The following is a 57,671-nucleotide window of genomic DNA, read 5'->3' as shown; positions in this document are numbered from 1 at the left end:
TGGATTAGCCTTAACTTCACTTTCCATTCGCTGTATCGTATTAAAGTAATCCAGCACATTTATACCCGCTTCGGCTGATGTCGCTATCATCGCCATGATCACATCCGCAATGCTCGCACCAGCCTGTGTTTTATGGAACAGGGCATTTTTTCGGTTGCGAGCAACTAGCTTGAGTGCTTGCTCCGCTCGGTTATTATCCAGTTGTGCTCCCTCGAGACGGCAGAAGGCGGTCAGCCCCTCATAATGCTTAGTAAAATAATTAATTGCTTTACCAAGCCCGCTGTTTTCTTCTGTATTTCCCCTGTTCAGCTCGGCCTGACCCCAGTTTCGGATCTGCTCCATTACCGGAAGTGATAGCTTTTTATGCCAAGCTAACCGTTGCCCCGCGTTAAGTCCTAGCTCCCTGGCTTCATCATCGTGTCGCCAGATTTCACCATACCACTGTAGTACTTGCTCCACTTCATCTGGAAACTGATTAAGGACTTCGGCAAACTGCCGTCGTCCGTGACTGTTGCACAGACTGTGTTCGACCACGTAATCAAGCGATGGGCGGTTGCTGGATAAGGCATCACTCATCAATATCGGGGGCGCGAGTGTCCGGCCACGGTCATGTAAAATCTCGTCGATGAACTCGCCGGCATGACCGATATTGGTCTGATACAACACGACAGTACGACCCTCTTTTAAGCCCGCGACTAAACCGGAGCTGTAAACACCACTGCGCTCTCGGGTTTTTGTTCCATTTCTCTGCGGCTTTTCTATCGGGACTTTGTCTAAAATTCGGTTGGTCGTGTCATCTAAATAATAGTGCTCTGCGTTTGCGGCAAACACTCTTAACAAGTTATAAATGGGTTGCAAGCTATTGGCGACTAACTCGACTTGGTCAAAGATGGTTGAGGCGGTCAGTTTAATCCCCATCAGCGCTTGCGTACTCTCCTGACGATAGTAGGGTGCACCTGCAAAAAACTTGTGAAGAGCCATCAGGCTGCGGGCACTGTAACCATACTTCTGGCTTGGCTCTCCATCATTTATCACGTCATTAGGTAACTTGGCAGTGAAGTACTGACCACAGGCATTGCAACGTAGCCGCTCCATAACGTGTTGCTCTGGGACGAACGGACTTTGCCCAGTGATCCGCAACAGCGTAGCGGGCTCGTATTTATATAACTTGCCTTTTTGACACTCGGGGCAACTATCGCCTTTCTTTAGATCGTCCAGTTTATGCTGAGTGACTTTCGGTTTCACTGGTGGTGTGCTGGGTTGGGTATTTTTAGGCTTAGGACGTTTTTGACCGCGGTTTTTGTTTTTCTTATTTTTCTGGCCGAGTAGAGTGTCCATCGTTTCTGATGACTTGACCATGCCAACCAACTTACGCAATTTATGCAGGGTGATATCGTTATCAGACAGACGCTCTTGCAAGGCAGCCAGCGTCTTTAATGCCTTCAACAAGATGTGGCAATCTTCCGCACTCAGTGCTAAGTCGTGCTCCTTTGCCTCGTGCACTCGCTGGATAAGCCCGTCCAGCTCTTCGCTGTCAATATCGGTAAAGTCTTGCGCCATTTAAGTTCCTGTCGGCTGGCTTGCAGTGCTGATGCGCTCAATTATTCCAGCATTGTGGGATCGGTCAACATGATCGTGAGGATCGATAACTTAAGGGGGAATAGTGTGCGTACGGTCATACTTTTTGCCAGCCAGGCAGCCCCACCAACAGAGCTTTAAGCTGCTTCGCGGCGACAGGGGTCACCCCATCTTGGTGATGACGGGGCCAATCTTGAAAGCGGCCTTTGCTCAGGCGTTTATTGATTAACCAGAAGCCAGAGCCGTCATAACATAATGCTCTAAGCATGGTTTGACGGCGGTTGGTAAACACAAACAGGGTTCCGCTACGAGGCGACTGTTTTAGCTGATGACGACACAGGGCGGCGAGTCCATCAATACCACAGCGAAAATCGGCTGGTTGAGTCGCAAGCAGGATTTTACTCTCAGCAGTCAGGTGGATCATTTTACTTCTCCTGCTTCTTGTATCAGAGCTCGCAATAAGTCAGGAGAGACAAGGCCGCTGATACAGATCTGACTTGAATTAGGAAGAGTGAGCTGAAGGCTCAGGTCTGATTTAGGTAGTAAATCAGGCTCTATCTGTAACGGAACAAAATCAGGAGCGGACGACTTAACGGGAAGTTGCTTGCGCCAGTCATTGAGCTGGGTGGTGCAGATCCGTAGTGCTTTGGTCACGTGACTGATCGGATATTCTTCAAGCAGCTTGAGTGCTAAGCAGCGTAGTTCATCGGGGATACTGGCATGTTTATTAATGCGGGTTTGTCGCCAGTGCTCAAAGTCAGCAGTGGCCTGAATCAGGTTTTTCTGGTTTTGCATGGTGCCTTCCTTATATTGGATAAGCACTTAGTAAACCAGAGCTGGCGAGTTAAGTTGAGCTATGCTGCCGTAAGCTCACCATTTACTTGGCAAAGTGAACGTATTAACAAACGTGCTTAATACAATATCTTCGGATACAACCGCATGTTGAGGACATGGCAACAAGAATGCTCTGAGAGAGCGTTGAAAAAGTACAGAAACAAACAGCACCACTTTTTTTGCCAAGCTACGCCTGGGGCTGGAAAAACTGTATTAGCAGCGACTATTGCTTCAAAGTTGTTAAAGGATAATATGGTTGATCTTGTTTTATGTTTTTCTCCATCCTTAACAATATCAGACGGTATAAAAAGAACCTTCTCAAAAGTTCTCAACTGTACTTTTAACGGTGGTTTAGGTTCCATTGGGCAGTCACTCACGTACCAATCTATTCAGTTTCTCAACGAAGATTTCTGGCAAACCTTACGTAACTACCGAGTGTTTGTTGTTTTTGATGAGATACACCATTGCTCTGGCTCTGAGCTCGAAAATGCAAATGTTTGGGGACAACAAGTACTCACAAAGATTCAAGGGCTAGCAACCTACACATTGGCTATGTCAGGAACTCCGTGGCGCTCAGATGCCCTACCAATCGTAATGAGTGAATACAGTACTCCTGATGGGCAACTTCTCGTTGATTACCAATATACCTTGAAGCAAGCGATTTCTGACCAGGTTTGCAAATCACCGAACTTGGTTCTAGTTGATAACGAACACCTCTCAGTAACCAATGATGAAAAAGTAGAATCGTTTTCATCCATACTCGAAATGATTAAACAGACCAAAACGTCATATCAAACTGTCATACACAATCAAGAAGCGATGGAGTACCTAATTGGACTCGGTTGTAAAAAGCTCGCAGAAATCCGCATTCAATCACCAAACGCTGGAGGTTTAGTTGTTGCTTCATCCGTTCAGCATGCGCAAACAGTTAAAAAAATACTCTCTCAAAAGTATGCTCAAACCGTTTCAATAGTCACCTACCGTCATGAAGAACCTTTAGCTGAAATTGAACGCTATCGTCAAAGTGATGATCAGTGGATTGTCAGTGTTGGAATGATTAGTGAAGGAACAGATATTCCTCGACTTCAAGTCTGTTGTCATATGAGTTCGGTCAAAACAGAGTTGTACTTTAGACAGGTGATCTGCTCCAGCCAGACTGGACACTTCATTAAGCGACATTTTGATTTTCAAAGTTAACTGGGCTTAGATACCCAAGAGCACTGTGCCTTCTTGTCCGATTATAATCAACCTCTATGTATTCAAAGATCGTTTGGCGCATCTCGTCTCGCGTCATGATCGGCTCATACTGGATCGCTTCAACTTTCAATGAATGGAAGAAGCTCTCAACACAAGCATTATCCCAGCAGTTTCCTTTCCTACTCATACTTTGCTTTAGATTATAAGCAGTTATGATGTCTCGATAATCTTTTGAGCAGTACTGACTACCTCGGTCACTATGAACGATAACCTGCTCAGGGAACCCTCGACGGAACAAGGCCATTGATAACGCATCGCAAACCAGAGTTGCCGTCATTCTGGTATCCATAGACCAACCGACTACTTGCCTGGAATAAAGGTCAATGATTACCGCCAAATACAGCCAGCCTTCGCTTGTCGCAACATAGGTGATGTCTCCCGCCCACTTTTGATTCGGAGCCTCTGCCTTAAAATCCTGAGCCAGCAGGTTCGGAGCAACTGGCATTTTATGTTTGCTGTCCGTCGTACACTTAAACTTACGTGCCGCTTTCGGCGTTAAATCCTGCCGCTTCATACTGGCGGCAATGGTTTTAACATTACGGCTATCACCGTTCTCAGCCAGCTCTTTCTGGATGCGCCTTGAGCCATCACGACCTTTGCTATTATCAAAAGCCTCTTTGACCTTCGTATCAAGCTCTTGGCGAGTTACCTCGCGCTGGATGGCCTTGTGGCGATGCTTAATCCAGTAATAAAACCCACTTCGTGAAACACCGAACACCTTAGCCATGCGGGCAACTCTGAAGCACAGCAGGTGTTCGAGCATAAATTCGTAGCAATCTACTTTAGGTTTTTCGCGAAGTAGGTGGCGGCCTTTTTTACTATATCTAGCTCTTCAGCTTGCTCAGCCAATTGTCGTTTGAGTTTGGCAACTTCAGCGGCTAGATCTTTTTCCCGCTGACTGGTGCTGGTGTCGCTCTTAGCTGACTTACGCCAACCATAGATCTGGGATTCGTGTAACGACAGTTGTCTCGCTGCCGCAGCTACTCCCACTTTCTCTGCTAGCTTCAGGGCTTCTGCTTTAAATTCAGGGGAATGGATAATACGTTTTTTCTTGCTTGTCATGGTTCACCTCGTTAGTGATTGTACTCACTTAACTCGGTGTCCAAAACTGCTGGTGCGGATCAAGGTATTAGGACGTACCCTCAGAGTCAATGGACTGATAAACCAACAAGCTTGGCTTTTCACATTTGCAGAACAAAACTTGATTAAATTTTCTGAACGAATAGAGCAAGACGTGCCTAACTCTTGTCTGTTTGTACATATGGAAAAACCAACTGAACCTGACTTCCCAAATCAATCAAATCACTTAAATGCTAAACAAGCCAAGCTTCCCATCAAACTCAGTGAAAATCCATCAGTATCTTGGGGAAACAAAGCACGTCGATTAAATCGTGCTTACGGAGATTTAGAGAGACATGATGAATTAAGGCTTGGTGTTTTCAAACAGAGAGTGATTTCGGCTTTTACTTCCGCATAAACATAATGTGGGTTTTGGACATTTCCGAGTTAGAGTTTGGTTTGTATCCCGTGGAATTCTGATATATTTATGTATGGTTAGACATAATGAGTCCCACACGGTGCTAGCCTACACTTCTTCGTAGGTCATCTAAGCTAGAGCCATAATTAGTTTGTTAAATAACTAAATAGCAGAGGTTACCATTACTCAACCTTTGCTAGGTTTCATTTTATAGTAATAGTAGATGTTTCATTACGGTGATAGGCTGGTCATGTATTGAATGGCCGCATAAGGCTATTTAGGGTTGTATTTGTTTTGAAGGGGGGAGAGCCCTTGAAAAGCTTAAATTATCACAACACTATTAATCACTTTTACTGATTATAGCTTTGCATTATTTATCTTTATTTGATATAAAAAATCAATCAAAACAAACAGAAAGCAAGGATCAAAGTAACCTAATTTAGAGCCTTGGAAAAGAGGAAATAAAATGGAATTTATTATTGGGTTATTTGTAATTTATTTGATTTATAGATTATTTAAAGGTAACAGTAAACCTTCTGCACACAATCCTTCCCCAAAAAGAACTCCCCAACCTTTTTCTGAAAAAACAAAAGTACCTGAAAGTAGAACGACATCACCCAGTATGACTGTAGGGTCTTCCAGCATAAGTGTATCCAGTACGTCTAATCATGCTGATTTAGACGATGATGATGACTTTGCTACTTTTACTATTCATACAAGCTTTGGCCGAGAACCAGAAAAAACAACGAACAAACAAAAAGGTCGATGGATAAGTTTAGATGAACAACTTTCTGTTAATGGAAGACAGTTAACGAAAGGCTTTTTCTACTTTGGTGGAGTAATGAATTCACTAGATGGGTACGGTATAGAGCCATCTCTAGTGGATGATAAACGCCCGACTTCAAGTCCCTCGGTAGATTCAGAAATATACACTGATGAATCCTTAGGGTACTGGCCAACTTACGCATCCTTATCTAAAGGCTGTAGGGGCGCTTACCTAGATTGGCTCGCCTCTGATCGCTCAAACCCCAATGCTCCAATTGGTTATGTCTTCATCTATTTCTACGGGTTTGAGAGACGAGTTATCGAAAACAAATCCAATAATCAAATATCTGATGAAGAGTATATAGCAATATTTGAAGAAGTATTGCGTCTCAATAGCGCTTACAACGCAAATCGTTCGTTCAGAGGATACTCTGCTAATTTCCTCGAACTAATGGCACTTCAAAGACCCGCCTTATTTGAAGATAGACTATCAGACATACCAGAAACTAATAATGCATTGTCATTCAAAGTTAAACTTGCAACAACTATAGCCAATGGAAACCCTGTAACAGCTCCCTTAGCTTTAGAGTGGCTAAAAAATACATTCGAATACTCCCTAAAAACTCCCGCCCGTAGATGTGAAGAAGAGTTTAGCCAGCTTTTCCAAGTTAGGTTTTCTGAAAAGTTTGGCGAAGGAATTTCCGTAAAATCCAATAAAACTAAACTGCGGCTGTCATACCATGCGGCAAGTAATGGTGTGCATGGGGTTGATTTGGAGTTGGGTGACTTACCTGATCCAAGTATTCTAAAAAGCCCAATTAAAAAGCTCATTCCTATTGCCGAACAATGTACAGAAGAGTTGAGCAGCTATAGCCGTTACTTAGGAAAAGCTGATACCTCAAGGGGTGATATTGCAGCGTTGATGTTATTACCTAAAGAACTGGTAAACGAAGCAAATTCACCAGTTATAGAAACATTTAAGTCTTGGGCAAATCAGATAATTAGTTCAAATGATGGACTAACCACAGTCAAGGATTTCTGGACTCATACAGGTACACCTCTCCCTAAGGCGCTTAACAAAAAAGAAAATGAACTAGTCGCTAACTTGGCTGCTAAGGCTGAAATCGGTATCGCCCCAGACCAACGTTTTCACCATGCAAAATTGAAAATCGATGACAACATTGTGCTCTTCTCTCCGGGCCATGGAGAGTTTTTTGAGCCAAGCTCGGCATTTAACCAAGTAAGTTTAGCAATTAGGTTAGGGGCAATGGTCGCAACGATAGATGGTACTGTAGATCATCATGAAAAGATCGCCTTGCAAACATTGATAAACCACGATGACAAACTCTCACCTTCTGAAAAGAACTCGTTAAATGCATATTTAACTTGGCGTCTAAATTCCCCTGTAAATAATACCGGGTTGAAAGCTAGGATTGAAAAACTCGGCGTTCCACAGGTAGAATCATTGAAAAAATTCATGCTTTCCATCGCTCTTGCTGATGGAAAAATCGATGCTTCTGAAATTAAGCAAATTGAAAAGTTATATACCTCGTTAGGCTTAGATAAATCACTCGTTACAAGTGACATTCATGCGTTTGCCTCCAGTAAACAACCTATCTCAGCCACATCTAAAGACGCTTCAATTGATAAAAGTGCCTTTCAGTTGGATGAAGGTATTCTGGCTATGCATGAAAGTGACACCATCGATGCGAAGAGTATGCTGGAGAGTATATTTTCCGTTGATGAAGAAGCTGAACTGGAAGTGAGCCCAACCGCTGATGTTAATGATGAAGGCTTAGATAGCCCTTACAAAGAACTTTTTGAAACTTTGATAGCTAAAGAATCGTGGTCACGTAAAGAAGTTCATGAACTGTGCAGCAAACTAAACATAATGGTTGATGCCGCATTAGAAACTATTAATGACTGGGCTTATGACAAAGTCGATGCGCCAGTTCTAGATGACGATGGTGATATCTATGTCGATCTAGAAATCGTAGAAGAATTGAAGGGATAAATAATGGTTGCAAAAAGAATACGAGTGAAAGAAAGAGATGCAATTATCCAATCTCTGAAGTCAGGTGTCACTCCTAAGATTGGGATCCAGCATATCCAAGTAGGTCGAGTAAATGAATTAAAAGCTCTGATCCAAGACATTAACCGGATCTCAGATGGAGGTTCAGCTTTCAGGCTCATTATCGGCGATTATGGTTCTGGTAAAACATTCTTTTTAAGTGTTGTACGCGCTATTGCCCTAGAGAATAAGCTTGTAACCGTTAATGCAGACTTATCTCCTGATAGACGTATTCATGCATCGGCTGGTCAAGCTAGAAACCTTTACTCTGAGCTAATGCGTAACATGTCTACTCGCAACAAACCTGATGGTAATGCTTTAACCAGTGTAGTAGAAAAGTTCATCACAGAAGCAATGAAAGAAACTGATACTTCAGGAAAAAGTATAAATTCAATTATCCATGAAAAATTAGCATCACTTTCTGAACTCGTTGGTGGTTATGATTTTGCTAAAGTTATTGAGGCTTATTGGATAGGTCATGAGAAAGATGATGAGATATTAAAAGCTAACGCCATAAAATGGTTACGAGCAGAGTATTCAACTAAAACCGATGCCCGAAATGACCTAGGAGTTCGAACAATTATTTCGGATACATCTTTTTATGATGCGCTTAAATTAATGAGTTTATTTGTCAGACAAGCTGGCTACCAAGGGCTTCTAGTTAACTTAGACGAGATGGTAAATCTGTATAAGTTGAACAACACCACAGCGAGAACTTCTAACTATGAACAAATACTCCGAATTCTAAACGATTGCTTGCAAGGAAGCGCTGAGCATTTGGGCTTCCTTCTCGGCGGAACCCCTGAGTTTCTACTAGATCCACGTAAAGGCTTATATAGTTATGAAGCACTTCAATCTAGATTGGCAGATAACAGCTTTGCTAAACAAGCGGGCGTGATTGATTATTCGTCACCAGCCTTACACCTCGCTAGCTTAACTCCTGAAGAACTTTATATTTTGCTTAAAAACTTGCGTCATGTTTATGCTGAAGGTAACGAAGTGAAGTACTTGGTCCCAGACGAATCTCTCAAGGCGTTCTTACAGCATTGTAGCCAAACTATAGGGGATGCTTATTTTCGAACGCCACGTAACACCATTAAAGCATTTTTAGACATGCTCGCGGTAATCGACCAAAACCCGCAAATTGCGTGGCATAGTCTAATCTCATCAGTAGCAATTAATGAAGATAAACCTTCCGATGTTGAGCTCGAAATAGAGGACAATGAAGATGGATTTTCTGACTTCAAACTATGATTGATGAACATGAAAAATTAGACCATCGAATTCAGCGCTGGATATTCAAACAAGGCTGGACTGGCTTACGAGAAATACAATGCCTTGCTATTGAACCTATATTGTCTGAAAAGACAGATGTGCTGATCAGCGCTTCAACCGCAGCAGGAAAGACAGAGGCATTTTTCTTGCCTGCGCTCAGCGCTATCGCACCTCAAGAAACGGGTGTAGGGATCCTTTACGTTAGCCCTCTAAAAGCCCTTATAAATGACCAAGATAGGCGCTTAGAAAGTCTGTCTGACCTGTTAGAAATATCGGTTACTCCCTGGCATGGTGATAGCTCACAGGGCCGAAAGAAGAAATTAAAAGCATCGCCGTCTGGTGTCGTGTTAATAACACCTGAGTCATTGGAATCATTACTCATTAGAGACTCTGGCTGGATCAAAGCTGCATTCTCTAATTTGAAATATATCGTAATTGACGAGTTTCATGCCTTTATTGGTTCTGAGCGCGGCCATCACTTACTCTCTTTACTTCATCGACTTGAACACCTTCTTGGAAGATTAGAAACACCAATCCCTAGAGTAGCTTTGAGTGCAACTCTTGGTGAGTTAGAGAAAGTACCTCTCTCACTTCGCCCTAATCGCTCTTTACCTTGCAAGATCATCAAAGATACACATTCGACATCCACCCTGAAGGTTCAGGTAAAGGGGTATGTAAATCCTGCTAACTTAAAAGCTGAGTCTTCTAATGATGCCGAATATACGATCTGCCAAGATTTATTTAAATTTTGTCGAGGCGGAAATCACCTTGTGTTTGCAAATAGTAGGAGCCGTACAGAAAGCATTACGGCTACATTATCTGACTTCTGTGAAGAAAAAATTGTACCGAATGAATTTTTTCCTCACCACGGTTCGTTATCTAAAGATCTTAGAGAAAGCTTAGAAAAGCGATTGCAACAGGATCATTATCCTACCACAGCGATTTGCACAATGACTCTTGAACTAGGCATTGATATAGGCAAGGTTAACTCAGTAGTTCAAGTAACAGCCCCCCACTCTATTTCAAGTTTACGTCAAAGAATGGGACGCTCAGGAAGACGAGGTGGAGCCTCAATATTGCGAATGCTCATCGCTGAAGCTGAATTGATAAAAGACTCTAGCGTCATCGACAAGCTGAGACTGGAGCTTATTCAGTCTCTGGCCATGATCAGACTTCTTATCGGCAGTAAATGGTATGAACCAGCTGATACATCACTTTATCACTTCTCAACACTCCTTCATCAAGTACTTGCGATTACTGCACAATGGGGAGGAATTAGAGCAGAGCAATTATTTAGTTTGCTCTGCAAAGATGGCCCTTTTCAAAACGTTAATATTGAAAACTTCAAAGCACTACTTATCCACATGGGCAAAACCGAACTCATAACTCAGTTAGGAAGTGGTGAATTGGTACTTGGCCTTTTGGGAGAAAAGCTGACAAGCCATTACTCGTTCTATGCTGTTTTTAAAACACCTGAAGAATTCCGGATTGTATGTGGAAGCAAATCACTCGGAACGCTGCCTGTAGATTCATTGGTATTAGAAGGGCAGCATATTGTTTTCGGGGGAAAACGTTGGAAAGTAAACGACGTAGATAGTGAAAAAAAAGTTATTTATGTGGAGCATGCAAAAGGTGGTAAGCCTCCTAAATTTGGTGGTACTGGCTTGAACATACATGATGTTGTCCGCCAAGAAATGTTCCAAATATTAAAAGATGGTGACTACAGAATTTCTATCGGAGATCAGAAAGTCGACTTCGCTGATTCAGCCGCACGAGAACTGTTTGGTGAAAGCGTACGATATTTCGAAGATGCAAAGCTCTCTAGAGAACCATTACTTCAAGATGGCAATACTACCTATATATTCACATGGCTTGGCGACAAAGTGGTAAATACAATTGTAGCCTTGCTAATCCAACATGGCTTTGAAGCTGGCGCATATGCAGGAGTCATAGAAGTAGAAAAAGCGTCATTAGAAAGTGTTCGCTTAACATTGCTCAAACTTGCTTCAACGGAACTCCCAACAGAAACAGAACTTGCACAACAAGTATTGGAAAAACGTATCGAGAAGTTCGATGAGTTCTTGCCGGAAAGTATTCTATCCATTGGGTATGGAGCAAAAGCTTTTGACCTAAGCTTGGCTGTTAAGTTTTTAAAGTTCCTTGATTAATAACTTAACTATCTGTCTGATCTTCCCCTGAATCTCTATTCACTCTGTAGCATTACTAAAATTTGGTCAATATGATCGAACTAGATCGTTTGGGCAAGTTTGGTTGCAACTCGCAATGGGGCAGAAGTTGTGAGAGTAGAATAAAGTTTCATACTAAGTAATAAAGATTCATACTGAGTATTAAAGTATCATACTGAAATGGCTGAAATGGTAGTCTAACTGCTGCCATTTTTAAATCAAAAATGCCCCTTTATTGGTTAGATCAAATACTCCAACTAATAAATCAACACCCATCGTTGATAAATACACAACTGCATACCCATGCAATCTCACACTTCCACTCTCCAACTAAAATTAATAAGGCCACTTCTAAAGTTAGATTGGAGGTCAATTATGTGGACAAAGAAAAGTCATTTAACAGGGCAGAAAAAGCCATTTAAGCTAGAAGATATCTGGCGTATTCGAACTCGACTAGAAATTGAGGGCAACATCAAAGAGCTGGCGTTACTGAATATCGCCATCGATTGTAAATTACGGTCATGTGATCTGTTGAGAATGAAAGTTCGAGATATTTCTTCAGGTGGTGTCATTCAGAACAGAGTTCTTTACCAACAAAGTAAAACGGAACGTGAGGTTCAATTCGAAATAACTTCGCGTACTGCGCAATCATTAACACAATGGTTGATGCAAAGTGGTTTATCTGCGTCTGATTATATCTTCCCTAGCCCTCGTAAGGAGGGTAAGCCTATGAGCTATAGCTGCTATTCAACCATCATTCACCGCTGGGCGTCTCAACTCGGTTATGATCCTAATCTATATGGAACTCATTCAATGCGAAGAACTAAGGCGACTTTAATCTATGCTCGAACAAAAAACATTCGTGCCGTTCAGTTACTGCTTGGACACGCTAAGTTAGACAATACAATTCGTTATCTGGGCGTCGAAATGGAAGATGCGCTTAATATATCTGAGGATATCGAAATTTAACATAGGTGACTAGTTCAAAAGATAAAGCGTTCCAGACGCTATGTTTTTGAGCGGAAAGACTTTGATGGTTTTGCTAGCTACGATCAAATTGGTCGAGCGCTTAGGTATTTGGTCAAACAAGGTGAGCTAATAAAGCTTGGCTATGGCTTGTATACCAAGGCAAGGATTAACAGCTTAACAGGCAGACCCATGCCTACTAACCCAGGGGGAAGCGATGCCCTGATGCGTGAGATATTAAAGATGAAAGGGGTCGATTTTGAGATGGACAACCTATCTCTGCAAAGCCTCTCAGGTGAAAGCACTCAAATACCATCATCCGTTCATTATTCATGGAATCCTAAGCAGTTTAATCGCAAGCTGGTAGTCGGCAATCGAGTACTGGGGACGTCTCAGAAAACGGAAAATAAAGCACGTTAAGCCCATTGCAGACTCTAGATATTGACGAGTACGTCGGGTTTTCTCTTGTTTGAGTTGCCTCTTGTGGTAAGATAGTAATCAATTACTATCTTAAAAGGAGTGCTCGTGGACACCCATCCAAAGCATCTGCCGGCCGATGAACGTCGTGCCGTAACTGTCGAGTCCGTCGTGGCGCTTGCCGGTTCACAAAACCCAAGCGAGATAACCACTGCGGCTATCGCTAAACACATGAACTTGACCCAGGGTGCGCTGTTTCGGCACTTCCCGAACAAGGAAGCCATTTGGCAGGCGGTCATGGAGTGGGTAGCAGAGCGCCTATTAGCCAGAATCGATCGATCCGCACAAGGAATCGAGTCGCCCTTGGCAGCCATGGAGGCGATGTTCATGAGTCACATCGAATTCGTAGCTGAGCACCCAGGCGTGCCAAGAATGATGTTTGGTGAGCTTCAGCGTGCCGAATCGACACCGGCCAAGCGCATGGTGCAAACCTTGATTCAGCGCTACGGCGAACGTTTGCATCGTCTCATCGAGAAAGGCAAGGCCAGCGGCGAGTTGTCTCCCTCGCTTGACAACGAGGCGGCGGCAACGCTGTTCATTGGCACGATCCAGGGCTTGGTCATGCAATCGCTGTTGGCGGGTGATGTGGGACGTATGCACCGCGATGCGCCGCGCGTCTTTGCAATTTATCGGCGTGGCATAAGGAGTGCGCAATGAAAAAGTTACCCTTGCAAGGCCGCACCCTGGCACTGCTTGCCGTCATCATTCCTTTGCTGGTGCTTTTTATTTATGTCGGTCTGCGATCAGGGCCGCTCGCCCCGGTCGCTGTGACGGTGGCAAGCGTGGAATCACGGGCTATCACACCGGCGCTGTTCGGCATCGGCACGGTGGAGGCGCGCTACACCTACAAGATCGGGCCGACGTTTGCCGGGCGCGTCAAACGCCTGGAGGTGCATGTAGGCGACCAGGTCAAGGCCGGACAGGTGCTCGGCGAGATGGAGCCGGTCGACCTTGATGATCGGGTGCGCTCACAGGAGTCTGTATTCAAGCGGGCGGAAGCGGCTTTGCGCGAGGCAGAAGCCCGGCAAGCCTACGCGCAAACCCAGGCGCGCCGCTATGAGCAATTGTTTGCGGTGCGCTCGACCAGCGAGGAAATCGTCACCACCAAGCGGCAGGAACTGCAGATCGCCGATGCCGCCCTATCCGCCGCTCGGGAAGATATTGCCCGGGCACGCTCCGACCACGAAGCACTCGTCGCGCAGCGGAGCAATCTGCGCCTGATCGCGCCGGTCGACGGTGTAGTCGCCGTGCGCGATGCCAATCCCGGCACGACCATCGTCGCGGGCCAGGCCGTGGTGGAAGTGATCGACCCCAAGAGTTTGTGGATCAATGTGCGCTTCGACCAGATCAGCGCATCGGGGCTGGCTGGGGGGCTGCCGGCTCATATCGTCCTGCGTTCGCGTGGTGGCCAGACCTTGAAAGGTCGCGTGCTGCGGGTGGAACCCAAGGCCGACGCGGTAACCGAGGAAACGCTTGCCAAGGTGACATTCGATAACAAACCAGAACCTTTGCCACCAGTGGGTGAACTGGCCGAAGTCACGGTTGACTTGCCGGCGCTCCCGGCCGCTCCACTGATCCCCAACGCTGCCGTCCAGCGTGAAGGCGATAAAGTTGGTGTCTGGCAAATCGTGGATGGTGATCTGCATTTCTCCCCGGTCAAGCTCGGCACTTCCGACCTCAATGGTTACGTGCAGGTGCGCGAAGGGCTCAAGAATGTGGACCAGGTTGTGACCTATAGCGAAAAGGCACTGACGGCGCGCAGCCGCATCTATGTGGTCGAGCATATCCCGGGAGTTTCACGATGATCAGCCTGGCCGGCCGCGACATTCTCCATGCCTGGGGGAAATTCGTCTTCACCGGCATCGGTCTGGGTCTGCTGATCGGCGTCACCCTAGTCATGGCTGGGGTGTACCGAGGCATGGTGGACGACGGCAAGGCGTTGCTCGACAACAGTGGCGCTGACCTTTGGGTGGTGCAAAAGGATACTCTGGGTCCTTATGCGGAGTCGTCCAGCCTCAACGATGACGTGTATCGCGCCATTCTCGCCATGCCGGGAGTCTCACAGGCAGCGAACGCGACCTACCTGACCATGCAGGTACGCAAGGGCGAGAGTGATGTACGCACCATGGTGGTCGGCATCGCGCCCGGTGCGTTGGGGGCTACACCCGGATGGCCTCCTTATCTCGTCGCTGGACGCCAGATCACGCGCGGTCACTACGAGGCTGTGGCCGACATCGCCACCGGCTTCAAACTGGGAGATCGTCTTGCCATTCGCCGCAATCATTACACCGTCGTGGGGCTGACACGGCGCATGGTGTCGTCCAGCGGCGACCCGATGGTATTCATTCCGCTCAAAGATGCCCAGGAGGCCCAGTTCCTCAAGGACAACGATGCCATCTGGCAAAGCCGGCGTCGCACCGAAGCCAACCCGGTCTTCAATCGACCCGGTGATCCAGGTTTGCTGGATGCCGTGATTGCTTCACAGAGCAGCAACGCGTTCGTCAATACCGTGCTGGTCACTCTGAAACCTGGTCATGCGCCGGACGAGGTTGCCGAATCCATCCAGCGCTGGAAGCGTTTGACGGTCTACACCCGGGCACAGATGGAAGACATCCTCGTCGGCAAGCTGATCGCCACCTCGGCCAAGCAGATCGGCATGTTCCTTGTGATTCTGGCCATCGTTAGCGCGGCCATCGTTGCCTTCATCATCTATTCGCTGACGATGGACAAAATCCGTGAGATCGCGGTGTTGAAGCTCATCGGCACACGCAACCGAACCATCGCCGCGATGATCATGCAGCAGGCGCTCGCCCTGGGCGTGATTGGCTTCGTGGTCGGCAAGATCACAGCCACCTTTTCAGCACCGGCTTTTCCAAAATATGTCCTGCTCACGCCAATGGATTCTGTCGCCGGTTTTTTTGCTGTGCTCGTGATCTGCGTTCTAGCTAGCCTCGTCGCCATTAGCATGGCACTCAAGGTCGATCCGGCCGAAGCCATTGGAGGTTGAGATGAGTGGCAAAGGGATACACATCGAAAGTTTAAGCAAGCGGTATGGCGATGGTGACACCGCTGTCTTTGCCTTGAGAGACGTGAATATGCATGTTGCGCCTGGTGAAGTGGTGGGACTGATCGGCCCTTCCGGGTCCGGCAAGAGCACGCTGCTCAAGTGTCTGGGTGCGGTGATCGAACCGACCGCCGGTCGGATGACGCTGGGCGATGAAGTGATCTACGCCGATGGCTGGAAAGTCCGCGACCTGCGCGCCTTACGGCGTGACAAGATCGGTTTCGTTTTCCAGGCGCCGTACCTGATTCCGTTTCTCGATGTCACCGACAACGTGGCGCTGCTGCCGATGCTTGCAGGCGTCGCGAATGGAGAGTCGCGCGCGAAGGCACTGGAATTGCTCACAGCGCTTGATGTGCAACACCGAGCTCGCGCAATGCCCTCGCAACTCTCCGGTGGCGAGCAGCAACGGGTCGCCATCGCGCGCGGACTGGTCAATCGTCCGCCGGTGATCCTGGCCGATGAACCTACTGCGCCGCTGGATTCCGAGCGCGCCATGGCTGTAATCCGCATCCTCAACGACATGGCCCGGAAGTTAGAGACCGCCATCATCGTCGTCACCCATGACGAAAAGATCATCCCCACATTCAAGCGCATCTACCACATCCGCGACGGCGTGACCCATGAGGAAGCTGGCGAAGGGCGGGAGTTCGAATGAGAGAACGATTGAATTACAGGAGAATTTCATGACCCACCGCAAACACAGCCACGCATTTGGAACTATCACCCTGACCGTTACGGCCTGCCTGCTTTTATGGGGTTTTCAGTTGCCAGCTTGGGCTGGTGACGCTACCCAGGTTGAGCCACTGGCGCTACGCAAGATCATGCAGGAACTCGGGCGCAACATGTAGGCTATTACCGGTGCGATTTCGCAGGAGGAATGGGTTCAGGTCGTTCAGCTCGCCCCAAAAGTTGCTGCACACCCCGAGCCACCGCTTACTGAAAAAATGCGCATCCTTGCTTACCTCGGCGCTGATGCGACCAAGTTCAGAAACTTTGACGCGCAGACTCACGAGGCGGCGCTGGCCATGAAGCTGGCTGCTGCGAGCAGCGACGGCAAAGCGGTGATCCAATCATTTGGCGGTGCACTGTCTGAAAAAGATCGTAAAACAGCCATGGTAACCACAGGCCGCCGCTTAGCGGAGCAAATCGGCAAAGGCAACGAGCGCATCATCTTCTCCATCATCAACAAGTTTGGCACCGAGATTGAACTGCCAGAGTGTTATAACGACAGCCCTGACATGATTGTCCTAGTTGATGAAGGCCACCGCAGCCAAAACGGTGAAAACAACATTCGAATGCAACAGGCGCTGCCAAAAGCCGCTTACATTGGCTTTACGGGGACACCACTGCTGCAAGATGACAAGACCGAAAACAAATTCGGTAAAATCATTCACTCGTACACCATGCAACAGGCGGTGGAAGATAAAACCGTTACCCCCTTACTATATGAAGAGCGTGTTCCCGAGTTAAGCACCAACGACAAAGCGCTTGATGCTTGGTTCGACCGCATCACCGATAAGCTGACCGAAAAACAACGTACCGATTTGAAGAAGAAGTTCGCTCAGAAAGGTCAAATCTATCAAACCGAGGGTCGTATTGAACTTATCGCTCATGATATTTCTGACCATTTCCAAAACTTCAAACGCCAAGGTTTAAAGGGTCAGCTTGCTTGTGACTCAAAAGCGTCTGCCATCCAATACAAAAAGTGTCTTGACCAAATTGGCAAGGTGACTTCGGTTGTCGCTATGTCACCGCCAGACACCCGTGAAGGACACGATACGGTCGGCTTTGTTTCCTAAATCGATGGAACTAAATCTGTAATCAGTGATCAGATCGGCATCATTCACAGCTCCACTAATCAACCGTGCCAAAGCCTCGCTATAAGACAACCAACTGGAAACAGTACAATCAAGCCTTGATTAACCGTGGCTCATTGACCTTCTGGATTGATGAGGAAGCGATCGCTACTTGGAAAGCGACAACAGAGCCAAGCAAAAAAGGTCGGCCACTTGTGTTTAGTGATTTGGCGATCACTACCGCACTGATGGTTAAGCGTGTTTTTTCTATGCCATTGCGAGCCCTACAAGGCTTTATCAATTCGGTATTTAAACTGGCAAACGTACCATTAGTTTGCCCGCATTATACCTGTATCAGCAAACGCGCTAAGACAGTTAACATCTCCTTTAAAACTAAGACAAGGGGCGCTATTGAGCACTTAGCTATCTATGCCACAGGGCTAAAAGTCTATGGCGAAGGAGAATGGAAAGTGAAGAAGCATGGTACGGATGGCAAACGCCGAGTTTGGCGAAAACTGCATATTGCCGTTGACACTCATACTCACGAGATTATTGCGGCTGAGCTCAGTTTATCGAATGTGACAGATGCTGAAGTGCTGCCAAATTTGCTTAATCAAACCTACCGGAAAATCCATACGATTTCAGGAGATGGTGCCTATGATACGCGAGAATGTCACACGGTTATCCGCCGTAAACGGGCCTTTAGCCTTATTCCTCCACGCGATGGTGCAGCCTATTGGAAACAAGGGCATCCACGCAATTTAGCCGTGAGTTTTCAAAAGCTTTACGGCTCAAATAAAAAGTGGAAGAAACGCTATGGCTACCATCGTCGCTCAATCTCTGAAACCGCCATGCATCGGATAAAGCAGTTGCTCGGCGGCAGCTTGAGCATGAGAAATTACAATGCTCAAGTCGGGGAGGCTTACGCCATGATAAAAGCATTAAACAAACTGACTAAGCTAGGTATGCCTGAAACACAGTATTTTGTCTAATACGTGAACAGCAGGGGGGAGCTTTGTGTGTTGGCGCGATTTAGGAAACAAAGCCGAGTGAAGCAACTACTTGGTGGCAGATTGAGCCTGCGAAATTATAACGGTCAGGTAGGAGAAACTTACGCGATGATAAAGGCGTTGAACAAACTCACTGGGCTAGGCATGCCTGAAACTTACCGTGTAGTTTAATATTCAAACGATTATGAGGAGCTTTGCTCGCTGAATCGATTTAGGAAACAAAGCCTTTTAATATCCATCACTGCAACCTCTCCAAATAAAAGGCCAGTGGCAGTTCCTCGACCAGGAACCAAAACCTCATTGCAGTTTATTTTACTGTTAATCCAATAAAAAACAGATGATTACGCCATAGCATTAAATCTTGGCTGTGATAGAGTCTCTTTGAACAAGGATCCGAGCCTGAATGTAATGGAGGCCATATGAGCACAGCAGTTCCACGTACCGTCACATCTCCCAAAAAGTTCATTATTGGCAAAGGCTTATTGTCGCAAATGCACGAATATGTGCATGACTTCGGCGACAATGCTTTTATTATCGCCGATGAGTTTATTCTCAGCAGGCTTGAGAACGAAGCCCTGACGGGGCTTGAGCAAAACGGCATCAACAACCAACTGGAAAAATTCAACTACGAGTGCAGTGAAGTCGAGATCCAGCGTCTTGTCGCCCTGGCTGAGCAGGCTCATGCCAACGTAATTGTCGGTGTCGGCGGCGGTAAGACACTGGATGTCGCCAAGGCCGTTGCCTTCCACCTTAAGCACCCTGTCGTTCTCTACCCCACCATAGCGTCAACCGATGCTCCCTGTACGGCTTTATCAGTGATTTATACCGAAGCGGGTGAGTTTGAACGCTATCTGTTCCTGCCACAAAATCCGGATGCCGTGATTGCCGACACCAGCATAATCGCTGCCGCGCCGGCGCGTTTCTTCGCTGCAGGTATAGGCGATGCCCTGGCCACCTACTTTGAAGCCAGGGCCTGTTATCAAGCCGACGGTGTCAACCTGGTGCTGAAAAAGCCTTCGCGTACCGGCCTTGGTCTGGCACAACTGTGCTATCAATTGCTCAGTGAAAATGTGGCCGCCGCCATGGATGCGGTAAACAATAAGATAGTCACCCCGGCGCTGGAGCAAACCATAGAAGCAACCATCTATTTAAGCGGTGTTGGTGCCGAAGCCGGTGGCCTGGCGGCAGCGCACGCAGTCAATAACGGCATGTCGGCAGTTGCCGAATTGCATAACGCCCAGCACGGCGAAAAGGTGGTCTTTGGCCTCTTGACCCAACTGGTGCTGGAAAACGCCCCACAGAGCGAAATCGACAATGTTGTCCGCATCATTAAAACCGCGGGTTTGCCGCTGACTCTGGCAGATATGGGGCTGAAACAATTCCGTGAGGAGGAGTGGCGTAAAGTTGCCGAAATCGCCTGCGCCGAAGGCGATACCATGGGCAATATGCCTATGGCGGTCAGTGCCGATGATGTCTATCAGGCAATGATCGCAGCCAATGCCATGGCCGAACGCTATAGCCACCAGAACTGACAAGATACAAAGGATGCAACCTCTCTCCCGAAAGCGAGGGGTTGCATCTTCCCTTGCGCAAGATCAAAACGATAAGTTGCATTTTTGTTGGTGAATGCTATTTTTAAGTTTTTTAAAAACAAAGAATTAACAAAAAAGGATTAAAAATCACCGACCGGTAGACATCAGGCGACTGATGCGATCAAGATCACACAAATGTCGCCATTTAAAGCGTAGAAAGGTTTGAGCTTTTTCTTGCCACTCGCCTCTGAGGGGCAAAACCCACGATAACTTCAAACATTTTCACCCGATGCCAGGAGTTGGCATCAATACCCTATTACTTGCAACGCTGGGAGGAACACATGGCATATGCAACGATCAATCCCTTCACGGGAGAGCTCATCAAAGAATTTCCCAATGCCACTGATGCCGAAGTCACAGAGGCAATTGAATCGGCCCACCAGGCCTTTTTGAGTTGGCGCAATACCTCTTTTGCCAACAAGGCTGAAATACTCAATCGGGCTGCAGCCCTGCTCAGAGACAGCAAGCGCCGCTATGCAGAGCTGCTGACCCTAGAGATGGGTAAAGTCATTGGAGAGGCCGAGGCCGAAGTAGAACTGTCGGCGCAGATCCTCGAATACTATGCCGAGCATGCCGAGAGACTGCTGGCACCGCAGAAACTGCCTGTGGCCGATCCCGCCGAAGGGGAAGCGCTGCTGGTCAATGAACCTCTTGGGGTCTTGCTGGCCATTGAACCCTGGAACTTCCCCTATTACCAGATAGCCAGGATCTTGGCTCCGCAACTTTCTGCCGGCAACACCCTGCTGCTGAAACACGCTTCCAATGTGCCTCAGTGCGCCGCCGCTTTTGAGAGCCTGATGCGGGATGCCGGACTGCCACAGGGCGCCTTCCAGAACCTGTATGCTACCCGGGATCAAGTCGAGCAGATCATCAACTCACCCAAGGTACATGGCGTGGCTCTGACCGGCTCTGAAGGTGCAGGCGCCGTTATTGCCTCTCAGGCCGGTAAGGCGCTGAAAAAATCCACTCTGGAGCTGGGCGGCTCTGACGCCTTTATCGTGCTGGAAGATGCCGAGCTTGAGAAAACCATAGATTGGGCGGTATTCGGCCGTCACTGGAATGCCGGTCAGGTATGTGTTTCATCCAAACGGATGATCCTGGTGGAAGCCATTTATGACAAGTTTATGGAAGGCTATACCAAAGGCGTAGCCGCGCTTAAAGCCGGTGACCCTATGGATCCGAACACGACTCTGGCGCCCCTGTCTTCCCAGGGTGCTGCCGATGAAGTGAAGCAGAAAATTCGTGAAGCGGTTGAGCATGGTGCCACAGCTACCGAAGTTGGTCCCAAAGTGCCGGAGCAAGGCGCTTTTGTACAGCCGACCATACTTACCAATGTGACCCCGGACAATCCGGCTTACTATTGGGAGTTCTTCGGCCCTGTCTCCATGATCCTCAAGGCAAAGGATGAACAGGAAGCGATTGCCATTGCCAACGATTCGCCCTTCGGCCTCGGTGGCTCTGTGTTCACCGCCGATGAACAGCGCGGTCTGGCGGTAGCCAAGCAAGTCTCTACCGGGATGATGTTTGTCAACCACCCCACCATGGTTAAGGCTGATTTGCCCTTTGGCGGCATCCGCCGCTCCGGCTATGGTCGTGAACTGATCGACTTAGGCCTGAAAGAGTTCGTCAACCACAAGTTGATCAACGTGGTGGATATCAACGCTCCCTTCTGATCGCGCTTGAAGCATATTTAGTTCGATAAAGACCCGAGCACCTGGCCGGGTCTTTTATCGCCACAGTCAAATCGACTGGCAAACTGACTGGTGTTGGCACAAAGCACAGAACGCGGCTGCGCCAAAACGGGAATAGCCAATGGTATGTCCTTGTATTCAATACCTTGTCCATGTCATCTTAACCGATACCTAATACTCAAAACCGTGTAATTCATGTCCGGACTGGAAAAGAAACTGCCACCCCTGGCGCTCTTGCTGCTGTTTGCGCTACTGTTGCAACTGACATCCTATTACTTACCCTCTTCAAACCTGCATCCGACCTTTAGTTTGGGGCTCGCTGTTTCTCTGTTGACTGCTGGGCTGGTTATTCCTTTGGCAGGAGTACTGAGCTTCAAACGCCATGGAACCACGCCGGATCCCAGGGTGCCGGAACAGAGTTCGGCCTTGGTGACCTCAGGTATTTACCGCTGCTCACGCAACCCCATGTACCTGGGGTTTGTACTCTTGCTGCTGGCACAGGCCGTCTTTCTCAACAGTCTCTGGTTACTGTTTTTAATCGCCCTTTTTGTTGCTTATTTGCAACGCTTTCAAATCCTTCCGGAAGAACGGGCAATGCAGCAACTCTTTGGTGACAGCTACCGCTTGTATTGTCAAAAAGTCAGACGCTGGATTTAGCTGCTTATCTAGCGAAGAAAAAGCATGACGGAGCCAAAGATGCTTACTCCCAGAGCACTATAGCCGTGACCCAGCTCACAACCATATTATCCGCCGCTAATTCAGCTTCCCAGTTTGCATCTTTAGCTCATCCCCGAGACGCTATCGCCGCGCATCTCTGGCATAATTTCCGCTGACGGTCAACCACATTTTTTGAGACACTGCCATGCCTCTGTTTGCCAGAGCCTCCGCCTTCGCCGATTTTATCTACCGCCATTCCCGTGCCGTACACACGGTAAAACTGGCCTTGGCGCTGTTTATTGCCGCCGCCATCAACGCCATCTGGTCTTTGCCTCATTTTGTCTGGAGTATGGTCACCATAGTGATCATCATGATGGGCCTGCCACAGGTGGCGGCGCTATCGAAAAATCGCTGCAGCGGGCTGTAGGCACCTGCCTGGGCTCGGCTTATGGGGTCTCTTTGGTGATCTTGATGAACGGCTATTGGGATCTGATGGGGTTGCTGATCCTCGGGGTCAGCATAGTCTGTTATCTCAACGCCGGCCGTTACAGCTATGCCTATCTGGTAGCTGGGTTCACCATGATCATAGTGATAGGTGACGCCAACCACGACACCTCAGAAGCTCTGTGGCGTACCGCCAATATTCTCATCGGCTGCGTGATTGCCGTGCTGGTCTCCCTGTTTGTGCTGCCAATCAAGGCCAAACAGGACTGGCGGGCACAACTGGCAAGTTCACTGAAAATCATGACCCAAGTGTTGGAGCAGCATCTCAATGCCGGCCAGGAAGAGCCGAAAAATGCCCGTAAGTCGCTGGAGACGGCAATGAAGGCGGTGCTGGCGCAGAAAAAGCTGCTATTTTCGCTGGAATGGGAAAGCCAAACATTAAAGAAAGAGGCCCAGACTCTAACCGAGCTGGCCAACAAACAGATAAGGGTGATCACGCTTTTGGAACTACTGCTGCTCACCCGCTGGAAGGCCGAAGAAGATGCGGCTTATGCCAGAGTTAAGCAGGTGGCCAGTGGGCTGCAGCGAGAGTTCGCCTATCTGGCGGACTATGTGGCCGGCAACACGCCCGACTGTCCTAAACTCCCCTTGGGACTTGGTTATCAATTGCAGCAACAGCTGCTTAAGCAACTGCCATCTGAATCGAGCGACGACTCGCCGGAAGCGGCGCATCAAGACTTTGCGCTCAGCGGTTACAGCTGGCTTATCTATCAACTTGCCCAGGCACTGTTGGCCATTCATGGCGAGCTGGCCAGTCTGGATCTGGCCTATAAGCGCAAAGCATCTGCCCAGCGCCAGTTGGATATTCCCGAGTAATTGGCCGAGTAATCAGCCAATTGCCGGGCGTTACAGTCGCAACGGCTTTGTTTCCTAAATCAGTTGAACTAAAACCATAGCTGGTGATCTGATCGACATAGCCCATCAACTCGCCCATCAATCGTGTCAAAACCTCGATATAAAACAATCAACTGGAAGCAATACAATCAAGCCCTGATCAATCGTGGCTCACTTACCTTCTGGATTGATGAGGACGCTATCGCCCAGTGGAAAGCTAAGGCCGAGCAACCAAGGAAAGGTCGACCACGCGTATTTAGCGACTTAGCCATTACCACCGCGCTGATGGTTAAACGTGTTTTCTCGATGCCACTACGAGCGTTACAAGGCTTTATCAACTCGGTGTTTAAACTGGCTGATATTCCGCTTTCGTGCCCACATTACACTTGCATCAGCAAACGCGCTAAAACCGTCAAGATTGCTTTTAAAACCAAGACGCGTGGCACCATTGAGCACTTGGCTATCGACTCGACAGGCTTGAAGGTTTATGGCGAAGGTGAGTGGAAAGTGAAGAAACATGGCACAGATGGCAAGCGCCGCGTGTGGCGTAAGCTGCATATCGCTGTCGATACCCATAGCCATGAAATTATTGCAGCGGAACTGAGTTTATCCGGTGTCACTGACGCTGAAGTTATGCCGAATTTGCTCAAGCAAACCCATCGCAAAATCCGCAATATCTCAGGTGATGGTGCTTACGACACAAGAGCCTGTCACGATGCCGTTCGTAGAAAACGGGCTTTAGTACTCATTCCACCGAGGGAAGGCGCCGCGCTCTGGGAACAAGGTCATCCGCGTAACTTAGCGGTCAGTTGGCAACAGCTTCATGGTTCAAATAAACAGTGGAAAAAACGGTATGGTTATCATCGGCGGTCAATCTCAGAAACAGCAATGTACAGAGTGAAGCAACTACTTGGTGGCAGATTGAGCCTGCGAAATTATAACGGTCAGGTAGGAGAAACTTACGCGATGATAAAGGCGTTGAACAAACTCACTGGGCTAGGCATGCCTGAAACTTACCGTGTAGTTTAATATTCAAACGATTATGAGGAGCTTTGCTCGCTGAATCGATTTAGGAAACAAAGCCGATTTAGGGGTCGATAAAGCGCAAGTCATTGCCGAAGAAGTGGTGCAAATCACTCGCTTAGGTTTAGCTGGTCACCATTAATGGCATCAACACTCTCTGACGAACGTAACAAAGAGGAATACAGCTTCATCTATGGAGATGAGGCTGTGAGCTATGAGGTGCTGCGTAAGCCTATCAAACAAGGAAAAAAGCGAAGTATTACCATCAAGGTGCAACCCAACTGTGATGTCACAGTTAGTACCCCAGAAGACGCTGAGCTTGAGGACATTCACCAAGCGGTAATGAAACGTGCCAAGTGGATTTATGATGCCCTGAAAGAGTTTCGAGGTCATTTGGAGTACGTGCAGCCCAAACACTACGTTAGCGGTGAGATGCAGTTCTATCTTGGGCGTCGTTATGTATTGAAGATCGTGGAAGATTCAGAAGCCTTACCAACGGTAAAAATGACTCGCGGTAAGTTACTTGTCAACTTGACGAGGTTTAACGATGACAAAACTTCCATGGTTAAAGCTTTGGTGCGCAACTGATACAAGGTTCGTGCTGAACGTATTTTCCATGAGCGCCTATCTGAGTTATTACCTCAAGCGACATGGGTTGATGGTATCCCCAGCTTTCGTGTACTGCCCATGACAAAGCAATGGGGAAGCTGTTAAGCCAAAGGGAACCTGATGCTCAACCCTCATCTAATTAAAGCGCCTAAAGAGTGTATTGATTACGTGATTCTGCACGAGCTTTGTCATATCGCTGAGCACAACCACAGTGAGAAATTCTGGCGCTTATTAACAAGCGTGATGCCTAATTGGAAAGCAGTAAAAGCCCGTTTAGATGGAATGGCAGAGCTGTATTTGAATGAGTAAGGATTGTTGAATGACATGCCCAACTTGTGAAAAGCATATTGGCTGGGATTGGCTCGAAGATGAGTGCATCGAGCCAAACGAAGCCTTTGACTGCCCACACTGTGATGAAACCTTGCGCTATGAATTGGATGAAGGTACTTACCTTGGTGCTCAGCATGTAACGATTGAAGTTGTGGATGATTAGGTAAATTATTTATATCCGAGTGCCTATTCATTTAAGGTGAATAAGTATTTTCATTGTTCCATGAAGGTTTCGATGCATCGAATCTTTACTCTAACCAATAAATGTCCAAAAATGATTTAGCTGACAAACGATGAGTCACAGTCTAAAGATGTCTCATGGACCTTACCTCATACTTTGGATACACGACTTACCATCGCTAAGCAGCGATGGTATTCACACAGGTGGTCAGTCGAGATACCAGTTCGTCGCGTAAACCACGGCAACGACCAGAACGGTCAGAATGACAGGGATAGCCAGCATCTTTAACAATTTTTTCAAAGAGCTTTGTGGTTCAAATACCACACCTGCCGCTTCCTTCACTCTGCGATCTTCATCAAAATGCCATTTAATCGCAAAGTAGGCACCAATCGCTGTTACGATAATTTTGAGAGCTCCGGCAAAGTACGGAAAGAAGTTAGCCCAACCGCTGTTCATTATTTATCTCCATCAAATTTAATATCGATTTTACGGCAGCATAATGAAAGGATAATGTTTACTTTTACTCTTTGATATCGCTAAACCGGACGTTTCTGATTTGCTCAACGCCGGACATATCAACGTGCGATAGACACTGTCAGGCGTTCTAGCTCGTGCAAGTCTACTGCTCGCGACCGCTGTTCACAACCTACTTTGTTATATAAGGAGTGATAGCTGGTTGATTAAAGTACTGAAAGCTCTGGCACGCCTGGGTCAAGCCTGGAGCAGCCAGCAAAGCCAACGCTGATTGCTCATGTCACAAAGCAGTAACGGGATAAGCGGAGAGTGATAAAGCCAAAACGGGGCGGTTTGGCCCGTTCAAATCAAATCATTGTGCTAAACAGGGCTAATTCAGCGGCCCGGTGTTCATCTGAGTTTCCTGCATTTCGTTCAGTCCGCCACCATTGTGCACGTGAGTGAAGCCCTGTTTTTGCAACGCTTCCATTGCCATCGCAGCACGACCACCGCTGCGGCAATACACCACAATCGGTTGCTGCTTATCGATATCATGAAAGCCAGTGCCAACGTCACTGAGAGGAATATTACGCGCTTCGGGTAAGTGGCCGTCAGCGTATTCCTGCGTCGTGCGCACATCAATCACCAATGCGCCATTATCTATCATCCGCCAAGCCTGCTCAGCCCGCTCGCCAACACCTGACCCACAGGCAAAGCCAGCATGAACGCCAGCCCTGCCGCTTTCCAGCTAACTCCAAACATAATTACCCTGTCAGAAGACAATATAGTTTCATCGAGTCCAATAAAGTCTGATCACTTACAATAAAGTTTGTCACTTTTCCTCTGTCAGTTCACTTGGCAGAGGTGATGCGAACCGACTATAGCAAACACGCCTTTGTCCAAAAGTGAATTACAACGAGTATGATACTTTAATACTTAGTTATAGCTTTATTCGGACTTGAAAGTAGCAATTAGTATGAATCTTTATTTTTGGTCATATTTAATCTTAAACGGTTCGATCAGGGTTGCTTGACTGTTTAGTATGAAACTTTATTCCTCTCCTACAGAAGTGCGTTGCAGTTATTAAATGGGGAAGTGCTTTTCCTCATACTCTTCAACCATTGCCGCTAGCCTTTCTAGCTCTTCACCTTCAGGAGTGCTAGGTTCGGCCGCATCAAACAGTGATTCAATTCGCTTCAACGCGGCCTTGTAATCACTTTCCGAGATTTCAAGGCCCAACTCATCAATATCTACGTCAATTTCTGGAGAATTCTCTCTTTGCTTAACTAATTCGTGGTCTTGTTCACCTTCCTCAAATTCAATTCGGGGAGAGTCAAAAACATCTAGTCGGTCAATTAGAAAATCGCTATCTGCCTTATCCGCATCTTTCGAATAAGTCCCCCAATTTTTTTCACTTGCAGTCGAGAGTTCATCAGCGTGTGCAGCATGACTTGTTAATCCTTCTAAAAGGTCTTTTTCTGACAACCGTTTTTTACTCATAATTTACTTCTCGATTCAAAGTGACTTTAGGTAATTTATAACATAATGATTAGATATAAATGAGCGCTGAAATAAGGAATGGGATACAGATGAGTTTCTAGTAAGATGAGAGAATTATCCTGGGAAGTGGATTTCGTAATTTCAATAGTATGTAAAAATAGTATGGGTACTAATTATTCCCCCTTTAAATAAAAAGGCTGCCAACTATTTAGTATGATTTCAATAGGTCTAAACCAAAATCAGCATTTTCACTTCGGTCACCTAGGCTGGCCGCCCAAGTCACAATCTTAGTGATCTCCGGGCGCTTTTCATGCCACAAATGATCATGTTCAGCTTTTAGCTTATTATAGCCCTCTCGGGTGATCAGCTTGGTTTTCACAACAATACCCTGATAAAAAGAATCGACTAGAAGTTAAGGTTATTCTACTTGTTTTCAAAGCCTTTTATTATTCTAGCTCAGATTAATTATGTTAATTTCACGCCAACTCAGGATTAATCCCTTGCTCCATCGTGGATTAGCTTGCAGAATCCTAAGCAATAGTAAAAGCATCATAATAAAGAGAGACACCATGAGCCAACAGAACCAAATCTGTCAGATCATCGCTCAAGAATTAAATGTTCGTGTTGAACAAGTTCTTGCCACGGTCACCTTAATCGACGATGGCAACACTGTACCTTTTATCGCGCGTTATCGTAAAGAAGTCACCGGCGGCTTAGACGATACCCAACTGCGTAATTTAGATAGCCGTTTAAGCTATTTACGTGAACTGGATGACCGCCGCCAAACCATTCTAAAATCGATTCGTGAGCAAGATAAGCTAACACCAGAACTTGAAAAAGAAATCTTAGCCACCGATAGCAAAACCCGCTTAGAAGATCTCTATTTACCTTACAAACCAAAGCGTCGCACTAAAGGTCAAATCGCGATTGAAGCGGGTCTTGAACCACTAGCCAATGCACTATGGCAAAACCCACAACTCGATCCTGAAGTAGAAGCAGCTAAATACGTTAAAGATTCAATTGCCGATACCAAAACCGCACTCGATGGTGCTCGCGCTATTTTAATGGAACGCATGGCTGAAGATGCCGACCTTTTAGACAAAGTACGTACTTACTTGCAAAAAAATGCCGAGCTGCAATCGCGCGTGATCACTGGTAAAGAACAAGAAGGCGAGAAGTTTAAAGACTACTTTGAACACAACGAGCTGATCAGTCGTGTTCCTTCTCATCGTGCCTTGGCAATGCTACGTGGCCGCAATGAAGGCTTCTTACAATTAAGCCTAAATGCCGATCCAAATCAAGAAGAAAGCGTACGTGGTTCGTATTGTGAAACCATTATAGCCGATCATTACCGCATTAATTTTAACAACGCACCAGCTGACAATTGGCGCAAACAAGTGATCAGTTGGGCGTGGCGCATTAAAATTTCGATGCACCTAGAAACGGAATTAATGGGCGCAATGAAAGAACGCTCTGAAATTGAAGCGATTGACGTGTTTGCCACTAACCTAAAAGATTTATTGATGGCGGCTCCGGCTGGTCCTCGCGCGACTTTAGGTTTAGATCCAGGCTTGCGTACTGGTTCTAAAATTGCTGTAGTCGATGCCACAGGTAAAGTGCTCGCCACCGAAACCATTTACCCACATCAACCCCATAACAAAGTGGAAGCGTCGACTAATACCATTTTGAAATTAGTCAAAGCGCACAATGTCGATTTAATTGCGATTGGTAATGGTACCGCTTCACGTGAAACCGATACTTTGGTTGCCGACATCATCAAGCGCCACAATCTAAAAGTGCAAAAAATCATTGTCAGTGAAGCTGGCGCCTCGGTGTATTCAGCATCAGAATTAGCGGCCAATGAGTTCCCCAATATGGATGTTTCATTACGTGGCGCGGTGTCAATTGCCCGTCGCTTGCAAGACCCATTGGCAGAACTCGTGAAGATTGATCCTAAATCGATTGGGGTGGGCCAATACCAGCATGATGTTAGCCAATCTATGCTCGCAAAACGCCTTGATGCGGTAGTAGAAGATTGTGTGAATGCGGTCGGTGTTGATGTCAATATGGCCTCTGCCGCTTTACTGACTCGCGTGGCGGGCTTATCGACTGCGATGGCGCAAAATATTGTTGCTTATCGCGATGAACTCGGTCGTTTTGAATCGCGTACTGCGCTGAAAAAAGTGCCTCGCTTAGGGCCAAAAGCCTTTGAACAGTGTGCGGGTTTCCTTCGCATTATGAATGGCAAAAACCCATTAGATGCATCTTCCGTTCACCCCGAAGCCTACCCGGTAGTGAAGAAAATAGCTGAACAAACCGGGAAAGCGACAAAAGCTTTACTCGGTGATAGTGAGTTCTTACGCAACCTACGCGCCACCGATTACACCGACGACACCTTTGGTTTACCTACCGTGACTGACATCATCAAAGAGCTTGATAAACCAGGCCGAGATCCTCGCCCTGAGTTTAAAACCGCCACCTTTGCTGAAGGGGTCAATGAAGTTAAAGATCTGGAAATCGGGATGATTTTAGAAGGCGTGGTGTCGAATGTGGCTAACTTTGGTGCCTTTGTTGATATCGGGGTTCACCAAGATGGCTTAGTGCATATTTCCGCGTTAACCGATCGCTTTGTTGCCGACCCACGTGAAGTGGTCAAAGCCGGTGATATCGTGAAAGTAAAAGTCATGGAAGTGGATATTCAGCGTAAGCGTATCGCCCTGACTATGCGTTTAAGCGACGAACCGGGTGAACAAAACTCACAACGTAGTGCTAAACCAAATAGCGATCGTCGTCAGGCTCCGCGTCAACAAACCCAGCGCCAAGCAGAACCTGCTAACGCGGCAATGGGTGGCGCGTTTGCGGCAGCGTTTGCTAAAGCGAAAAAGTAGAAAAGAGGTAGCGAGTTTCGAGTTCCTAGTTTCGAGGAAGAGCGATTTTTCGATCGTTGTTGCTTTTGCACACAACCCGAAATTAGGTACTCGTGGCTCGAAGAAACAAAAAGACTGTTGCGAGAGGCGAGAGCGCTTCGAGTCGCGAGGAAGAGGAAGAGGAAGAGGAAGAGGAAGAGCAAAAGACTCGGCTGCTTTTGCTTTTCACGCAACACGCTACTATCAACGAAAACACAGTCATAGCGCTGTCAATAAATGTCAGCTTTTGAATTACCTCATTAACAATTGAGCAACCTATCACTACACTCATCCTTACAATATAAAAATATCTTATAGGGATGTAATCATGAAATATTTAACCGCAGTGCTCGCAACATCTGCCTTAATTCTTACCGGGTGTGGATCTGACTCCGACTCATCGGATAGCGAAAAAACCGCTAACGTATCCTTTTCCGTATCCGATGCACCAGTCGATGAAGCTCAATCCGTCACTATCGCTTTTACTCAAATTGAACTCATTCGCCAAAACGGTGAGCGTATCTTCCTCGATGTCGAACCAGACTCTGCGGGTGTCGATTATCAACAACTCGATTTATTAGACTACCAAGGTTCCGATTCCGAACTCATCGTGACTCAGCAACCCATCCCTGTTGGTGAATATAAAAATTTAATTCTGCACATCAGTAGTGAATCTAACGTTAACTTTGTGGATGATGCTCAAGGAACACAACCTCTAAAACAACCAAGTAATAAATTACAATTAGGTGGCTTTACGGTAAGTGAAGATGCCACCCAAGCTTTCACCATTGAGTTTGACCTACGTAAATCTTTAGTGATGCGCGGCAATGCAAATAACAATAATGGCTATATTCTCAAGCCACATGGCGTCACCATTATTGATAATGAGAGTGCAGCAACACTAAAAGTGACTGCACCAGTATGTGCATTGGGTGACAAGAACTTTGTTTATTTGTACGACGGTAAAGATTTAGATCAAGGTAAACTTGGCGATCTTTATGATCAAGAAGATGAAGAGTTCAACAGCACCGTTCCAGAGGGAACCATTGCACCATACGCCACAGCTGAAGCCAATATTTCTGGCGAATATGAATTTGGCTTTTTACCAACTGGAGACTACACCATTGCACTTTACTGTAATGGCTCAGATGATGACTCAATCCAATATGATGGTTTGACTATTCCACAACCAGCTGGAGAAGTTAAAGAAGCGACGTTGATAAGTGGTGAAACAACGACGATTGATTTTGCCATTTAATCCTTTCCTAAGTAACCTCAGCTGCGAGTAACTAAAAAACACTCTTATCCACAGCTGAGGTTCTGTTGGTTTTAAAAATTCTATCCACAGTTCGAGCTTTTAAATCAGGCCAACCTAAAATTATCGATTTAAAAACTTCACTGCTTTATCTGGAAAATCAGTAAACACACCGTCGACCTTAGCCTTGTTGTAAAAAATATCCAACATATCATTGAAATCTTTCGCATAACTCGGAATACGGCCTTCATCTGCTCGGAAAGTGTAAGGGTGGATCTTCAGCCCAGCTTTTTTGGCCTGTGCTACCAGCGGCATTACCATGATATTAGAAGGCGTTGATTTTTCATCAATCACCATCGGTTTCCATGGTCCGATACCATCGGCATATTTCGCGACTTTTTGCATTCCATCGACTTTAAACATCCAGTCGTAGCTATAAGGAGTTGATTTATCACCTTGATATACCATGGTTTCATTCCAATCGGTATAAGCCATTAACTGAACCAGTTTGAGATCCATATTCATTTCTGGCATCAACTCTTTATCAATGCGTTTAAGCTCAATTGGATCAAAAGACTGCAAATAAACTTTATCGTTTTTACTGGTGTACCCATAATGTTTCAACATAACAAGCACTGCTTTGCTGATGTCTTTCCCTTCATGGCGATGAAAAGCAGGCGCTTTAATCTCAGGGTACAGTCCCACGTTATAGCCTAAGGTTTTATTTAAACCTTGAATCATTTCAATTTCTTCGGCAAAGGTAGGAACAGAAAAGTTAGATTGCCAAATAGGAAAACGATCTTGGAATGCAGCTTTAGGGTTACCAGAATCATCCAACACAAACCCTTCGGTGACTTTTAACTGTTTAATTTCTTCCAAGGTAAAATCAATGGCGTAATAACGCCCATCTTTTCGAGCACGGTTTGGAAAAGCCGTTGCCACATTAGTCACACGATCCAAATAATGGTCATGCAAAACTACCAATTGGTCATCTTTAGTCATGACCACATCTTGCTCGATGTAATCGGGTTTCATTCCATAAGCTAACGCTTTTGCAGGTAAAGTATGTTCAGGTAAATACCCAGAAGCACCACGGTGTGCAACTACGATTTGAGCCGGCTCTTTAGCCCAACTAACACTTACTAAACCAATATTCGAAATCACAGCTAAACCCAATAAACAGGCTCTTTTTTTCATTAGTCTTTTTTTCAAAAAAAGGTGAGTTGACAACATTTATTGCTCCTTAAGGCGAGTCTGTTAATCATATTTATCTTAAATATGCTTCTCTTAAACACAGTTGTTTAAATACGAACAAAAAACACTGTACTCTTTTAAAGTGACCCCTAAATAAAGCACAGTGAATTTTTGATGACACATTAATCAATAATGATTAGCTTACTTTGACTTTAAGGCTATTTTCACCACGGTATTTACCTTCACCGAAATGCGCCACGATAAAGCAAATGATTGAAATCACACAGGCTGCAGTTAATACCATAAAGCCGCCATCCCAACCGAAGTGATCCACGGTGTAACCGAGAATCGCGTTCGCTGCAACTGCGCCACCCAAGTAACCAAATAAACCCGTTAAACCAGCGGCAGTACCGGCGGCTTTCTTAGGCACAAGTTCTAGTGCGTACAAACCAATCAGCATAACCGGTCCATAGATTAAGAAACCAATGGTGATCAAGGCCAGCATATCAATGGTAGGTTGCCCCGGTGGGTTAAACCAGTAAACAAGAACCGCGATAGTAACAAGTACCATAAATAAGATACCGGCTGGTGCGCGTTTACCTTTAAATAACTTATCTGAAATCCAACCGCACAGTAAGGTTCCTGGAATACCGGCCCACTCATAAAGGAAATAAGCCCATGAGGATTTATCAACCGTAAAGTGTTTCACTTCACCAAGATAAACAGGTGCCCAATCGAGCACACCATAACGGATTAAATAAACGAAGGCGTTAGCAACCGCAATAATCCACAATACTGGATTATTAAAGACAAACTGGAAGAAAATCTCTTTGGCTGACAGCTCTTTCTCATGATTCTCACTATAATCTTCTGGGTAATCATCTTTGTACTCTTCAATTGGCGGCAAACCACATGATTGAGGTGTATCACGCACCGTCATCCAAATATAAAAAGCAACCAATAACGCTGCAAAAGCAGGAACATAAAACGCCGAACGCCAGTCATCGTTAAATGCCCATAAGCCAAGTAAGAATAATGGACCAATTAAACCGCCACCCACGTTATGCGCGACATTCCAAACCGAAACAATCTCACCACGTTCTTTTTTCGACCACCAATGCACCATGGTACGGCCACAACCTGGCCAGCCCATACCTTGGAACCAACCGTTCAAGAAAAGTAAAATAAACATAGCGGTCACGCTGCCTGTTGCCCATGGCATAAATCCAAAACACAACATGATTAATGACGACATGACCAAGCCGACCGTTAAGAAATACCTTGGATTAGAGCGGTCGGACACACTGCCCATTAAAAACTTAGATAAACCATAAGCGATGGACACGGCAGAAAGTGCTACGCCCAATTGTCCACGAGTAAAACCTTCTTCAATCAAGTATGGCATCGCCAAACTGAAATTTTTACGTACTAAGTAATAACCCGCATAGCCAAAAAATATGCCTAAAAAAAGTTGCCAGCGTAAACGGGTATAGGTGGAGCTTATCTTGTCATCAGCCAAACGCTCTATATGCGCCTTAGGCTTAAAAATATGGATCATAATGACCTCTATTATTAGTCTTGTTTGAGAACATATTTTATTTTGAGGAAAACGGTTTTTGTTAAGATCAACAAAATACCTGCGCACCACGCAAGTACAGTCCCTTTCCATCGAATAAAAACATGAGGTTTAAAATAAATAACCACGGCCTCTTTAGCACATGGTTATTCATGAAACTCGAGCATAAAAATAATGTTTCCATCCATTCTATGCTCGTCGTTTATTTTCCGCTGTAGGCTTCTTATATGAGCCTTTATAGATTGAATAACTCAATAGCGATGAGTCACTTATTCGGTCACCCAACCTTTGGCACATTCAACCGCGCGCTTCCAGCCAGTATGACGACGTTCACGTTTACCATCATCAGCACAAGGTTGGAATGAACGATCAAGTACTGACTTATGTTTCAACTCATCAATACTGCCCCAGAATCCAACGGCTAGACCCGCAAGGTAAGCCGCGCCTAATGCAGTGACTTCCGTCACTACTGGGCGTTGCACTTCGGTATTCAATACATCCGATTGGAATTGCATTAAGAAGTTATTTGCCACTGCTCCGCCATCTACTTTTAAGAAATCCAGTTTGATACCTGAATCTGCTTGCATTGCCGAAATAACATCCAATGATTGATACGCAATACTTTCCAATGTCGCGCGAATGATATGGTTACGGTTAACCCCGCGAGTTAAACCCACAATAGCGCCACGAGCATATGGGTCCCAGTGCGGCGCACCAAGGCCAGTGAAGGCTGGCACCACATAAGCACCATTAGAAGTTTCTACTTTAGTGGCAAAATACTCCGTATCCGCCGCATCACCAATTAATTGTAATTCATCACGCAACCATTGAATCGAGGCGCCGCCCATGAATACTGCGCCTTCTAATGCGTAGCTGACTTCGCCTTTTGGCCCGCACGCCAGCGTGGTTAACAAACCGTTACGCGACGTCACTTTCTTATCACCGGTATTCATTAATAAGAAACAACCGGTGCCGTAAGTGTTCTTCGCTTGCCCAGCTTCTACACACATTTGACCAAATAACGCCGCTTGCTGATCACCGGCAATCCCGGCGATTGGAATACGCGTTCCGCCTTTACCACCAATATTGGTTTGTGCGTAAACTTCTGAAGAGGACTTCACTTCTGGCATCATGGATTTCGGAATGCCCATCGCATCGAGTAATTTTTCATCCCACTCAAGTGTGTTGATGTTAAAGAGCATGGTACGGCTCGCATTAGTCGGATCGGTGACATGAGTGCGACCTTGTGTCATATTCCAAATTAACCATGAATCGACGGTACCAAAAGCAAGCTCACCATTTTCAGCCTGCTCACGAGCGCCTTCCACATTATCTAAAATCCATTTTACTTTGGTGCCAGAGAAGTATGGGTCAACCACTAAACCGGTATTTTCAAGAATATATTCTTCTAAACCGGCTTTTTTTAATTCTTCACAAATACTGGCGGTCCGACGACACTGCCACACAATCGCGTTATAAATTGGCTTGCCTGTTGAACGATTCCACACAATCGTCGTTTCACGTTGGTTGGTAATACCAATGCCGGCGATTTCATCAGAATGAAGACCACCTTTAGCTAACGCTTCAACCAACGTTGAACTTTGTGTAGCCCAAATTTCTAGTGGATCATGTTCAACCCAACCCGCTTCAGGGTAAATTTGCGTGAATTCACGTTGTGCGCTACAAACAATGTTGGCATCACGATCGAGTACGACGGCGCGAGAGCTAGTTGTGCCTTGATCTAAAGCGACGATATATTTTTTTTCCATGATATTTTCCTATTTAAAATCGGTGAAATTTTTATCGTGATGTTTAAACATTCGTTGATACTTGAGGGGCATTATCTTCTGAAGATGTGTCTGCCGGTTCATTTACCGTGTTCTGATTGTTCGGTAAATAAAAACCAATGACTTTTGGGTATAACCAGCCACCAAATGATGCACCCAAAATTGGTGCTAAGATTGGTACGATGAAATAAGGAATATCCTTACCTCCGGTTAATGCCATATCCCCCCAACCGGCAAGGTAGGCAAAGAATTTAGGACCAAAGTCCCGAGCTGGGTTCATCGCAAAACCCGTTAGTGGCCCAAGAGATCCACCAATAACCGCAATCAATAAACCAACAAGTAATGGTGTTGCCGAGCCATTTGGAGCACCATTGCGATCATCGCCTAAAGCAAGAATCGCGAACATTAGTACCGCGGTAATCACAAACTCCACCGCAAACGCACCACCAAAACTGAGTAAAGGATTGGGATAAGTAGAGAAGATACCTGCTAACGCTAAGCTCTCTTGTGAGCCACGCACCATATTATGTGTGAGCTCATAGTCGGTAAACAAATTGCTATATAAGCCATACACTAATGCAGCCGCACTGAATGCACCGAGCAATTGTGAGCCAATATAAGGCAACACTTTACGCTTATCAAAACCGTGGAATAAGGCGAGCGCAATAGTCACAGCAGGGTTGATGTGCGCACCAGACACGCCTCCTGTACAGTAAATCGCTATCGCGACCCCTATCCCCCAAATAATACTGATTTCCCATTGGCCAAAACTAGCTCCAGTTAACACTAAAGCTGCCACACACCCGACGCCGAAAAATATCAGTAACCCTGTACCGATAAATTCCGCAATACATTCCCCGAGCAATTGTTTATTTTTATTGGTTTGCACTTTTTCTAAAGACATAGAGACGACCCATTCTTTTTAGTTATTGGAAGAATTCGACCGTAAAACTACAATATGTTTCTAGAATGTAAACAAACAAACACCACAAATGTGCGTACGCTCATATTTTTAATCGTTTGCGCATTAAATCCTCATTAATATGGCAAAAAATCATACATATAAGCTATAAGAACAGTAGTGGCATAGGTTTATTAAATAATAACAACATGAACAAAAACAAAACATTCAATTAAAAACAAATAGTTACTTTAATTTAAACGAGTTAAAAGTCGTAATTCATAAAAAATACACTAGACTTAATTATTATTTTCGGTAGATTAGCCACAAATGCTCGAACGAACATTAAACTTATAAATTCGAACAGAGGTTAAAGATGAACAAGCAAGAAAATGTAAATGAAGTGTTGGATCTTATTATTGTTGGCGGTGGGATCAATGGTGCAGGCATCGCGGCGGATGCATCCGGCCGAAACTTGAAAGTCGGTTTATATGAATCAAGTGACTTCGCTTCAGCAACGTCTTCTGCCAGTTCAAAGTTAATTCATGGTGGCTTGCGCTATCTTGAGCATTATGAATTTCGTCTTGTCTCCGAGTCTCTCGCTGAACGTGAAGTACTACTAAAAAAAGCCCCTCATATTGCAAAACCAATGCGCTTTCGCTTACCTCATCGCCCATTTCTACGCCCAGCATGGATGATCCGTGCAGGGCTATTCCTTTACGATCACCTAGGAAAACGCGGATTTTTTGCTAAAAATGAAACATTAAAAGGCAGCCATGGCGTTGATTTTCGCCAAACCCATGTATTAAAAGATGAAATGGTTAAAGGGTTTGAATATTCAGACTGCTGGGTTGATGATGCACGACTAGTGTTACTCAACATTCAGCAAGCTGACCAGCATGGCGCAGAAATTAAGAACTATTGCCATGTTGAAAAAGCAGAGCGTGTTGGGGATATTTGGGCAGTCACACTGTTCGACAAACGCACCAATACTCGCTTCGAACGCCACTCTCATGCATTAGTGAATGCGACAGGTCCTTGGGTGCGTAGCTTTATCACTGACAACATGGACGCCCAGTCACCTTACGGAATTCGCTTGATCAAAGGTTCACACATCATTGTGCCGAAAATCCATAATGAAGAACAAGCTTACATCCTACAAAATGATGACCAACGTATTGTTTTCGTCATCCCTTACCTTGAAGATTATTCTTTAATTGGCACCACTGATGTCGAATTCAAAGGCGATGCTCGAAACGTCACAATTGATGATCAAGAAATCGACTACTTAATTGATGTTGTTAATAAACACTTTATTCATCAGATTAAGCGTGATGACGTCGTGTCTACATACAGTGGAGTACGACCATTATGTGATGATGAATCGGATTCTCCTCAAGCGATTACACGTGATTACACGTTATCACTCGAGCAAGAAGGAGCAGACGCGCCATTATTATCTATTTTTGGAGGAAAACTCACCACTTACCGTAAGCTAGCGGAAGCGGCAATGAAACAACTCTCCCCTTTCTTCCCTCAAATGGGAAACAGTTGGACGGCAGAGTCTCTATTACCAGGCGCTGAAGGGTATGATGAAAATTTATTAACAATGAAACTTCGCCAACAATGCGCTTGGTTAAACGATAAAACCATTCGTCGTTACTGCCGTCAATACGGCTCTCACGCGAAAACGCTCGTAAAAGGCATAAAAGAAGAATCCCAAATGGGACAGCATTTTGGTCAAGGCGTTTATCAATGCGAGATCGATTACTTAATCGAGCATGAATATGCGTTAACTGCGCAAGATGTATTATGGCGCCGTACCAAGTTAGGCATCACCTTAAATGCCGACGAACAAAACGCGGTGAACGAGTACATTGAAAAAAAATCAACTCGAACATCCCCTCAACAGGCCGAAGGAACAGCAAACATGCTCGATTCCGCTCAAAAGGTGGGATAAGTTTAACGTTTTGAGCATTATCAGCGTGAATTGAAAGGCGATAAATTGCCTTTCATTATGCTTATCACGTACACTGCTTGGCACTCAACACAGCCATCAGATATAAGGAAATAGCGTGAAAGCGAGTGAAAGGCATCAAAAAATCATTGAGCTAGTCAAATCACAGGGCTATGTCAGTACCGATGATTTAGTCGCCATGTTTGATGTTAGCCCTCAAACCATCCGTCGTGATTTAAACGAGCTAGCCGATAGCAACAGAATACGCCGTAATCATGGTGGTGCCACCCTTGCTAATAGCGCAGAAAACTCCCCTTATAGCGATCGTAAAGTCATGCACCAAAATGAAAAAAATCGAATCGCTCAAGCTTTAGTCAAACACATTCCTGATGGTTCAACCTTATTTATCGATATTGGGACCACCCCAGAAGCGGTGGCTAAAGCATTACTCGAAAATCACCAACAACTTCGAGTCGTCACCAACAACATTAATGCTGCCATTATTTTAATGACCAAACCCGATTTCAGAGTCATTCTCGCAGGTGGTGAAGTACGCAACAGAGATGGCGGAGTGACAGGGGAAGCAACGCTCGATTTTATTTCTCAATTTCGTTTAGATTTTGGCATCTTGGGGATCAGTGGCGTTGATTTTGATGGCTCATTACTCGATTTCGATTATCACGAAGTGCGTGTAAAACGTGCCATTATTGAAAATAGCCGCGCAGTATTCTTGCCTGTCGATCATTCAAAATTCGGTCGTAATGCGATGGTCAATTTAGGCACGATTCAAGATGTGGATTTGATCGTAACCGACCAAACCCCACCTCAAGAAATTAATGACATTATTAAATCACTGGGCATTAAACTGCAAATTCAGGAATAAATGATGTTTAGGTACCCTATGCTTTCAAAGAACATCTAACATCATTATTTTATGGGCGAACCGTCTTTATTTTTCGCTCACGAATGTTTCTACCTTTTCGCAAAACAATCCATGTTCAGTCATAAAAGGAGCGTGAGAAGAAGATTGAAAAACGTAACTTTCACTCTCTGGGACGTAGTTAGCGACCGCATCCGCAATTTTATTCGGCACCAATCCATCCAAACGACCGTACAAACGAAGCATCGGCACCGTTATATCTGATAACGCTGGGCGTAAATCCACTTGTGATAAAATACCTAATCCTACTTTAAGTGCCTGTGGATTTGGCATTGGACGAGAGAAAACCTGCTTTTTAATCGCTTTAACATCATGACGAGCAGAAGGACTACCAAGCGCTTGCAGTATCATAAAGCCTTCAATGGTCAATTTGAAATTACTGGTTAGCTGCTGAGTAAAATCCGTTAGAACTTTGGGCATTATTCCTCGCCAACCTTTTTCTGCTGCAAATTTAGGCGAGCTAGCGACCGTAATCAATTTATTGACTCTTTCAGGGTGTTTAAGGGCAATATTGGTTGCCACTAATCCGCCCAAAGACCAGCCAAGGTACACCGCTTTTTCAGGGGCGCCCGCCAACACTTGTTGGCAAATATCGTCTAAATCTATGGCTGATTGTTCATGACTTAATCCATATCCCGGTAAATCAACACTATGTACTCGAAACAGCTGCGATAAGGTATCCATGGTTGTCTGCCATACGGCACCGTTCATTCCCCATCCGTGAATTAATACGATGTCTTGCCCTTCACCCTGAGATTGCCAATGCAGTGTTGTCATACTTTTTCCTACTAAATTCATACCCCGTGGGCGCCAGTCTTGGCATGATTATACGGCATTTTCACTCTAAACCGGACCAATCAATTTCATTTCGACTCGAACCATGACTTTATTACACATGACCTTATTACAAAAGATAAAACAAGGGTTGCCACGCCAATGCCACTTATGTCGCCTTACCATTGATCAGCGTATTCACTACGGCAGCGATAATAACAATAGGCTACTAAACCATTCATTTCACTTATGGTGTGACCACTGTGTAAGCCGCCTTAGGCATACAACTCCTCGATGCCAGCGCTGCGGCTTGCCCACTTTGGCATCTGTCGAGCAATGTGGTCAATGTTTGTCTCATCCACCACCGTGGGATAACTTATATTGCATAAGTGATTATCAAGCACCACTCAAGCAATACATCCAAGCCTTAAAATACCAAAAACAATTTTGGCTAGCCGCCGATTTAAGCGGATTATTATCCCCTATCATTAAAAAACCGGCCCCAGAACTAATCCCCGTCCCTTTACATTGGCAACGTTTATTAAAGCGAAATTTTAATCAAAGTGAGGAGTTAGCACATCAATTATCAGCTCAATGGCAGAAGAAGGGAATTCATTGCTCCGTGAATAATCAGGTCTTTCGACGGACACAGGCAACAGTGCAACAAAAAGGGTTGAATCGAAAAGAGCGCCTACATAACGTACGTCATGCCTTTGAGTTACGCCAAAGCCCCACCCATAAACATATCGCTTTAATTGATGACGTGGTCACCACTGGAAGTACTTTATTGCCTTTATGCCAAGCATTGCGTCGCTGTAAAGTAGAAACAATCGATGTCTATTGCCTTTCTCGCACACCTGAACCTAAGTGATTAAATCCTCAATTAATTCTCGTCAAATCAAGGTCTAATTCAACTTTCTATCGATTAAAAGAAAATTGGTCTGGATTCATACGACAAGAGGAGTAAAATAGCTTAAAAGCCCACTAAAATAGTCAGGTATTAGTCGTGTCAATTACTATTACAGAAAGTGCTCAATCGCACTTCGCAAAATTACTCGAACAGCAACCCAATGAAACGCATATTCGTGTTTTCGTGGTCAATCCAGGAACACCAAGCGCTGAGTGTGGTGTCTCTTACTGCCCACCTGAGTCTGCAGAAGCTTCTGACACCATTTTAAACTTTAGCGGTTTTAATGCTTACATTGATGAACTGAGTCTGCCTTTCTTAGAAGAAGCCGAAATTGACTTTGTTACCGATAAAATGGGTTCTCAGCTCACACTAAAAGCGCCCAATGCTAAAATGCGTAAGTTAGACGATGATGCCCCTTTAATGGCGCGTGTTGAATATGCAATTCAAACCCAAGTCAACCCACAATTAGCCAGCCACGGTGGCCATGTTAGCTTAATCAGCATTTCAGATTCTGGTGTAGCATTGGTTCAATTCGGTGGTGGCTGTAATGGTTGTTCTATGGTCGATGTGACGCTAAAAGAAGGCATCGAGAAACAACTGATTGAGCAATTTGCTGGTGAATTAACGGCGGTTCGTGATTCAACCGATCATGAGTCTGGTGAACACTCTTATATGTAAATACTCGCATCCAATACTCGAGCATTTCAAAGAACCTATGCGATTGATCAAACAAAGCTGAGTCTGATGACCCGGCTTTGTTATTATGTGCGCTCTAAATTCCCAATCAAAATGTCATCCCAACCAATGCTTTCATCCCCTAGAACAATGAAATTAGGGTTTTCCAGCGTATCTCGTTCGTTGTAAGACAAAGGCTCCAACTTGGTACTAAGAATTCGACCACCCGCCTCTTCAACAATACACTGTGTTGCAGCGGTATCCCATTCACCTGTCGGCCCTAAACGAATATAACAATCAACGGCACCTTCAGCGACTAAGCATGCTTTTAATGCCGCAGACCCTAATGGCACCAGTTCATAATTGCGCGCAGGTGATAAGTTATCGGTAATTCGATTGATGTTTTGACGACGGCTAATCGCGATTGCAATCGACTGCTCTGGAGTTTCATGTTTGTGGGTATGGATACGAATACTGTCATCCATCTCAGGAATTTTCCAAGACCCTTTACCTTGATAAGCAAAATAAGTGACCCCAGAAACCGGCGCGTACACGACCCCCATCACTGGATGGTTATTTTCAATTAAAGCAATCACCGTGGCAAAATCACCACTACGCGCGATAAATTCTTGTGTACCATCAAGCGGATCCACTAGCCAATAACGGTCCCATTTCGAGCGTTTCTTTAAGCTAATATCCGCATCTTCTTCCGATAAAATCGGAATATTTGGCGTTAAATCGGCTAAGCTTTGCATAATGATTTTGTGTGCGGCATAGTCTGCCGTTGTCACCGGTGTATCGTCTTCTTTCACAAAAGCTTGATATTCTTTTTTATGGTAAATTTCAAGCACACGCTGACCAGCAGTGCGAGCAATACCAATCACTTCTGGCAATAAATGAGATAAATCGCTAGATGATGACATACTTATTTTTCCTTAACCAACACACGTAAAGCCAGCATCAAAGCGGTAATGCTTCTTGCCTCACAAAAGTCCAAATGAGTTAATAGCTCTTCCGCCTGCTGCAAAGGCCATTTTATGACTTCTAATTCTTCTGGTTCATCGCCTTCCAACTTTTCCGGATAGAGACCTTGCCCCAAAAATAACGTCATTTTGCTTGAAAAATAAGAGGGCGCTAACACCACTTGTTTTAATGGCGTTAGAGTATCTGAACCCATACCAATTTCTTCTTTTAATTCACGGTTTGCCGCTTGTTCTGGTGTTTCTCCTGGATCAATTAATCCTTTTGGAAAACCCAATTCATATCGTTCTGTTCCTACGGAATACTCTCTAATTAAAAGTAAATCCCCAGCTTCCGTCACCGGTACAATCATCACACTGCCACGATTACTAGGTTTCATCCTCTCGTAGGTACGCTCTTCGCCATTTGAAAAGCGAAGTTCAAGCGATTCAATCGAAAACAAACGAGACGCTGCCACAACGGACTTAGATAGAATTTCAGGTAGCTTATGTTTTGTCATCTCATCTCTCCTTTAGCCAATAAACAAAGTAGGCTAAGTTGTGATTATAACTTGCCAGCATACGTGAATGGGTAGCGACCTTGAGTATCAGGGTTTCCTAACCAGTTAAGCTGTTTTGACATTGAAGAAGGAAATTGTGATCCTGGTTTAAACCAAGCCTCTAATTTATAACGAGACAAAGTGTTCAGGTTCACTTTAAATTCACTGCTCACCTGTTCATTATCTTGTTTGCCATCTAAATCAATAATTTGATTGTTACAGGTCAAACTTGCAATAACTGGTCCCGGCTCTAATTGACCAATTGGTGAGATAATTTGAGCGCCTGTCCAAGCCACATTACCTTTAGCTTGTTGGCACCACGGTTGCGCATAGTGGAGGTCATTGAGTGATAATTCTAGCTGTCCTTTTAATTCAACTGGCACATGCATTGGAACCCACTTAACCACTTCATTTATTGGCAAAGAAACCAAGGTGTTTCTGGCGTACACCCCCGAAAAACCGATACCGACATAGCCTTTACCGTTGATCTTAATCCCACTTCCTCGTCCAAACCGGACATTATATTCCGCTTTACCCGTGAATATTTGACTTGGTTGAAATACCCAATATATTGAACCTAATGATTGACGCTCAGCCGTTAATTGTTGAATGCTACCATTCCAAATCGTACCACTGATTCCCTGAGCTTCAATACCCGATGGCTTCGAAATATAGCTATAAACCCAAGCGGCGGGCACGTTAGCAATAAGGCTCGCTACCAATATCACGACAAATACAATGACGTACAACATCTTCCCTTTCACGTCATTATCCTCGCTTAAACTGTAGTCGATTCACTTCCACAACCCCTTGCTTCTCAGCACGGTTAATATCTAAAAATAACACTTGAAGCCCGTAATTATCTCTCAATTCCGCTAACCAGTTAACTAACGTATTAAAAGGCAAAGGTTGAATCCACACTTGCAACATGTCATCTCTTGGTTGCATCCGAATCAATTCAATATCAAAACGAGAGGCAGTAGAAGACACCACTTGATTAATTGGCATACTTCGCTGGGAACCACGCACTCCATTTTTAGCCCTTAACGTGACGATGTTGTCAGCCGAGGTGGTAACCCACTGCAATAATTGTCTTTCACTGTTCAAGCGCAATTTTGCTTGTTCAGTGCGTTCAGCCAATGGCTGAAAAATGCCCCAATAAACAAAACCGACAATAAACAGGCCTAGGCCTGCAGAAACTAATCGTCGCTCTCGGGTAGAAATACTTTGCCACCAATGCGTTAACGGAGCGATTGATGCGGCAATTTTTTCCTTCATGCCTTACTCCTAATGACATAAGTACCTTGTACTACATCTCCATTTTTATTCAATTGTCCCTGATCAACCGAAAACTCCTTCGCTAGCTCTGTGCGTAATCGCTCAAATGATTGGAAATCATTACTTTGGGCATTAATACGAACTTCACTACGATTGGCATCAAACTGAACACTTTGAACCGTGACCGCTTTAACTTGTTTCAATGCCGCTGGCAGCTTCGCCATCCACCCCAAAACTGACGCAGAACTTCCTCCAGAACCAGACAATATATTTTCTTCATCTTGCATTGAGCGCTTTAAATAGCTCACAGTTGGAATGCGTTGCTTATCTGGAAAAACAGAACGGAAAACACGTTCACTTTCAACTCGATAAGCGTGAGTTTGCGCTTCAATTTTATGAACGATAATGGTTCGTTGAATCAACAGAATCACCACAAAAACACAAGCTGCAATCACCACTTTTTGCCAAACACGCCAATGTTTAAACCATGAAGACTGCGCTTTAAACATACCACTTAACAAATTACTTTTGGAATCAATTGCCCCTTGCGACAACGTGACCATCATCATCTCTGTTGGCGCAAGTATCCATTGACCAGGTAATTTTTCATGGTTATCTGGCAAATGGCTATAACTGCAAATAGTAATCACCGATTCATCCATATCCGTCGCTGTCACCTTTTCAGGTAAAGATCGAGATACTTTTTCTTTATCGCTAGCAAGATCATCAATTTCATCATCATTCTGCAAACGCTCAATCAAAGCCTCTTCATCTGTCGTGGGTTCACTTTGAGCCAATTCGATGTTGTCTTTAATAACATCTTCAAAATGTAATGCATCGCCATCTGGGGCTAACCAACCTGATTGCAAAAACAAGTCAAGCCATGCTTCATCAACGGCTGCACCTTTCACTTCACCTTGGCGGAACAACCATTGCCCATCACAGTGCAAAGCACTGACTTGGCCTTCACGTTGAGGTAGAGCTAAGCAATCTGGAAGCACTTTTTTTAATTCCATGCCCGCCTGCTTAAAAGCGTCCGCCCATTGCGCAAGCCGCTTTCTTTCAATCGTCGCGATAGTGGCTTGATCACCTTGCTTTTTTAATACGCTAAAATGCATTCGTTCAATATCTTGAGTCAGCTCATCTTCCATTAAAAAAGGCAACATCGCATTGAGCTGTCGAGCAGCCCCTGAAGGTATCGTAATATGAGTCAGTAGTACTTCACTGCTCGGCAATAAGCCAATTACCACACGTTGGTGACTATAAGGCTCTAATTCATCTAAATGATCACGATTGACTAGCTCACCTGAGGCGATAACATCCTTAAGATTATTCGACCAGACTAACCAAGGTATTGGTTCACTTGGATTACTGCTCAGTTTTATTGTCAGAAACTCGTTCACTGATCCCTCCGAAGCGACGACGTATGATTTCGGTCGTTTTCTTATCTGAACTGTATATTAGGCTTCTTAACCTAACTCTTGAATCTTCTACTTTAATTTGTGCATCCAACTCAAAGTATTGGCTGGTTACGGTTAAAAATGGACTTGCTTGGCTTTTTATATCAGGTGAAATCGTATTAATTTGTGACTGATTCAAAAAAGTATCCACATCTTTCCAGCCATCTTGTGGCCGATTTTCCAATACATTCACTGCATCATTTAAGCTCAATGCTGGTTGAAATAACCCGGTTAACAATAACGCTTGTTCCGGTTGAAGCGTATTAATATTAATCAATAAATCGGTCGTTGGAATAGCACACGCTATTTTATTAAGCACCTTCATTGCCGGGCCAGAAACTTGGTTGACCGCACGGAGTTCTGAATGATCAGCGATCATCGTATTCGGTGCATCATAAGGAGGTTTAAATCCTTCATACGTTGCACTTTCTACTCCACTTTGAGTCATCACCTGATCATCGCTATCCACAAATTCTTTAATCGAATCAGCAATTACTTCAGATTGATAATTATCTATCCCTTCTTCTTGTAAAATATACGCTAAGACTTTCAATAAATATGGCCTCTGACCATTATTATTGGTATTGGGCAAACTGGCTAAGGCGTTAACATTAAAACAGGCCTGTTTATCATGAATACTGCCAATTGCTTCACCATTATCTAAAGGGTAATTCGTGTCTTTTAATGCCCAAACTTGGCTCAAGTTGATATTGTCATTATTTTCTTTATAGGTTTCTTCTATACCGACTTGCGCCAATGCTTCTACTCCCATGCTATACCAATACGCTTGCTGATGATTCAACAAGTTACTGGCACGATAAAACTGAGTAGACATTCTTTCTGTCATGGTTGCCGCGATGCCAACTAATACAGCAACCAGCAATAACACAAAGATCAACGCCACACCTTTTTGCCGTGACGGTAGGGTCTGCATAGAACCTGAGTAATTCGCTCTCACGCGGCTCATTGCTCGTCACCGTCATTATTGCTATTACCCGATGCCGCGCCACCTGCGGTTAAGTACACTCGAATTAACTTACCGTAATCTTGTAGCGTAAACGTCACTTCAACCGCTTTAGGAAGTTGACTAGGCTGTTTCCATTCGTCTTGCCAAACACTGCCATCGTAAAAACGAAAGGCGATATCATCCACTTGAGTTAAGATTGATTTATACAATGGCTCTTGCCCCGCTGGAGTATCAGGATAACGCCACCACACACGCTCTAAGTTACCTTGTACAACCCGATAACCCACTTTAACAATCTCCCCCCTTGGAAAAGATTGTTGCGGGTTAAGCCAACCTAAACGAGTAAATAAAATTCCATTCGACTCAGAATCCAATAAATACTCATCTTCAAAAAGGTAATTCTTACTGGCTTGCTCGCCATTTACGCGAAATTGCCTTGCTGCCATTTGGCGAAAATCACTGTCCATAATGATCATCGCTCGTTGAATATCTTGCAAACGTTGTGTTTTTTCTGCCGACTGTTGGTTACTACGCTGAACTTGGTTAACCACCTGATAAGCCGCGAGACTTAAGCTAGCAAACACCATAATCGCCACCAGCACTTCGATTAAAGTGAAGCCCAATAAACGCTGATAAGCATTTTGATTGAGTGTTTTTTTACGGCTTAACATAGGTTCTCACCGTCATTAGCGTCTTTTTTCGTTCAGGGTCAGTGGCAACCGTTACATCTACCGCTTTAATTAAGTCGCTCCCGGTTTTTATTGGCGTCGCACTCCAATACCATTTTCGACCCGCAAATTCTTCAATCCCTTTTTTGCTCGAATTAAATGAACTGTCTAAATGCACCATGGCCAATTGATTATCAACCACCATACTGGCAAAGGTTTTCTCCTCCAAATAGGTCAAAGTATTAATGTGCTGAGTCACCGCACGAATAATACTTAACGCTGCTGTTGCGAAAATAGCCAAAGCAATCAGCACTTCAAGGAGAGTCATCCCACGTACCCGATGAGTGGACTTATTCATTCTCCTCTCCTGGCGCAAGCAGTTGAATAATCCCAGCTTCTGTTACATTTACTCGCCAACGATTCTCTAATGACTGTTGGTTGTCCGATAAAAATGACACTTCAAATGGCGTCACTTCACCACTAGACAACACATAAACTTGAGGTGGTTTAGGTTTTTTCTCTTCATCTTCAAATCTATCTTCGTAAAAGTCTTCCTGCTTAAATAAACGATCACTGTCCGACCACGCATCACCGCCTAATTCAAAGCTTAAAGTGACGTCATCGCCCATGCTGGTTTCAGTAAAATATTTACTCTCTTTTACTGGCTGCCAGCCCTCTTGTTTCAATTGCATATAATGGTACGTCGATTTCTTTTCATCTAAACGTACTCCGTAATCCTGCCCATTCAAAATGGCATCATCACTCAACAATTGCAGCCGCTGAAAAAAACGGGAGGCTTGCTCTTTCGCTTGGTCATTTTGACTTTGAGGTAAAGTTTGCACTACCGCTAAGGCACCAAGAGACATCAGTACTACCACCAGCAATATTTCTAACAAAGTAAAACCAGCCTGACGTTGCATCAAATTCCTTAGCTCAAACTCATATCAATAAAATGGATACTATTCACACCTAGGTAGAACAGTTAATTCTCTATAAGAAGGCGAAATAGTTATCCATTTCATAATAACTATACATTTCATAGTAACTACCCATCTCATAAAGATGTACATTCTCAATTATTGAAAGTCTTGAATGTTCCAGTTACCAATGTCTTTTTGTGCACCATCATCACCACCTTCTTGACCATCGGAGCCCAAAGTGAAAACATCAACCGTTCCGTGATCGCCAGGACTTAGGTATTGATAATTGCCCCCCCATGGGTCTTTAGGTAATCGCTTAATGTAGCCGCCATCACGATAATTACGAGGCTCAGGGCTGCCTGTTGGTTTACTTACTAACGCATCTAAACCTTGATCCGTAGTAGGATAAACACTGTTATCCAACTTATACATATCCAATGCATTTTCTAATGCCACAATATCGGTAACGGCTTTTTGTTGATCGGCCTTTTCTTTGTTGCCTAAAAGGTTTGGCACCACAAAACTGGCTAAAATGCCAAGAATCACCACCACCACCATCACTTCAAGCAAGGTAAAACCCTTTTGTTTGCTTGTGATTGGCTTCATTACTGCTCTCATGTTTATCTCCTATTGAAATCTTGTGTTGTTATTCGGTGTGAGATCGCTTCTTGTTTTGTCTGCTTCTCTCTCTACTTTTGCGTCACTAAATTATTCAATTCTAAAATCGGCATTAGGGTCGCCGTTACGATAAACAAGACAATGCCTGCCATCGCAACAATCAATAAAGGCTCAAAGATGCCTAATGCCATATTCACTAATGACTCAAAATCACGATCTTGGTTATCTGCCGCGCGGATCAACATCGGCTCTAACTCACCACTTTGTTCACCACTGGCAATCATATGCAACATCATCGGTGGAAATAATCCCGTATGTTCTAATGATTTTCGCAAACTTGTACCTTCACGTACTTTTTCAGCTGCATCTAAAATTTGAGATTTAAAATATTGATTACTTATCACATCGGCAGCAACCTTCATACCATCTAATAAGGGAATCGCACTAGAGGAACAAATGGCTAAAGTGCGAGCAAAGCGAGAAGTATTTAACCCTTTGGCCACTTTACCGATAACAGGAAGGCCGAGAACCCGCCGATCCCATTTCAAGCGAAAATCTGGTTTTTTAAGAGCCATTTTTAACCCCACAATAACCACAACAACCGCCACCAATAAGGCAATGCCCCAATCTTGAACAAAGTTACTGGCGATTAATAAGAATTGAGTAGAAAGCGGTAAGCTTTGCCCCATTTGAACAAATTGGTCAACGATTTTAGGTACAACGGCAGCCAATAAAAAGGCCACCACACTAATAGCAATTAGCGTTAACATGGTTGGATAAATCAGAGCTTGCTGTAATTTGGAACGCATTTTTTGGCGATTTTCAGCGTAATCAGCCAAACGATCTAAAATAGCATCAAGGTGACCCGATTTTTCGCCCGCGGCCACCATGGCACAAAATAGATCATCAAACACCACCGGAAAATCGGCCATACTGTCGGATAAAGTATACCCTTCCACCACCCGAGAACGAATGCTGACCAACATATTGCGAATTTGAGGTTTATCGGATTGCTCGGCAACCGCACGAATGCATTCTTCAAGTGGCATTCCCGCTTGTACCAGTGTAGAAAGTTGGCGGGTAATTAAAGCTAATTCATTGGTGCTGATACCGCGCTGAAAACTGAAACCACGGTTTTTGGCATTCTGCGCTTTAGCTTTGGTTTCGATCACTTCAGTTGGCATCAATCCCTTTTCTTTCAGGCGTTGACGTACCTGACGAGCATTATCACCTTCTAAAATTCCTTTTTTCTGCTTACCTTTCGCATCCAGTGCTTTATATTCAAACGCGGCCATGAATTACACTTCCTTAGTGACGCGCAGTACTTCTTCTAACGTCGTAATACCAAGACGAACTTTGGCCAGACCATCGTCACGAATACTTGGCGTTTTATCTCGAATCGCTTTTTCTATCGCTTGTTCACCGGCTTCGGAATGGATTAGCTCTTGCGTGGTATCATCAATCATCAATAATTCGTGGATACCCGTTCTGCCTCGATAACCTTTGTGATTGCAATTCTCGCAACCCTGCGGTTTATAAAGTTCGAGATCATCACTTTTCTTTAATCCAAACAATTTCTTCTGTTGCTTATCCGCTTGATAAGGCACCTTGCAATGTGGACATAGCGTTCTTACCAAACGTTGCGCGAGCACTCCAAGTAAAGACGATGAAATTAAGAAAGGTTCAATGCCCATATCTCTTAAACGAGTAATGGCGCCAATCGCAGTATTGGTGTGAAGTGTCGACATCACTAAGTGCCCGGTTAATGAGGCTTGCACCCCTATTTGAGCCGTTTCCAGATCTCGAATTTCCCCAACCATCACGACATCTGGGTCTTGACGCAAAATCGCGCGTAATCCACGAGCAAAAGTCATATCGACTTTCGGGTTTACTTGAGTTTGTCCTATTCCATCAATATCAAATTCAATCGGATCTTCAACGGTTAAAATATTGCGCTCGGTGCTGTTTAATTCTTGTAAGCCTGCGTACAACGTCGTGGATTTACCGGAACCTGTTGGGCCTGTTACTAATATAATGCCATGTGGCCTTGCAATTAAATGACGAAACGATTCATGATTTTTCGCCGTCATACCAAGGCTATGCAAATCCAAACGGGTGGCATTTTTATCCAGCAGACGCATCACCACTCGTTCACCATGTGACGATGGCATGGTTGAAACACGAACATCAACGGCTCGGCCGCCAATACGTAATGAAATCCGGCCATCTTGTGGTACACGTTTTTCAGCAATATCAAGCTTAGCCATAACTTTGACACGAGACACCAAAATAGGCGCTAATTTACGGCTTGGCGATAACACTTCACGTAGCACTCCATCCACTCGAAAACGAATCGACAAAACTTTTTCAAACGTTTCAATATGAATATCCGACGCCCCTTCTTTGATCGCTTCACCCAACATGGCATTGATCAGCTTGATAATAGGAGCATCGTCTTCTGACTCTAGTAAGTCTTCATTTTCTGGCAGCTCTTCAGCTAACGAGAAAAAATCATCGTCTGCGCCAATATCTTCCATCAGCTGGCGCGCTTCAGAAGAATCGCGCTGATAAGCTTCGGTGAGTTTATTTTCAAACTGATTTGCATCAAGACGCTGCGGCGTAAAACCCTGTCCAAGTGCACGGCGAATTTCCAGCATCACTTGCGAAGGCAATTCCCCAGAATAATACAAAATGGCTTGCTGATTGAAGCCATAATCCAACACTACTTTATGTCGCTTGGCAAAAGCAAACGGAAGACGAAATGCCGGTCGTTCAGAGGTTTCCTGAGCCGTTAACATTAGCGATTCATCCATCACTTGGCTCATTACTTCTCATCCTTCAATTGATCAAGGAAAGCTTGAATTTCAGCAGGCTGGCGAGCCTGATTACCAAATTTAGGAAGCACAGGCGTTTCTGCATTAGGCAAAAGCTTTAACCCTTTTTGAGCACGGTATAATTGTTCTGCTCGTATGTAGTTATATTTACGGCGAGACAAACCATCAAGCGCCATTCCATCACGAATAATCGTCGGCTTGATAAATACCATTAAGTTCTTTTTCTCTTTGGTGGTGCTAGTGTAAGAGAAAAGAGCACCTAGATAAGGAATATCCCCCAGTAATGGTATTTTAGACACACTTTCTTGAGCGCGATCATCAATCAAACCACCCAATACAATCATTTGTCCATCTTGAACCATAACCGAGGTATTGATTTGACGCTTAGCAAAACGAACATCCACCGCCCCATTGGGCCCTAGAACATTTGACACTTCTTGTTCTATCTGCATCTGAATGGAATCGCCCTCATTAATTTGTGGCGTCACTTTGAGCTTAATACCCACTTCTTTACGATCAACAGTTTGGAATGGATTTGAATTATCAGAGCTTGCCGTTGAACCCGTCACCACTGGCACTTCTTCACCTACAATAAAGGATGCTTCACTGTTATCGAGTACCGTGATGCTTGGAGAAGACAGAATATTTGAATTGGTGTCGGTCGCAACGGCACTGATCAATGCTGTCCAATCACCTTTCACAATACTCAGCGCAGCACCATTTACCCCACTTAACGCAGAAGCTAAGGTCGAATAATCCCCAGCCGTATCTGGATTGATAGTGGTATTACCATTAGAGTCGATAATGGTTGAACCTTTCACGGTTTCCGCTTCTTTAATCCCCACCGCGACTTGACCAATTTGGGCGTTTGCATTGGAATATTGCACCATACTACCCGTTTCTAAGTTCGCGTATTGAGCACCCAACTCAATACCTTCACCTTCAGAAAGTTCAACAATCAACGCTTCGATTAATACTTGTGCACGACGAATATCAAGCTGACCGATCACATCTTCCAATGCTTTCATAATGTCAGGCGGTGCTGTTAATACCAAAGCATTGGTTCCTGGGTCGGCCGTAATTAACACTTTCGTTTTACTGTTCGAACCCGCTCCTGATTTCGCATCTTTTTCAGCTTGCAAATTTTCAGATACTCCTGAGAGTACTTTCACCAAGTCTTCTGCTTTGGCATAACGTAAATAAATAACTCGATTATTGCCTTTCGTTGCCATTTCGACATCAAGCTGACTAATGAGTTTTTTCAAACGTTGACGAACTTTAGGATCACCAGAAATTAAAATGGAATTCGTACGCTCATCAGCCACCAATTTAGGTTGGAGCAATTCTGGCGTATTTTTAGCATCCGCACTTTTACTTAACGCGTCGACTATTCTGACCATTTCAGTAGCTGAAGCATTATTTAACTCCACGACTTCCACTTCTTTATCGCCGGCTTGGTCAACTCGTTTAATAATTTCGGCTAAACGGTTTACAACCGATGCTCGACCCGTTAATAAAATGATATTAGCAGGATCATAATGCACAACATTACCCGCACCCGCATTATCGTTAAGTTGACGTAATATTGGAGACAGCTCTCGAACCGACACATTTTTAACCGCAACAACTCGAGTGATAACGGCATCGCCCGATATCGTAGAATCATTACCAACCACAGGAATGGCCGAGGTTTTCGCATCTTTATCTTTGATTACTTTAAGAATACCGTTGTCCATTTGCACAACCGCATACCCATAGACTTCAAGCACATTGAGGAAAAATTTATAATATTGCTCTTCGTTCAATACATCATAACTGCGCACATCAATTTTACCGCGCACCGTTGGATCGACAATAATCGTTTTTTGAAGATTTCGACCAACAATATTAATGAACTCTTGAATATCAGTACCTTTAAAGCTTGCACTAAACTCTTCTGCAGAGGCAGAAAGCGACACAAAACTTGTCATTAATATCAGTGAGATTTTACTCAACCACTTTTTCACACATTGCTCCTGCTCACCATTATTGGTGATGTTGCTATCCTAATAAACGAATAACGATTCGCTTTAAAACTGAATATAAATATCATGAGTTTGGCCATCCCTCTCAACCGTTAGGTTCCATTCACTAAGACTAACGGCATCTTTCCATAAAGAGGCCATTTGAGAAGGATCGGTTAAATCCTTACCATTTAAAACCGTCGCAATATCACCATCTTTAAGCCCAACTTGATCAAACAATTCCCTTTGGCTACCAGGACGCACTCGATAACCTTTCAGCTTACCTTCCTCCATGACTTGAGAAAGGCGAATATATTGAAATATTTTCTGTGGATCACTGGCAATTTCTTCACGAATAACCGTTAAATTATCTTCTTGCGCGATAGGAGGCTGGTTATTTTTTTCAGGGATAGTTTGTGGGGTTTTATTATAATCAATTCCTTGCAGCATCAATGTTTCATCTCGCCCTTGATTTCTAATGATGACGCGATCAACAAAGACCGCTTTCAGGGTCACTCGTGTATTTTCTATCGTTTCATCAATCCCATAAGTCGCTTGTTTTCCTTGATTGGCAATGATCGCTAGGCTCAATTGTTCATTACTACTAGAAACCGCCCCAACCAGCGTTAAATTCAATCGAGTTTGAGGCGCATCTTGAACCACTGCTTCTTTTTTGGGCGCTTGAGTCTGGGTATATACACCAAAAAGATTCGCATTTAATAAAGGAGATATATTAGACGTTTGAGAAATGGCGGTTGATCGCGAGGAAACGACAGGAGCAGACCATTGCCCAATTAAGGAAGTTGGTGTCAAAAACACCCATATTAATACGCCTATCACCCAGGCAATAAGCGCGATAAAAACCAGCGTCAACAAACGACTGATTTGCGCTTGATACAACACAAATTGACGTCCTAAATGGGCGAGTTGGCCTCTTATATTTTCCTTTGAGACCATTATTGACGACATTTTAAAATAGACTCCATTCTTACTATTTATACCTTTCAGTATTTAAATTATTCAAATCCTTTCGCTTTATACGATAACCTTAACGGTTAAAACGCTGACAGCCAAATTAAATCATACTTTGATGTGGATAATATCAACATTTTCACACAGCTAGCACATTTCACCTCGAAATGCCGTTCCATCCCAGATTGGTACACTGACTAATGCAAACATAAGCACCAAATGAACATAATATCCCGACTTTATGACTTCTTTTCTATTTCACCTTGAATTTTTTATTCCTCATCACCATTTTACATTCACTACAAGACGTAATGCGACGTCATCTGTAAACCCTTTGAGGCTATATCTCAGAATGAGTTCACAAACTTTATCCGTACGGTTAGATAAATGGCTCTGGGCGGCTCGATTTTACAAGACCCGCTCTGTCGCTCGAAACATGGTTGATGGTGGCAAAGTTCACTATAATGATCAACGTACCAAACCAAGCAAAATTGTCGAGATTGGTGCCGTTGTTCGAGTGCGTCAAGGCAAAGAAGAAAAAACCGTTGTTATTGAAAAAATATCAGAGCAGCGTCGTGGAGCACCTGAAGCACAAATGCTTTATCGTGAAACGGACGATAGCTTGGCTAAACGTGAAGAAAATGCACAAAAACATAAACTCAATGCGTTATACAGTCCAAGCCCAGATCGACGCCCTGATAAAAAACAACGTCGTAATCTCATTAAATTTAAACATCAATAATCGCTGGGAGTTCCTTTACTAATGGCAAATAACCTTTTGCATCGCTATTTATTTCAAGATTTGTCGGTTCGTGGCGAATTAGTTCAACTTGACACGGCTTTCCAACAAATCATTGCCAATCAAGATTATCCTCAGCCACTTCAAAGCATTTTAGGGGAATTATTGGTTGCAACCAGCCTGTTAACCGCAACATTAAAGTTTGAGGGTTCAATCACTCTGCAACTTCAAGGAGATGGCCCAGTATCTTTGGTCGTCATTAATGGCGATCACGAACAAAAAATGCGTGGCGTTGCACGTTGGGAAGGCAATATTGCCTCTGATGCGTCTTTGCATGATCTCATTGGTAAAGGCCATTTAGTGATCACGATTTCCCCAAAACAAGGTGAACGATATCAAGGTGTAGTGGGCTTAGAAGGCAATACCCTTTCTGAAATTATTGAAGGGTATTTTGAACGTTCAGAGCAACTTAAAACTCGCCTTTGGTTCCGCACAGGCGAATACCAAGGAAAAGCACACGCTGCGGGCATGTTGTTACAAGTGATACCAGATGGTACAGGTTCAGAAGGTGACTTTGAGCACTTAGAAAAGCTAACCGAAACCATCAAAAATGAAGAACTATTTTCACTTGAAGCCAACGATGTACTGTACCGCCTATATAACCAAGAAAAAGTTCAACTGTTTGATC

At 44.7% G+C, this 57,671-nt stretch carries 53 protein-coding genes and 4 pseudogenes (2 of these 57 running past the window's edge); 30 read left to right on the top strand and 27 right to left on the bottom strand.

The window, feature by feature from the left end; genetic code table 11:
* The 3 genes from tnpC to VCASEI_RS01070 form a co-directional block, all read right to left on the bottom strand.
* Window positions 1-1,560, bottom strand: partial view of an IS66 family transposase gene (gene tnpC, locus VCASEI_RS01080; RefSeq protein WP_102969847.1) — the 5' portion only. 39 nt of this gene lie to the left of the window's left edge; 1,560 of the gene's 1,599 nt are visible here — the first part of the coding sequence; the start codon lies at window positions 1,558-1,560; the stop codon falls past the left edge of the window.
* Between the two features lie 115 nt (window positions 1,561-1,675).
* Entirely contained in the window at window positions 1,676-2,002 is a 327-nt protein-coding gene (tnpB, locus tag VCASEI_RS01075; RefSeq protein WP_004393962.1) for an IS66 family insertion sequence element accessory protein TnpB, read from the bottom strand.
* Complete coding sequence (locus VCASEI_RS01070) at window positions 1,999-2,373, bottom strand: hypothetical protein (RefSeq protein ID WP_110957753.1); 375 nt, start codon at window positions 2,371-2,373, stop codon at window positions 1,999-2,001. The genes tnpB and VCASEI_RS01070 overlap by 4 nt, the downstream gene beginning before the upstream one ends.
* Before the next feature lie 144 nt (window positions 2,374-2,517).
* Here VCASEI_RS01070 and VCASEI_RS01065 point away from each other — a divergent pair.
* Window positions 2,518-3,555 (top strand): annotated as a pseudogene (locus VCASEI_RS01065) (DEAD/DEAH box helicase); the annotation flags it as partial.
* 25 nt (window positions 3,556-3,580) lie between these two features.
* On the opposite strand, the gene VCASEI_RS01060 reads toward VCASEI_RS01065, so the two are convergent.
* Window positions 3,581-4,731 (bottom strand): IS3 family transposase gene (locus tag VCASEI_RS01060; RefSeq protein ID WP_110957751.1). Its coding sequence is split into 2 segments (ribosomal slippage): window positions 3,581-4,488 and window positions 4,488-4,731, totalling 1,152 coding nucleotides; the frame shifts between segments, so codons are not numbered across the junction.
* 139 nt (window positions 4,732-4,870) lie between these two features.
* On the opposite strand from VCASEI_RS01060, the gene VCASEI_RS01055 reads away from it, so the two are divergent.
* From VCASEI_RS01055 to VCASEI_RS19535, 21 genes and pseudogenes are all read left to right on the top strand, one after another.
* Entirely contained in the window at window positions 4,871-5,146 is a 276-nt protein-coding gene (locus tag VCASEI_RS01055) for a hypothetical protein (protein WP_162620995.1), read from the top strand.
* Between the two features lie 466 nt (window positions 5,147-5,612).
* The gene (locus VCASEI_RS01050) at window positions 5,613-7,925 is read left to right on the top strand and encodes a tellurite resistance TerB family protein (RefSeq protein ID WP_089110960.1); all 2,313 of its coding nucleotides are present in this window, start codon (window positions 5,613-5,615) and stop codon (window positions 7,923-7,925) included.
* 3 nt (window positions 7,926-7,928) lie between these two features.
* Window positions 7,929-9,236: an ATP-binding protein gene (locus tag VCASEI_RS01045; protein ID WP_089110959.1), complete on the top strand. Its 1,308-nt coding sequence runs from the start codon at window positions 7,929-7,931 to the stop codon at window positions 9,234-9,236.
* On the top strand, window positions 9,233-11,425 hold the full coding sequence (locus tag VCASEI_RS01040) for a DEAD/DEAH box helicase (RefSeq protein ID WP_089110958.1): 2,193 nt from the start codon (window positions 9,233-9,235) through the stop codon (window positions 11,423-11,425). Before VCASEI_RS01045 ends, VCASEI_RS01040 begins: the two co-directional genes overlap by 4 nt.
* A 393-nt stretch (window positions 11,426-11,818) precedes the next feature.
* Window positions 11,819-12,412, top strand: coding sequence for a tyrosine-type recombinase/integrase (locus VCASEI_RS01035; RefSeq protein WP_089110957.1), 594 nt, complete (start codon window positions 11,819-11,821; stop codon window positions 12,410-12,412).
* A 21-nt stretch (window positions 12,413-12,433) separates the two neighbouring features.
* Window positions 12,434-12,829, top strand: a complete 396-nt coding sequence (locus VCASEI_RS01030; protein WP_089110956.1) for a DUF6088 family protein — start codon at window positions 12,434-12,436, stop codon at window positions 12,827-12,829.
* Window positions 12,830-12,934: 105 nt separating this feature from the next.
* Entirely contained in the window at window positions 12,935-13,543 is a 609-nt protein-coding gene (locus tag VCASEI_RS01025) for a TetR/AcrR family transcriptional regulator (protein ID WP_004393990.1), read from the top strand.
* The gene (locus VCASEI_RS01020; protein ID WP_089110955.1) at window positions 13,540-14,691 is read left to right on the top strand and encodes an efflux RND transporter periplasmic adaptor subunit; all 1,152 of its coding nucleotides are present in this window, start codon (window positions 13,540-13,542) and stop codon (window positions 14,689-14,691) included. Before VCASEI_RS01025 ends, VCASEI_RS01020 begins: the two co-directional genes overlap by 4 nt.
* Window positions 14,688-15,893, top strand: coding sequence for an ABC transporter permease (locus tag VCASEI_RS01015; RefSeq protein ID WP_089110954.1), 1,206 nt, complete (start codon window positions 14,688-14,690; stop codon window positions 15,891-15,893). Before VCASEI_RS01020 ends, VCASEI_RS01015 begins: the two co-directional genes overlap by 4 nt.
* Before the next feature lies 1 nt (window position 15,894).
* On the top strand, window positions 15,895-16,605 hold the full coding sequence (locus VCASEI_RS01010) for an ABC transporter ATP-binding protein (RefSeq protein WP_014611607.1): 711 nt from the start codon (window positions 15,895-15,897) through the stop codon (window positions 16,603-16,605).
* Between the two features lie 28 nt (window positions 16,606-16,633).
* A complete protein-coding gene (locus tag VCASEI_RS19840) occupies window positions 16,634-16,798 on the top strand; it encodes a hypothetical protein (RefSeq protein ID WP_226981121.1) in 165 nt (54 codons plus the stop codon).
* Window positions 16,799-17,026: 228 nt separating this feature from the next.
* A pseudogene (locus VCASEI_RS01000) lies at window positions 17,027-17,734 on the top strand (DEAD/DEAH box helicase family protein); the annotation flags it as partial.
* Window positions 17,735-17,814: 80 nt separating this feature from the next.
* Entirely contained in the window at window positions 17,815-18,738 is a 924-nt protein-coding gene (locus VCASEI_RS00995) for an IS5-like element ISSpu20 family transposase (protein ID WP_089110953.1), read from the top strand.
* 437 nt (window positions 18,739-19,175) lie between these two features.
* Window positions 19,176-20,288 carry a glycerol dehydrogenase gene (locus VCASEI_RS00985; RefSeq protein WP_014611609.1) on the top strand — a complete coding sequence of 371 codons (1,113 nt, stop codon included), beginning with the start codon at window positions 19,176-19,178 and terminating at the stop codon, window positions 20,286-20,288.
* A gap of 341 nt (window positions 20,289-20,629) precedes the next feature.
* Window positions 20,630-22,021, top strand: coding sequence for an NAD-dependent succinate-semialdehyde dehydrogenase (locus VCASEI_RS00980; RefSeq protein WP_089110952.1), 1,392 nt, complete (start codon window positions 20,630-20,632; stop codon window positions 22,019-22,021).
* A gap of 213 nt (window positions 22,022-22,234) precedes the next feature.
* On the top strand, window positions 22,235-22,696 hold the full coding sequence (locus tag VCASEI_RS00975; RefSeq protein WP_089110951.1) for a methyltransferase family protein: 462 nt from the start codon (window positions 22,235-22,237) through the stop codon (window positions 22,694-22,696).
* 205 nt (window positions 22,697-22,901) lie between these two features.
* Window positions 22,902-23,123, top strand: coding sequence for a hypothetical protein (locus VCASEI_RS19595; protein WP_226983326.1), 222 nt, complete (start codon window positions 22,902-22,904; stop codon window positions 23,121-23,123).
* The gene (locus VCASEI_RS00970; protein WP_238321395.1) at window positions 23,018-24,016 is read left to right on the top strand and encodes an FUSC family protein; all 999 of its coding nucleotides are present in this window, start codon (window positions 23,018-23,020) and stop codon (window positions 24,014-24,016) included. The genes VCASEI_RS19595 and VCASEI_RS00970 overlap by 106 nt, the downstream gene beginning before the upstream one ends.
* Before the next feature lie 123 nt (window positions 24,017-24,139).
* A complete protein-coding gene (locus tag VCASEI_RS00960) occupies window positions 24,140-25,063 on the top strand; it encodes an IS5-like element ISSpu11 family transposase (RefSeq protein ID WP_055647290.1) in 924 nt (307 codons plus the stop codon).
* 135 nt (window positions 25,064-25,198) lie between these two features.
* Window positions 25,199-25,975: pseudogene (locus VCASEI_RS00955) on the top strand (M48 family metallopeptidase).
* 10 nt (window positions 25,976-25,985) lie between these two features.
* The gene (locus VCASEI_RS19535; RefSeq protein ID WP_089110950.1) at window positions 25,986-26,159 is read left to right on the top strand and encodes a hypothetical protein; all 174 of its coding nucleotides are present in this window, start codon (window positions 25,986-25,988) and stop codon (window positions 26,157-26,159) included.
* A 225-nt stretch (window positions 26,160-26,384) separates the two neighbouring features.
* Here VCASEI_RS19535 and VCASEI_RS00950 read toward each other — a convergent pair whose 3' ends face one another.
* From VCASEI_RS00950 to VCASEI_RS00930, 4 genes and pseudogenes are all read right to left on the bottom strand, one after another.
* A complete protein-coding gene (locus tag VCASEI_RS00950; protein WP_027695173.1) occupies window positions 26,385-26,633 on the bottom strand; it encodes a hypothetical protein in 249 nt (82 codons plus the stop codon).
* 388 nt (window positions 26,634-27,021) lie between these two features.
* Window positions 27,022-27,297 (bottom strand): rhodanese-like domain-containing protein, encoded by a 276-nt coding sequence (locus tag VCASEI_RS00945; RefSeq protein ID WP_110957750.1) that lies wholly within the window; start codon window positions 27,295-27,297, stop codon window positions 27,022-27,024.
* 416 nt (window positions 27,298-27,713) lie between these two features.
* Complete coding sequence (locus VCASEI_RS19590) at window positions 27,714-28,130, bottom strand: hypothetical protein (RefSeq protein WP_226983316.1); 417 nt, start codon at window positions 28,128-28,130, stop codon at window positions 27,714-27,716.
* Window positions 28,131-28,365: 235 nt separating this feature from the next.
* Window positions 28,366-28,509, bottom strand: a pseudogene (locus tag VCASEI_RS00930) (transcription elongation factor GreB); the annotation flags it as partial.
* A gap of 190 nt (window positions 28,510-28,699) precedes the next feature.
* Between VCASEI_RS00930 and VCASEI_RS00925 the strand changes: the two are divergent.
* Both VCASEI_RS00925 and VCASEI_RS00920 read left to right on the top strand, forming a co-directional pair.
* Entirely contained in the window at window positions 28,700-31,018 is a 2,319-nt protein-coding gene (locus VCASEI_RS00925; protein WP_089111210.1) for a Tex family protein, read from the top strand.
* 346 nt (window positions 31,019-31,364) lie between these two features.
* Window positions 31,365-32,294 (top strand): DUF4382 domain-containing protein, encoded by a 930-nt coding sequence (locus VCASEI_RS00920; RefSeq protein ID WP_089111209.1) that lies wholly within the window; start codon window positions 31,365-31,367, stop codon window positions 32,292-32,294.
* 120 nt (window positions 32,295-32,414) lie between these two features.
* Here VCASEI_RS00920 and glpQ read toward each other — a convergent pair whose 3' ends face one another.
* The 4 genes from glpQ to VCASEI_RS00900 all read right to left on the bottom strand — a co-directional run bounded on the left by glpQ (window position 32,415) and on the right by VCASEI_RS00900 (window position 37,752).
* Window positions 32,415-33,488: a glycerophosphodiester phosphodiesterase gene (gene glpQ, locus VCASEI_RS00915; protein ID WP_089111217.1), complete on the bottom strand. Its 1,074-nt coding sequence runs from the start codon at window positions 33,486-33,488 to the stop codon at window positions 32,415-32,417.
* Window positions 33,489-33,681: 193 nt separating this feature from the next.
* The gene (glpT, locus tag VCASEI_RS00910; protein ID WP_086962275.1) at window positions 33,682-35,043 is read right to left on the bottom strand and encodes a glycerol-3-phosphate transporter; all 1,362 of its coding nucleotides are present in this window, start codon (window positions 35,041-35,043) and stop codon (window positions 33,682-33,684) included.
* 287 nt (window positions 35,044-35,330) lie between these two features.
* A complete protein-coding gene (gene glpK / locus VCASEI_RS00905; protein WP_162620994.1) occupies window positions 35,331-36,830 on the bottom strand; it encodes a glycerol kinase GlpK in 1,500 nt (499 codons plus the stop codon).
* Window positions 36,831-36,873: 43 nt separating this feature from the next.
* On the bottom strand, window positions 36,874-37,752 hold the full coding sequence (locus VCASEI_RS00900) for an MIP/aquaporin family protein (RefSeq protein WP_086962279.1): 879 nt from the start codon (window positions 37,750-37,752) through the stop codon (window positions 36,874-36,876).
* Window positions 37,753-38,125: 373 nt separating this feature from the next.
* On the opposite strand from VCASEI_RS00900, the gene glpD reads away from it, so the two are divergent.
* On the top strand, window positions 38,126-39,709 hold the full coding sequence (gene glpD, locus VCASEI_RS00895) for a glycerol-3-phosphate dehydrogenase (RefSeq protein WP_089111208.1): 1,584 nt from the start codon (window positions 38,126-38,128) through the stop codon (window positions 39,707-39,709).
* A 115-nt stretch (window positions 39,710-39,824) separates the two neighbouring features.
* On the top strand, window positions 39,825-40,589 hold the full coding sequence (locus tag VCASEI_RS00890) for a DeoR/GlpR family transcriptional regulator (RefSeq protein ID WP_086962283.1): 765 nt from the start codon (window positions 39,825-39,827) through the stop codon (window positions 40,587-40,589).
* Between the two features lie 66 nt (window positions 40,590-40,655).
* Here the strand turns inward: VCASEI_RS00890 and bioH are convergent, their stop codons facing one another.
* On the bottom strand, window positions 40,656-41,423 hold the full coding sequence (gene bioH / locus VCASEI_RS00885) for a pimeloyl-ACP methyl ester esterase BioH (RefSeq protein WP_089111207.1): 768 nt from the start codon (window positions 41,421-41,423) through the stop codon (window positions 40,656-40,658).
* Window positions 41,424-41,526: 103 nt separating this feature from the next.
* Between bioH and VCASEI_RS00880 the strand changes: the two genes are divergently transcribed.
* Together VCASEI_RS00880 and nfuA are read left to right on the top strand one after the other, a co-directional pair.
* Entirely contained in the window at window positions 41,527-42,291 is a 765-nt protein-coding gene (locus tag VCASEI_RS00880) for a ComF family protein (RefSeq protein ID WP_226983317.1), read from the top strand.
* A 135-nt stretch (window positions 42,292-42,426) separates the two neighbouring features.
* Window positions 42,427-43,008: a Fe-S biogenesis protein NfuA gene (gene nfuA, locus VCASEI_RS00875; RefSeq protein ID WP_086962287.1), complete on the top strand. Its 582-nt coding sequence runs from the start codon at window positions 42,427-42,429 to the stop codon at window positions 43,006-43,008.
* Window positions 43,009-43,091: 83 nt separating this feature from the next.
* On the opposite strand, the gene cysQ is transcribed toward nfuA, so the two are convergent.
* From cysQ to gspC, 14 genes are all read right to left on the bottom strand, one after another.
* Window positions 43,092-43,928, bottom strand: coding sequence for a 3'(2'),5'-bisphosphate nucleotidase CysQ (gene cysQ, locus VCASEI_RS00870; protein WP_086962289.1), 837 nt, complete (start codon window positions 43,926-43,928; stop codon window positions 43,092-43,094).
* 2 nt (window positions 43,929-43,930) lie between these two features.
* Window positions 43,931-44,485, bottom strand: a complete 555-nt coding sequence (gene nudE / locus VCASEI_RS00865; RefSeq protein ID WP_086962291.1) for an ADP compounds hydrolase NudE — start codon at window positions 44,483-44,485, stop codon at window positions 43,931-43,933.
* Between the two features lie 44 nt (window positions 44,486-44,529).
* Window positions 44,530-45,288, bottom strand: a complete 759-nt coding sequence (locus VCASEI_RS00860; RefSeq protein ID WP_162620993.1) for a type II secretion system protein N — start codon at window positions 45,286-45,288, stop codon at window positions 44,530-44,532.
* Window positions 45,289-45,292: 4 nt separating this feature from the next.
* Window positions 45,293-45,802 carry a type II secretion system protein M gene (locus VCASEI_RS00855; protein ID WP_226983318.1) on the bottom strand — a complete coding sequence of 170 codons (510 nt, stop codon included), beginning with the start codon at window positions 45,800-45,802 and terminating at the stop codon, window positions 45,293-45,295.
* Complete coding sequence (gspL, locus tag VCASEI_RS00850) at window positions 45,799-47,205, bottom strand: type II secretion system protein GspL (RefSeq protein WP_162620992.1); 1,407 nt, start codon at window positions 47,203-47,205, stop codon at window positions 45,799-45,801. Before gspL ends, VCASEI_RS00855 begins: the two co-directional genes overlap by 4 nt.
* Window positions 47,171-48,229: a type II secretion system minor pseudopilin GspK gene (gene gspK, locus VCASEI_RS00845; RefSeq protein ID WP_086962294.1), complete on the bottom strand. Its 1,059-nt coding sequence runs from the start codon at window positions 48,227-48,229 to the stop codon at window positions 47,171-47,173. The genes gspL and gspK overlap by 35 nt, the downstream gene beginning before the upstream one ends.
* Window positions 48,226-48,900 carry a type II secretion system minor pseudopilin GspJ gene (gspJ, locus tag VCASEI_RS00840; RefSeq protein ID WP_086962295.1) on the bottom strand — a complete coding sequence of 225 codons (675 nt, stop codon included), beginning with the start codon at window positions 48,898-48,900 and terminating at the stop codon, window positions 48,226-48,228. The genes gspK and gspJ overlap by 4 nt, the downstream gene beginning before the upstream one ends.
* Window positions 48,887-49,255, bottom strand: coding sequence for a type II secretion system minor pseudopilin GspI (gene gspI, locus VCASEI_RS00835; protein ID WP_086962297.1), 369 nt, complete (start codon window positions 49,253-49,255; stop codon window positions 48,887-48,889). The genes gspJ and gspI overlap by 14 nt, the downstream gene beginning before the upstream one ends.
* On the bottom strand, window positions 49,248-49,817 hold the full coding sequence (gspH, locus tag VCASEI_RS00830) for a type II secretion system minor pseudopilin GspH (RefSeq protein ID WP_086962299.1): 570 nt from the start codon (window positions 49,815-49,817) through the stop codon (window positions 49,248-49,250). Before gspH ends, gspI begins: the two co-directional genes overlap by 8 nt.
* A 156-nt stretch (window positions 49,818-49,973) precedes the next feature.
* A complete protein-coding gene (gspG, locus tag VCASEI_RS00825) occupies window positions 49,974-50,423 on the bottom strand; it encodes a type II secretion system major pseudopilin GspG (RefSeq protein ID WP_086962459.1) in 450 nt (149 codons plus the stop codon).
* Between the two features lie 83 nt (window positions 50,424-50,506).
* Window positions 50,507-51,730 (bottom strand): type II secretion system inner membrane protein GspF, encoded by a 1,224-nt coding sequence (gspF, locus tag VCASEI_RS00820; RefSeq protein WP_086962301.1) that lies wholly within the window; start codon window positions 51,728-51,730, stop codon window positions 50,507-50,509.
* Window positions 51,731-51,733: 3 nt separating this feature from the next.
* Window positions 51,734-53,233: a type II secretion system ATPase GspE gene (gene gspE, locus VCASEI_RS00815; protein ID WP_089111214.1), complete on the bottom strand. Its 1,500-nt coding sequence runs from the start codon at window positions 53,231-53,233 to the stop codon at window positions 51,734-51,736.
* Between the two features lie 26 nt (window positions 53,234-53,259).
* The gene (gene gspD, locus VCASEI_RS00810; RefSeq protein ID WP_086962463.1) at window positions 53,260-55,239 is read right to left on the bottom strand and encodes a type II secretion system secretin GspD; all 1,980 of its coding nucleotides are present in this window, start codon (window positions 55,237-55,239) and stop codon (window positions 53,260-53,262) included.
* Between the two features lie 99 nt (window positions 55,240-55,338).
* Window positions 55,339-56,241, bottom strand: a complete 903-nt coding sequence (gspC, locus tag VCASEI_RS00805; protein ID WP_089111205.1) for a type II secretion system protein GspC — start codon at window positions 56,239-56,241, stop codon at window positions 55,339-55,341.
* Between the two features lie 355 nt (window positions 56,242-56,596).
* Between gspC and hslR the strand changes: the two genes are divergently transcribed.
* Window positions 56,597-56,986 (top strand): ribosome-associated heat shock protein Hsp15, encoded by a 390-nt coding sequence (gene hslR, locus VCASEI_RS00800; protein ID WP_086962305.1) that lies wholly within the window; start codon window positions 56,597-56,599, stop codon window positions 56,984-56,986.
* A gap of 21 nt (window positions 56,987-57,007) precedes the next feature.
* Window positions 57,008-57,671: the 5' portion of an Hsp33 family molecular chaperone HslO gene (hslO, locus tag VCASEI_RS00795; protein ID WP_089111204.1), read on the top strand. 203 nt of this gene lie beyond the right edge of the window; only the first 664 of its 867 coding nucleotides appear in the window; it begins with the start codon at window positions 57,008-57,010; its stop codon lies beyond the right edge, outside the window.

The sequence above is a fragment of the Vibrio casei genome, from assembly GCF_002218025.2.
GTDB lineage: Bacteria > Pseudomonadota > Gammaproteobacteria > Enterobacterales > Vibrionaceae > Vibrio > Vibrio casei.
Note: the sequence above shows the minus strand (reverse complement) of the source record. Positions and strands in the feature narration are given on the sequence as shown.

Bases quoted from the DNA above. Each gene is read 5' to 3' on its own strand.
- tnpB (WP_004393962.1), bottom strand. From the start codon at position 2,002: ATGATCCACCTGACTGCTGAGAGTAAAATCCTGCTTGCGACTCAACCA.
- VCASEI_RS01070 (WP_110957753.1), bottom strand. From the start codon at position 2,373: ATGCAAAACCAGAAAAACCTGATTCAGGCCACTGCTGACTTTGAGCAC.
- VCASEI_RS01050 (WP_089110960.1), top strand. From the start codon at position 5,613: ATGGAATTTATTATTGGGTTATTTGTAATTTATTTGATTTATAGATTA.
- VCASEI_RS01045 (WP_089110959.1), top strand. From the start codon at position 7,929: ATGGTTGCAAAAAGAATACGAGTGAAAGAAAGAGATGCAATTATCCAA.
- VCASEI_RS01040 (WP_089110958.1), top strand. From the start codon at position 9,233: ATGATTGATGAACATGAAAAATTAGACCATCGAATTCAGCGCTGGATA.
- VCASEI_RS01035 (WP_089110957.1), top strand. From the start codon at position 11,819: ATGTGGACAAAGAAAAGTCATTTAACAGGGCAGAAAAAGCCATTTAAG.
- VCASEI_RS01020 (WP_089110955.1), top strand. From the start codon at position 13,540: ATGAAAAAGTTACCCTTGCAAGGCCGCACCCTGGCACTGCTTGCCGTC.
- VCASEI_RS01015 (WP_089110954.1), top strand. From the start codon at position 14,688: ATGATCAGCCTGGCCGGCCGCGACATTCTCCATGCCTGGGGGAAATTC.
- VCASEI_RS01010 (WP_014611607.1), top strand. From the start codon at position 15,895: ATGAGTGGCAAAGGGATACACATCGAAAGTTTAAGCAAGCGGTATGGC.
- VCASEI_RS19840 (WP_226981121.1), top strand. From the start codon at position 16,634: ATGACCCACCGCAAACACAGCCACGCATTTGGAACTATCACCCTGACC.
- VCASEI_RS00985 (WP_014611609.1), top strand. From the start codon at position 19,176: ATGAGCACAGCAGTTCCACGTACCGTCACATCTCCCAAAAAGTTCATT.
- VCASEI_RS00980 (WP_089110952.1), top strand. From the start codon at position 20,630: ATGGCATATGCAACGATCAATCCCTTCACGGGAGAGCTCATCAAAGAA.
- VCASEI_RS00975 (WP_089110951.1), top strand. From the start codon at position 22,235: ATGTCCGGACTGGAAAAGAAACTGCCACCCCTGGCGCTCTTGCTGCTG.
- VCASEI_RS19595 (WP_226983326.1), top strand. From the start codon at position 22,902: ATGCCTCTGTTTGCCAGAGCCTCCGCCTTCGCCGATTTTATCTACCGC.
- VCASEI_RS19535 (WP_089110950.1), top strand. From the start codon at position 25,986: ATGACATGCCCAACTTGTGAAAAGCATATTGGCTGGGATTGGCTCGAA.
- VCASEI_RS00950 (WP_027695173.1), bottom strand. From the start codon at position 26,633: ATGAACAGCGGTTGGGCTAACTTCTTTCCGTACTTTGCCGGAGCTCTC.
- VCASEI_RS00945 (WP_110957750.1), bottom strand. From the start codon at position 27,297: ATGATAGATAATGGCGCATTGGTGATTGATGTGCGCACGACGCAGGAA.
- VCASEI_RS19590 (WP_226983316.1), bottom strand. From the start codon at position 28,130: ATGAGTAAAAAACGGTTGTCAGAAAAAGACCTTTTAGAAGGATTAACA.
- VCASEI_RS00925 (WP_089111210.1), top strand. From the start codon at position 28,700: ATGAGCCAACAGAACCAAATCTGTCAGATCATCGCTCAAGAATTAAAT.
- VCASEI_RS00920 (WP_089111209.1), top strand. From the start codon at position 31,365: ATGAAATATTTAACCGCAGTGCTCGCAACATCTGCCTTAATTCTTACC.
- glpQ (WP_089111217.1), bottom strand. From the start codon at position 33,488: ATGAAAAAAAGAGCCTGTTTATTGGGTTTAGCTGTGATTTCGAATATT.
- glpT (WP_086962275.1), bottom strand. From the start codon at position 35,043: ATGATCCATATTTTTAAGCCTAAGGCGCATATAGAGCGTTTGGCTGAT.
- glpK (WP_162620994.1), bottom strand. From the start codon at position 36,830: ATGGAAAAAAAATATATCGTCGCTTTAGATCAAGGCACAACTAGCTCT.
- VCASEI_RS00900 (WP_086962279.1), bottom strand. From the start codon at position 37,752: ATGTCTTTAGAAAAAGTGCAAACCAATAAAAATAAACAATTGCTCGGG.
- glpD (WP_089111208.1), top strand. From the start codon at position 38,126: ATGAACAAGCAAGAAAATGTAAATGAAGTGTTGGATCTTATTATTGTT.
- bioH (WP_089111207.1), bottom strand. From the start codon at position 41,423: ATGACAACACTGCATTGGCAATCTCAGGGTGAAGGGCAAGACATCGTA.
- VCASEI_RS00880 (WP_226983317.1), top strand. From the start codon at position 41,527: ATGACTTTATTACACATGACCTTATTACAAAAGATAAAACAAGGGTTG.
- cysQ (WP_086962289.1), bottom strand. From the start codon at position 43,928: ATGTCATCATCTAGCGATTTATCTCATTTATTGCCAGAAGTGATTGGT.
- nudE (WP_086962291.1), bottom strand. From the start codon at position 44,485: ATGACAAAACATAAGCTACCTGAAATTCTATCTAAGTCCGTTGTGGCA.
- VCASEI_RS00855 (WP_226983318.1), bottom strand. From the start codon at position 45,802: ATGAAGGAAAAAATTGCCGCATCAATCGCTCCGTTAACGCATTGGTGG.
- gspK (WP_086962294.1), bottom strand. From the start codon at position 48,229: ATGAGCCGCGTGAGAGCGAATTACTCAGGTTCTATGCAGACCCTACCG.
- gspJ (WP_086962295.1), bottom strand. From the start codon at position 48,900: ATGTTAAGCCGTAAAAAAACACTCAATCAAAATGCTTATCAGCGTTTA.
- gspI (WP_086962297.1), bottom strand. From the start codon at position 49,255: ATGAATAAGTCCACTCATCGGGTACGTGGGATGACTCTCCTTGAAGTG.
- gspH (WP_086962299.1), bottom strand. From the start codon at position 49,817: ATGCAACGTCAGGCTGGTTTTACTTTGTTAGAAATATTGCTGGTGGTA.
- gspG (WP_086962459.1), bottom strand. From the start codon at position 50,423: ATGAAGCCAATCACAAGCAAACAAAAGGGTTTTACCTTGCTTGAAGTG.
- gspF (WP_086962301.1), bottom strand. From the start codon at position 51,730: ATGGCCGCGTTTGAATATAAAGCACTGGATGCGAAAGGTAAGCAGAAA.
- gspE (WP_089111214.1), bottom strand. From the start codon at position 53,233: ATGTTAACGGCTCAGGAAACCTCTGAACGACCGGCATTTCGTCTTCCG.
- gspD (WP_086962463.1), bottom strand. From the start codon at position 55,239: ATGACAAGTTTTGTGTCGCTTTCTGCCTCTGCAGAAGAGTTTAGTGCA.
- gspC (WP_089111205.1), bottom strand. From the start codon at position 56,241: ATGTCGTCAATAATGGTCTCAAAGGAAAATATAAGAGGCCAACTCGCC.
- hslR (WP_086962305.1), top strand. From the start codon at position 56,597: ATGAGTTCACAAACTTTATCCGTACGGTTAGATAAATGGCTCTGGGCG.